Source organism: Kitasatospora sp. NBC_00458 (assembly GCF_036013975.1).
In the GTDB taxonomy this organism is placed as follows: Bacteria; Actinomycetota; Actinomycetes; order Streptomycetales; family Streptomycetaceae; genus Kitasatospora.
The window spans coordinates 6,075,248-6,131,472 of record NZ_CP107904.1; the positions used below are offsets into that span (position 1 = coordinate 6,075,248).

Sequence of the window (56,225 nt, forward strand, 5' to 3'; positions counted from 1 at the left end):
TCGTGTGCTTTTCACGAGAATTCTCAAGCTGTGCCCCCCGATCGCCGACAAAGGACCTGTGAGTACCCTTGCGCACCCCACCATGACCCCTGCCCGTTCCGCCGACGGGGCCATCCCCGGCCCCGCCGACCTGGACCGCTTCTCGTACGCCGACCGGCCGACCCCGCCGGCGCCCCGTTGGGAGGGCGCCGAGTCGGACCTCGCCCGGGTCGGCCGCAAGACCACCAGCAGCCGCGGCCGCGGCCTGCACGGCCAGCTGGTCCAGCAGCTCGGCCAGATGATCGTCTCCGGTGACCTCGGCGCCGACCGGCCGCTCGTCCCCGAGGAGATCGGCCAGCGGTTCGAGGTCTCCCGCACCGTCGTCCGCGAGTCGCTGCGCGTGCTGGAGGCCAAGGGCCTGGTCAGTGCCAGGCCGAACGTCGGCACCCGGGTCCGCCCGGTCAGCGACTGGAACCTGCTCGACCCGGACATCATCGAGTGGCGCGCCTTCGGCCCGCAGCGGGACGAGCAGCGCCGGGAGCTGTTCGAGCTCCGCTGGGCGATCGAGCCGCTGGCCTCCCGGATCGCCTCCGGCCACGGCCGGGAGGACGTCCAGCAGCGACTCGCCGAGCTGGTCGAGATCATGGGCCACGCCGCCGCCCAGGCCGACCTCTCCACCTTCAGCCGGGCCGACGCCGAGCTGCACGGGCTGGTCCTGCAGCTGGCGGGCAACCGGATGCTGGAGCACCTCTCCGGGATCGTCGCCTGCGCGCTCCAGGTGTCCGGCGGTCCGGTCACCGCCTGCGAGCGGCCGGTCGAGGCCTCGGTCGGTCTGCACGCCCGGCTGGTGGAGGCGCTCGGGGCCGGCGACGGCACCGCCGCCGAGGCCGCGATGCGGGCGCTGCTCACCGTCCACCCCGAGGTCGAGCCGTCGGTTCCGGCGCCCCGGGAGCACTGAGCGGTCCGTCCGGGACCGCGTGTTCCCCCCGTTCCCCGCGACCACCGGCCCTCCGGCTGCCGCCACGGCGCAGCCGGAGGGCCTCTGCGTGCCCGGCCCGCCGGGGGCGCGTCCGGCGCCGGGCGTCGCCCCGGTGGCCGAACTGTCGTGTCCATGGTGATGAGCTTCGGCGCGAGTGGGGGATGATGGAGGGAGGCCCCGGGCCGTGGACACGAACGGTGTGACCCGCGACACGAAGGCCATGCGTAACACTTGACGAGTAGCAGCGATGTCTCCTGAGCGGGAGCAGCTCCGGAATAACCCAACATGTCAGAATGCTGTGTTGGTCCGCGGCGCTGCTGCCGTCCTGCAAACCCAGTCCTCAAGCCCGAGTCGGTCGGAATCGACACCGCGTGCCCGACGCGCGATCTCCTTCCCCGCCCGCTCGGGCGGCCGGTACGGGTTCGAGTCCACTCATCGTCCGAGAGGTTGTTCGTGTCGGCCAGCACATCCCGTTCGCTTCCCCCCGAGATCGCCGAGTCCGCGGCTCTGCTGGCTCTCATCGAGCGGGGCAAGGCCCAGGGGCAGATCGCCGGTGACGACGTGCGCCAGGCGTTCGAGGCGGACCAGATCCCGGTCACCAAGTGGAAGAACGTCATGCGCAGCCTCAACCAGGTTCTGATTGAGGAGGGGGTGGATCTCATGGTCAGCGCGGCCGAACCGGCCGGCGCCAAGCGCAAGAGCGTTGCCGCCAAGAGCCCCGCCAAGCGCACCGCCACCAAGGCGGTCACCACCCGGACCCCGTCGGCCCCGACCAAGCCGCCCGTGCGCATCGCGCCCGGTGCGCCCGTCTCCGCCCCGGCGGTCGCGGCCGCCGCCGCGTCGGTCGGCACGGTGTCCGCCGAGATCACCGTCGAGGAGACGACCACCGTCGTCACCGAGGTGCGGACGGTCGCCAAGAAGGCCGTCGCCAAGAAGGCGGTCGCCAAGAAGGCCGCCGCCCCGGCCAAGAAGACCGCCGCCAAGAAGACCACCACCGCCAAGACCGCCAAGGGCGGCGAGGAGGAGCTGCTCGGCGAGGAGGAGCTGCTGGAGGACGCAGCCCTGCCGGCCGACAAGGCCGCTCCCGAGGGCGACGCCCCGGAGGAGGAGTCGGAGGGCTTCGTCCTCTCCGACGACGACGAGGACGACGCGCCGGCCCAGCAGGTCGCCGTGGCGGGTGCCACCGCCGACCCGGTCAAGGACTACCTGAAGCAGATCGGCAAGGTCCCGCTGCTCAACGCCGAGCAGGAGGTCGAGCTCGCCAAGCGCATCGAGGCCGGCCTGTTCGCCGAGGACAAGCTCTCGGCCGCCGACAAGCTGGCCCCCAAGCTCAAGCGCGAGCTGGAGATCATCGCCGAGGACGGCCGCCGGGCCAAGAACCACCTACTGGAGGCCAACCTCCGCCTGGTGGTCTCGCTGGCCAAGCGCTACACCGGCCGCGGCATGCTCTTCCTGGACCTGATCCAGGAGGGCAACCTGGGCCTGATCCGTGCGGTCGAGAAGTTCGACTACACCAAGGGCTACAAGTTCTCGACCTACGCGACCTGGTGGATCCGTCAGGCGATCACCCGGGCGATGGCCGACCAGGCCCGCACCATCCGCATCCCGGTGCACATGGTCGAGGTCATCAACAAGCTGGCCCGCGTCCAGCGCCAGATGCTCCAGGACCTGGGCCGCGAGCCCACCCCGGAGGAGCTGGCCAAGGAACTCGACATGACCCCCGAGAAGGTCATCGAGGTCCAGAAGTACGGCCGCGAGCCCATTTCGCTGCACACCCCGCTGGGTGAGGACGGCGACAGCGAGTTCGGTGACCTGATCGAGGACTCCGAGGCGGTCGTCCCGGCCGACGCGGTCTCCTTCACCCTGCTCCAGGAGCAGCTGCACTCGGTGCTGGACACCCTGTCCGAGCGCGAGGCGGGCGTGGTCTCGATGCGCTTCGGCCTGACGGACGGTCAGCCGAAGACGCTCGACGAGATCGGCAAGGTGTACGGGGTCACCCGTGAGCGCATCCGCCAGATCGAGTCGAAGACCATGTCCAAGCTGCGCCACCCGTCGCGCTCCCAGGTGCTGCGCGACTACCTGGACTGATCGCCGGACGGTCGAAGGTCCCGTCGGAAGGCCCGGAGCGGACGCTCCGGGCCTTCCGGCCGTTCGGGGGCGGACGGCGTCACCGTCCGGGTGGCCGTTGTCGCTCGTCCGGGTGGCGGTGCGGCCGCAGCGGGTCGCGCACCGTAGTCGGTCACCTACGCTGTGCCGGTTGCCTGCTGCCGAGCCACCTGGAGACACGGTGTCGCCCAACCCGGACCGCCCGGACCGCGCCGACCTGCCGACCGCCGCCCCGACCCGCCGCCGCCGGGCCGCGGCACTGCTGGCCCTGCTGGCAGCCCTGCCGGCGCCACTGCTGGCCCTCGGGGCGGCGGCGCCGGCCGCCCGGGCGGAGGGGAGGATCGTCGGCGGGGTGGCGGCGAGCACCGCCGGACAGCCGTGGGTGGTGGCGCTGGCCAGCCGCCAGCAGTTCGGGGCCGGCCGCTCGGGGCAGTTCTGCGGCGGGGCGCTGGTCACCCCGACCAAGGTGGTGACGGCGGCGCACTGCTTCTACGACGAGTCCAGGGGCCAGCGGGTGGACCGCCCGGGCCTGAAGGTCGTCGTCGGCCGGGACGACCTGCGCGGCTCGCTCGGCCGCGAGGTGCCGGTGCAGGCGGTCTGGGTGCACCCCGACTACTCCTTCGCCACCAACATGAACGACGTGGCGGTGGTCACCCTCGCCGAGTCGCAGGGGGCCCGGCCGGTGATCGAACTGGTCGGCCAGAACGAGACCGAGCCGTACCTCGCGGGTACCAGGGCGCAGGTCTACGGCTGGGGGGACAGCACCGGCCACGGTGACTACTCGCCCACGCTCCGTGGCGTGGACGTCCCGATCATCCCGGACCAGACCTGCGCAGAGGCCTACCCGGGCGGCTCGGACGGCCGTTTCGACGCCCGCGGCATGGTCTGCGCGGGCGAGGAGCAGGGCGGCAAGGACGCCTGCCAGGGGGACAGCGGCGGCCCGCTGGTGGTCGCCGGGAGGCTCGCCGGACTGGTCTCCTGGGGGACGGGCTGCGCCGAGGCGGCCCACCCCGGCGTCTACACCCGGGTCGGCGCGGTCGCGGACGCGGTGCGCGGCGTCCTGTAACCGGTCGGCGGCGCGGGGGCGGAGAGCACCCGGACGGGAAAACGTCGGAGCCGGGCGGCCGGCCCCCGGAGGGGTCGGCCGCCCGGCTCACCGTTCGCGCGCCGTGCGCGAACGGTCACAGCTCGACGTCGGTTGCTGCTGCGTGGCGCCCGGGATCAGCGCTCGTCTTCGTCGGCCGTGGCGGCGGTGCCGCTCAACCGGCCGCTCTCGTCCTGTATCTCCACGGCGATCTTCTTGAGCTCGGGCTCGAACTTCCGGCCGTGATGGGCGCAGAAGAGCAGCTCTCCACCGCTTGCGAGTACGACGCGCAGGTAAGCCTGGGCGCCGCAGCGGTCGCAGCGGTCAGCCGCGGTGAGCGGGCTCGCAGGTGTCAGAACAGTAGTCACGTCGCCTCTTCTCTAGCTCGACGAGCTGTCGTACCAGGGTCAACATCCAACCAGGCCGAAAACGTTCCCGCTCGTGGCTTTTCTTCTCTGAGGATTCTGCTGTGTTGATGAGGACGTGCCCCGGGGGCCGGTGGTTCATGCGTACCGAATCCCAGGATCCGTCTCCCGCTCGAACGCCCGATCGGAACCGGGTGCCGGAGTCCGCGTAGCATAATCCTCTGCTGGGTTGGAGCATAAGCCCCGTCCCGGGCCCCGGTAGCCTGCATAACGGCAGTTCCGGAGCCTGCGCCCGGTCCCACGATCCGCCAGGACCGGTGGTACCGGGAGGAGATGGAGCCCCGGCGGCCCGAATCCGGCGCGGCCCTTGTTCGCGCAGCGCGTACAAGCTGCGCGGGACCGGTCCGCCGTGCTGTGCACCCAGCGGAGGGGCGTGCACACGTAGGGGAAACGGCTGTCGGTGCGGTGTGCTGCACTGGCGGACGGTCCGGACCCGTCCGGATGTGACCGATGAGACAGATACATCACCGAGGAGAGTGCCGCGTGAGTGCCGAAACGACCGTGCCGTCCGCTCTGCTGGCCGGCGACGACGGTTCCAACTACACCGCTCGGCACCTGCTCGTCCTGGAGGGCCTGGAGGCGGTCCGCAAGCGCCCGGGCATGTACATCGGCTCGACCGACAGCCGGGGCCTGATGCACTGCCTCTGGGAGATCATCGACAACTCCGTCGACGAGGCGCTCGGCGGCCACTGCGACCGGATCGAGGTCGTGCTGCACGACGACTCCTCGGTCGAGGTCCGTGACAACGGGCGAGGCATCCCGGTGGACGTCGAGCCCAAGACCGGGCTGTCCGGCGTCGAGGTCGTGATGACCAAGCTGCACGCCGGCGGCAAGTTCGGCGGCGGCTCCTACGCGGCCTCCGGCGGTCTGCACGGCGTCGGCGCCTCCGTGGTCAACGCGCTCTCGGCCCGCCTGGACGTCGAGGTCGACCGCAGCGGCCACACCCACGCGATCAGCTTCCGCCGCGGCACCCCCGGGATCTTCACCGAGACCAGCCCGGACGCCCCGTTCGAGCCGGCCAACGGGCTGACCCGGGTCCGCAAGGTGCCCAAGACCCGCACCGGCACCCGGATCCGCTACTGGGCGGACCGGCAGATCTTCCTCAAGGACGCCAAGCTCGCCCTGGAGAGCCTGCACAGCCGGGCCCGGCAGACCGCCTTCCTCGTCCCCGGACTGACCATCGTGGTCCGTGACGAGCGGTTGACCGAGAGCGACGCGGTCGAGGAGTCGACCTTCCACTACGACGGCGGCATCGCCGAGTTCTGCGAGTTCCTGGCGCCCGACAAGCCGATCAGCGACGTGCTGCGGCTGACCGGCGAGGGCACCTTCAAGGAGACCGTCCCCGTCCTCGACGACCTCGGGCACATGACGCCCACCGAGGTCACCCGCCACCTCGGGGTGGACATCGCGCTGCGCTGGGGCACCGGCTACGACACCACCCTGCGCTCCTTCGTCAACATCATCGCCACCCCCAAGGGCGGCACCCACGTCACCGGCTTCGAGCGCTCGATGGCCAAGACGGTCAACGAGGTGCTGCGCGCCAGCAAGCTGCTGCGCGTCGCCGAGGACGACGTCACCAAGGACGACGCGACCGAGGGCCTCACCGCCGTGGTCACCGTGCGGCTCGCCGAGCCGCAGTTCGAGGGCCAGACCAAGGAGGTGCTCGGCACCTCGGCGGCCAACCGGATCGTCGCTGCCGTCGTCGCGAAGGAGCTCAAGGCCTTCCTCACCTCGGCCAAGCGGGACGAGAAGGTCCAGGCCAGGGCCGTGCTGGAGAAGGTGGTCGCCGCCGCCCGGACCCGCGTCGCGGCCCGCCAGCACAAGGAGGCGCAGCGCCGGAAGACCGCGCTGGAGACCAGCTCGCTGCCGGCCAAGCTGGCCGACTGCCGCAGCGACGACGTCGACCGCAGTGAACTCTTCATCGTCGAGGGCGACTCCGCGCTCGGCACCGCCAAGCTGGCCCGCAACTCGGAGTTCCAGGCGCTGCTGCCGATCCGCGGCAAGATCCTCAACGTGCAGAAGGCGTCCGTGAGCGACATGCTCAAGAACACCGAGTGCGCGGCGATCATCCAGGTGATAGGGGCCGGCTCGGGCCGCACCTTCGACATCGACCAGGCGCGCTACGGCAGGGTCATCTTCATGGCCGACGCCGACGTCGACGGCTCGCACATCCGCTGCCTGCTGCTGACGCTCTTCCAGCGGTACATGCGGCCGATGGTCGAGCAGGGGCGGGTGTTCGCGGCGGTGCCGCCGCTGCACCGGATCGAGCTCACCAACCCCAAGCGCGGGCAGGAGAAGTACCACTACACCTACTCCGACGCCGAGCTGCGCTCCACCCTGCTGGAGTTCCAGCGCAAGAACCTGCGCTGGAAGGACCCGGTCCAGCGCTACAAGGGCCTCGGCGAGATGGACGCCGACCAGCTGGCCGAGACCACCATGGACCCGCGCCACCGCACGCTGCGCCGGATCAACCTCGGCGACCTGGAGCAGGCCGAGAAGATCTTCGACCTGCTGATGGGCAACGACGTGGCGCCGCGCAAGGAGTTCATCGTGGACTCGGCGGCCACCCTGGACCGCTCGCGCATCGACGCCTGAGCACCGGCTCCGCCGCGGACCGCAGGGCCCTCCACCCGTGGGTGGAGGGCCCTCGTGTCGCCGGGTCCACCCGCGTTCCACCCCGGCTCCGAGCAGCCGGTGCGGCCGGATCCGTAGCGTCGGAGGGGTCAGTCCGCCCCTCCCGCCGTTACGGAGAACCCGATGCCCGCCCTCGTCGACGTCGTTGTGATCATCGCGGTGGCGGTCCTGGTGGTCCGGCGCCAGATGCGCGCCCGGCGCCTGGACACCGAGCGCCGCTTCTGGGTGCTCCCGCTGGTCCTCGGCGGCCTCGCGCTGCGCGACCCCGCGCTGGTCGACCACGCGCACCCGGTGGCCTCCGTCGCGCTCCTGGCCGGCGGACTGCTGGCGGTGCTCGCGACGGGCTGCGTCTGGGGCTGGACCGTCCGGATCTGGCGTGCGGAGGACGGCGGCCTGTGGGCCCGGGGCACCCGGGCCACGGTGGCGGCCTGGTCGGGCACGGTCGTCGTCCGGCTCGGCCTGTTCGGGGTCGGCGCCGCGCTCCACGTGCACCAGTCCCGCAGCTCGCTGCTGCTCGGGCTCGCGGTCCTGCTGCTGGTCAGGTCGCTCGTGGTGAACTGGAGGGCGCGGGTGTCGGAGGGGGCCGGTCGCACCGTCGTCGCAGGCTGACACCGGGCTCGTCCGGCCGGTGGCTCCGGCCCGCGTCCCCGGGCCCGCGTCCCCGTCCGGCGGTCGGCTCACCTGTCACTCCGCTCGCCCGTCCGTCCGATCAGGACCCCGTCGACCTCCCGGAGGAGAACCGTGCCCGAGTGGAGCTGGAGCCGCTGGCCGGCCCGGGAGGGGCTGGAGCGGGAGGCCGAGAGCCAGGCCCGGCGGACCCTCACGGCGCTCGGCCGGGCCGTGCTGCTGGTCACCGTGGTCTGGGGCACCTTCTCCCGCGGGGTGTACACCGGCTGGGAGGTCGTGGCGGCCGCGGCCGGGCTGCTCGCGGCCGTCGGACTCTGCGCGGCCTACCTGCGGGCGGCCCGGGAACAGCGGCTGACGCGTTCGCTCGTCCTGGCCGCCGCACTGATCGGCTCCGCCTGGCTGGCCGACGGGCTCCAGGCGTACCTGATGGCCGACTTCGTCTGGGCCGGGCTCGCCGTCACCGCCGCGGTCCGGCTGCCGGCCGTTCCGGCGGCGGTGGTCGCGACGACCGCGCTGGCCTCCTACACGGCGGCGAGCTGGGAGAGCTGGCTGAGCATCACCGTCACGGTCGGCGGGCTCGGCGTCCTCGGCTACCTGCTGCGGCTGGACGCGGAGGCGCGCGGCACCGCGCGGCGGCTGCTCGCCCAGGAACGCGCGGCGCGGGCCGCCGAGGCGGAGAGCACGGCGCTCGCCGAACGGGCCAGGATCGCCCGGGAGATCCACGACGTGCTGGCCCACAGCCTCTCCGCCCAGCTGGTCCATCTGGAGGCGGCCCGGCTGATGCTGGACTCCGGCACCGACCGGGAGCGGATCCGGGAACGGGTGGTGGCCGCCCGGCGGATGGCGCAGGACGGCTTGGCCGAGACCCGGCAGGCGCTGTCCGCGCTGCGCGGCGAGCTGCCCCCGGTCGGCGAGTTCCTGGTGGAGCTGACCGGGCGCGAGCGCGCCGTGCTCACCGTCACCGGGACCCCGCGTCCGCTGCCCGCCGAGGCGGGGCTCGCGGTGCGGCGCACGGCCCAGGAGACGCTGACCAACGTGCGCAAGCACGCCCCCGGCGCACACTGCACCGTCGAACTGCGCTACCTGCCCGACGAGGTCGAACTGGAGGTGCGCAACGGGCGTCCGGTGCGTGCCGGGGCGTCCGCGGAGCTGGCGGGCAGCGGGGGCGGGTACGGTCTGCTCGGGATGCGCGAACGCGCGGAACTGCTCGGCGGCACCCTGCTGGCGGGCCGTCACGAGGGAGGATGGCGCGTGCTGCTGCGGGTGCCGGCATGACCGCGGGTACGGGGCGGGGCGAGCGGCCGGGTGCGGAGACGGGGCCGGGTTCCGGGCCGCCGGCGCGGGTGCTGGTGGCGGACGACCAGACGGTGGTGCGCGAGGGCATCGTGATGCTGCTGGGACTGCTGCCCGGCATCGAGGTGGTCGGCTCGGCGGCGGACGGCGAGGAGGCCGTCGCGATGGTCGGGCTGCACCACCCGGACGTGGTGCTGATGGACCTGCGGATGCCGCGCTGCGACGGGGTCGAGGCGACCCGGCGGATCCGGTCCGCCCACCCGGGGACCGAGGTGGTGGTGCTGACCACCTACGCCGACGACGACTCGCTGTTCCCGGCGCTGAGGGCCGGGGCACGCGGCTACCTGACCAAGGACGCCGGTGCGGAGGAGATCGCCCGGGCGATCGCGGACGTCCGGTCGGGTGCGGCCGGGCTCGCCCCGCAGGTGCAGCTGCGGCTGCTGGAGCGGCTGGCGGGGGAGGGCGCGGCGGCGCGTTCGGAGGCGTGGGGATCCCCGGCGCGCCCGGCGCACCCCGTGCGGTCGGTTCCCGCCGACCCGGCGTCCCCGGTGTCCCCGGCGGGGGCGGTGGGACTGCCGGACGGGCTGACCGCGCGGGAGGCCGAGGTGTTGGCGCTGATCGCGGAGGGGCTCTCCAACACCGAGATCGCCCGGCGGCTGTTCGTCAGCCCGGCCACCGTGAAGACGCACATCAACAACCTGTTCGCCAAGACCGGCGTGCGGGACCGGGCGCAAGCGGTCACGTACGCCTTCCGGAACGGAATCACCGGGTCGCCGTAGTAGTCAGATGAGCGTCTGTCGGATGATCGCTCACCTTATCGAGTGAACGTATCTGCGTTGGAGGTTGGGCGGGTTCGGGCGCCCCCATCATGGTTCGGGACACAACCCCCCGGGTCCAGGAGCAGCGGTGCCACAACAGCAGACGAGCAGTCCAGAGCGGGGACGGCAATCCGAGCAGGGGCAGCGGTTCGACTGGTGGGCCGAGCCCGCGGCGGTCCCCGGACAGCCGGACCGGCCGGCGGCCGGGGAGGTGGCGGACCGGCAGGCGATCGGCCGGACGGACGCGGGCCCGGCGCCCGTCCGGACGCAGACCCCGCCCCCGCGGACCGGCGCACCGCGGACCGGGAGACCGCCGGCCGGGAGACCGGAGGCCGACCGGGTGGAGACGGACGGCCGGGAGGCCGACGCTCCGGAGACGGACGGCAGCACCGAGGTCTACCGCTCGGTCCAGCACAGCGAGGCCTTCCAGCAGATCCGCCGCAGCTACCGCACCTTCGTCTTCCCGGTCAGCGGCGTCTTCCTCGCCTGGTACCTGACGTACGTGGCCGCCCAGGCGGTCGCCCCCGGTCTGATGCGCACCCCGGTCGCCGGCCCGGTCAACATCGCCTGGGTGCTAGGGCTGCTGCAGTTCGCCTCCACCTTCCTGCTGACCTGGCTCTACGCCCGCAACGCCCGCACCAAGCGCGACCGGGCCGCCCTGTCGCTCCGCTGGGACACCCAGGACCAGCTGCGATGAGGGCCGCGACCCCGCCCCCCGTCGCCCCCGCCGGCGACCACCACGACCTGGCCGTCGTGCTGTTCGCCGTCATCGTCCTGGTCACCCTGGCGATCACCGTCTGGGCCGGCCGCCGCCGGGGCAGCGCCGCCGAGGACTTCTACGCCGGCGGGCGCGACTTCACGCCGCTGCAGAACGGCTTCGCGCTCTCCGGGGACTACCTCTCCGCCGCCTCGTTCCTCGGCGTCGCGGGGCTGATCGCGCTCTACGGGTACGACGGCGTGCTCTACAGCATCGGCTTCCTGGTCGCCTGGCTGGTGGTGCTGATGCTGGTCGCCGAGCTGGTCCGGAACGCCGGGCGGTACACCCTCGCCGACGTCCTGGCGCTGCGGCTGCGCCGGCGCAAGGTCCGGGCGGCGGCCGGCGGCGCCAGCGTGGTCGTCACGCTCTTCTACCTGGTCGCCCAGATGGTCGGCGCGGGCAGCCTGGTCGCGCTGCTGCTGGGCACGAACAGCGCCCAGGCCCGGACCTGGACCATCGTGGCGGTCGGCGGTCTGATGATCGTCTACGTCACGGTGGGCGGGATGCGGGCCACCACCTGGATCCAGATCGTCAAGGCGTTCCTGCTGATCGCCGGGTCGGTGCTGCTGACCGTGCTGCTGATGGTCCGGTTCCACGGCGACGTCGCCGAGCTGATGCGGCAGGCCGCCCAGCACAGCGGCGCCGGGCAGCGGTACCTGGAACCGGGGCTCAAGTACGGGCACAGCTTCACCAGCCGGCTGGACTTCTTCAGCCTCGGCCTGGCCCTGGTGCTGGGCACCGCCGGCCTCCCGCACATCCTGTCCCGCTTCTACACCGTGCCGACGGCCCGGGCCGCCCGGCGCTCCACGATGTGGGCGATCGGGCTGGTCGGCGGGTTCTACCTGATGGCCATCGCACTCGGACTGGGCGCCACCGCGCTGATCGGCTCGGCCGAGGTGCGGCACGCCAACTCGGCGGGCAACACGGCCGTCCCGCTGCTGGCCCTGGTGCTCGGCGGCGGCAACGGCTCCACCGGCGGGGTGCTGCTGTTCGCGCTGATCTCGGCGATCGCCTTCGCCACCATCCTCGCCGTGGTCGCCGGGCTCACCCTGGCCTCCTCGGCGGCGTTCGCGCACGACATCTGGGCGGGCGCCTGGCGGGGGCGGCCGCGCCGCACGCGCCGCCCCCGCGGCCGCCGGGCCGCCGTGCCGGCCTCCCGGCGGGCCCGGGGCGCGCTGACGGGCAGGCTCCGGGCCGCGGAGTCCGAGGCGGAGTCCGCCGGCGCGGTCGCGGAGCGGAAGGAGGTCGGTGTCGCCCGGGTCGCCGCGGTCGGGATCGGTGCGGTCGCGATCGTGCTCAGCCTCTTCGCCCAGCAGCTGAACGTGGCCTTCCTGGTCGGCCTGGCCTTCGCCGTCGCGGCCTCGGCCAACCTGCCGGTGCTGCTCTACAGCCTGTTCTGGCGGCGGTTCACCGCCCGTGGCGCGGTCTGGTCGGTGTACGGCGGGCTGATCCCCGCGGTGGTGCTGGTGGCCTTCTCGCCGGTGGTCTCGGGGACCAAGGTGGCCCTCTTCCCCGGGGTCGACTTCCACTGGTTCCCGCTGGAGAACCCGGGCATCGTCTCCATCCCGCTGGGCTTCCTGGCCGGGTGGATCGGCACCCTCACCTCGCCGGAACCGGCCGACCCGGACCGGTACGCGGAGCTGGAGGTCCGGTCGCTGACCGGTGCGGGGGCGGCGTAGCGGCGGCTCCGACGGCAGGAGCGCAGGACCCCGGTGGGCCCCGACGGGCCGCCGGGGTCCTGCGCTCCTGCCGCCGGTACGGGCGTGCCGGGCCGGGGCGGCCGCCGCGCTACCGCTGCCGGACCGCGCCGACGTCCATCCGGGACGGCGTGCCCGCCGCCTTGCCGCAGCTCTCGGGCCGGGCCGGCTCGCTCAGGCCCTCGACCACCTCGACCTCCCAGGACCGGCCGTCCTCGTGCCGGACCCCCACCAGCCAGCGGCCCGGGCCGTCCGGCCGCTGCGCCACGGTCAGCGCGTCCACCCGGGTCTCACCGGTCGCCACCCGCACCGCGTGGTCGGCGGCCTGGCCCGGACGCTCCCAGCCCGAGCAGCCGCGCGACCACTCCGGCACCATGTGGCCGACGGCCGCCGCCGACAGCACCTCCTTGGCCGACTCCGGGGTCAGCCGTCCGTAGGCGTAGCCGTAGGGCAGCACCAGCATGGTCGGCGAGAAGCGGTGCCCGCCGAGGTGCGTCACCTCCCACACCTCGCTGTGCCCCGCCACCGCGAGCTCCGCCGCCAGCGGGCGGCCGAGCAGCGCGCAGCAGCGGTCCCGGCGGCCGTTGGTGCACACCAGGGCGATCGGCCCGCCGATGTGCGGAGCCCCGAAACCGCCGTGGTCGCCCGCGCCCAGCGCGGCGAAGTCCAGGGCCAGCAGCTCCGCGGGATCGGTCACGGCCGAACGGCGCACCCACCCGCGACCCGGCACGGTGTGCGCGACCAGCACCTCGTGCCGCGCCGTCGGCAGGCAGTCGGCGTGCCGCCCCGGCCGCCGGATCAGGGCCACCCGTACGCCGGTCCCGTCGGTCGCCGCCTCCAGGGCCCGCCCCACCGCCGCGTCCAGATGGCTCTCCGCGAGTGCCTTCGCGCCCCACGGGCCGGTCTGCTCCACCAGCAGCCAGGTGGTGGCGGTCGCCGCCGTGGCGGCCAACGGCTCCGACAGTTCACGCGACACGGTCGCACAGGTGCTCACTCCGGTAAGGCTACCCTCGCCTCCCTCCCGGGGCGGCTCGGATCCCCGTTCCGGCGCCGGGTGTCGGGGCAGGGCGGGTGAGGGGGCGCGAGCGGGGCGGGCCCGGTGGGCACGGCGGCCGTGCGGAGGCGGACCGGGAAGCGCGGAGGGGCGCCGGACCGAGGTCCGACGCCCCTCCGCGGGGTGGAACGGGGCGCGTCAGGCGGGGCCGGCGACCGTGTCGATCGGGGTCGTGACGGGGGTGCCGGAGCCGTCGCGCCGCGGGTCGCGCTCGGGCAGGTCGACCGGGGCGCCCTTGGCGGTGGCGGCGCGGGCGGGGGCGGGCCCGACCCAGGCGAAGGCGAGGGCGTCCTCGCCGCGCAGGAAGCGCTGGCAGCGGACGCCGCCGGTGGCCCGGCCCTTGCGCGGGTACTGCTCGAAGGGGGTGACCTTCCAGCTGGACTGGGCCTCGCCGGTGAGGGTGCCGGAGGCGCCGGCCACCGAGACCACCACCGCGTCGACGGCCGGGTCGACGGCGGTGAAGGAGAGCACCCGGGCGCCGTCGGAGAGCTTGATGCCGGCCATGCCGCCGGCCGGGCGGCCCTGCGGGCGGACCTGTCCGGCGGGGTAGCGGAGCAGCTGGGCGTCGGAGGCGACGAAGACCAGGTCCTCCTCGCCGGTGCGCAGTTCGACCGCGCCGACCACCTCGTCGCCGTCCTTGAGCGCGATCACCTCGAACTCGTCCTTGTTGGCGGGCCATTCGGGGACGACCCGCTTGACGACGCCCTGCGCGGTGCCGAGCGCCAGGCCGGGAGAGGACTCGTCCAGGGTGGTGAGGGCGATGGCGCGCTCGCCCGTCTCCAGCCGGAGGAACTCGGTGACGGCGGCGCCGCCCGCCAGGGTGGGCGAGGGGGTGGGCGGGAGCGCGGGCAGGTCGATGACCGGCAGGCGCAGGACCCGGCCGGCCGTGGTGACCACGCCGACGTCGGCGCGCGCGGTGCTGGGCACCGCGGAGACGATGACGTCGTGCTTGGCGCGCTTCTCGGAGAGTTCGAAGGGCTCTCCGTCGGCGGTGCGGGCGAGGAGGCCGGTGGAGGAGAGCAGCACCCGGCACGGGTCGTCGGCGACCTCCAGCGGCACGGCCAGCGAGGCGGCCGGCGCGGCGCCGGCCTCCAGCAGGACGGTCCGCCGCTCGGTGCCGAACTGCTTGGCGACGGCGCCGAGTTCGTTGGAGACGACGCTGCGCAGCCGGCTGTCGGACTCGAGGATCTCGGTCAGCTCGGCGATCTCGGAGTTGAGCTTGGCCTGCTCCTGCTCCAGCTCGACCCGGTCGAAGCGGGTGAGCCGGCGCAGCGGCGTGTCGAGGATGTAGGAGGTCTGCGTCTCGGAGAGCGAGAAGCGCTCGATCAGGCGGTCCTTGGCCTGGGCGGCGTTGTCGCTGGACCGGATGATGGCGATGACCTCGTCGATGTCGACCAGGGCGACGAGCAGGCCCTCGACCAGGTGCAGCCGCTCCTGGCGCTTGCGTCGGCGGAAGTCGCTGCGTCGGCGGACCACCTCGAAGCGGTGGTCGACGTAGACCTCCAGCAGCTCCTTGAGGCCGAGGGTGAGCGGCTGACCGTCCACCAGCGCCACGTTGTTGATGCCGAAGGTCTCCTCCATCGGCGTCAGCTTGTAGAGCTGCTCCAGGAGGGCCTCGGGCACGAAGCCGTTCTTCACCTCGATGACGAGGCGGAGCCCGTGCTCGCGGTCGGTGAGGTCCTTGACGTCCGCGATGCCCTGCAGCTTCTTGGCGTTGACCAGGTCCTTGATCTTCGAGATGACCTTCTCCGGGCCGACGTTGTACGGCAGCTCGGTGACCACGATGCCCTTGCGGCGGGCGGTGACGGCCTCGATCGTGCTGGTGGCGCGGATCTTGAAGGTGCCGCGGCCGGACTCGTAGGCGTCCCGGATGCCGGAGAGGCCGACGATCCGGCCGCCGGTGGGCAGGTCCGGGCCGGGGACGAACCGCATCAGGGTGTCGAGGTCGGCGCTGGGGTGCTTGATCAGGTGCCGGGCTGCGGCGACCACCTCGGAGAGGTTGTGCGGCGGCATGTTGGTGGCCATGCCGACGGCGATCCCGGTGGCGCCGTTGACCAGCAGGTTGGGGAAGGCGGCCGGCAGGGCCAGCGGCTCCTGCTCGCTGCCGTCGTAGTTGGGCCCGAAGTCGACGGTCTCCTCGTGGATCGACTCGACCATCGCCATGGAGGCGGCGGTGAGCCGCGACTCGGTGTACCGCATGGCGGCCGGCGGGTCGTCGTTGCCGAGCGAACCGAAGTTGCCGTGGCCGTCGATCAGCGGCAGCCGCATCGAGAACGGCTGCGCCATGCGGACGACGGAGTCGTAGATGGAGGCGTCACCGTGCGGGTGCAGCCGGCCCATCACCTCGCCCACCAGGCGGGCGCACTTGACGTGGCCGCGCTCCGGGCGGAGGCCCATCTCGTTGGCCTGGTAGAGGATTCGGCGGTGCACCGGCTTGAGGCCGTCCCGGGCGTCCGGGAGTGCTCGCGAGTAGATCACCGAGTAGGCGTACTCAAGGAACGAGCCCTGCATCTCGTCCACGACGTCGACATCGAGGATGCGCTCCTCGAAGTCTCCGGGCGGCGGGGTCTGCGAACTGCGGCGGGCCATCGCGGCGGGGCTCCCTTACGTCTCGCTTGCGTCTCGTCTGCGCTGTGGTGTCGCCGGCTGTCGTCGGGGGGTGTCAACAGGGCGCAGCGCCCCCATTGTGGACCCTCGGGCGGACAGTCCCGGCCAGCGCCCCTCTTCCGCCCCTGGCGAACGCCCCTTCCGCGCGGACACATCCACGTCATTCGCGCGTTGCACCACAATGGGGGACGCCACACGAACCCCGACATCGACGACGGGAAGGACCCGAGCGCATGGCCAACCCGGCCCCCGCCTCCCAGCGAGGCATCGCCATCACCGAGCACCGCCTGGCCAACGGCCTGCGCGTCGTCCTCTCCGAGGACCACCTGACCCCGGTGGCCGCGGTCTGCCTCTGGTACGACGTCGGCTCCCGGCACGAGGTGAAGGGCCGCACCGGACTGGCCCACCTGTTCGAGCACCTGATGTTCCAGGGGTCCGCCAACGTCTCCAACAACGGCCACTTCGAACTGGTCCAGGGCGCGGGCGGCTCGCTGAACGGCACCACCAGCTTCGAGCGCACCAACTACTTCGAGACCATGCCGGCCCACCAGCTGGAGCTCGCGCTCTGGCTGGAGGCGGACCGGATGGGCTCGCTGCTCGCCGCCCTCGACGAGACGTCGATGGAGAACCAGCGCGACGTGGTGAAGAACGAGCGCCGCCAGCGCTACGACAACGTGCCCTACGGCACCGCCTTCGAGAAGCTCACCGCGCTCTCCTTCCCGGACGGCCACCCGTACCACCACACCCCGATCGGGTCGATGGCGGACCTCGACGCGGCCACCCTGGAGGACGCCCGGACGTTCTTCCGCACGTACTACGCGCCGAACAACGCGGTGCTGTCGGTGGTCGGCGACATCGACCCGGAGCAGGCGATCGCCTGGGTCGAGAAGTACTTCGGGTCGATCCCCGCGCACGACGGCAAGCAGCCGCCGCGCGACGGCTCCCTGCCGGACACCGTCGGCCGGGAGGTGCGCGAGCTGATCCGCGAGGACGTGCCGTCCCGCGCGCTGATGGCCGCCTACCGGCTGCCGCACGACGGCACCCGCGAGGCGGACGCCGCCGACCTGGCGCTGACCGTCCTCGGCAGCGGCGAGTCCAGCCGGCTGTACAACCGGCTGGTCCGGCGGGACCGCACCGCCGTCGCGGCCGGGTTCGGCCTGCTCCGGCTGGCCGGCGCGCCCAGCCTGGGCTGGCTGGACGTCAAGACCTCGGGTGACGCGACCGTCGAGCAGATCGACGCGGCCGTCGACGAGGAGCTCGCCCGGTTCGCCGCCGAGGGGCCGACCCCGGCGGAGCTGGAGCGGGCCCAGGCGCAGATCGAGCGCGAGTGGCTGGACCGGCTCACCACGGTCGCCGGCCGGGCCGACGAACTCTGCCGCTTCGCCGTGCTGTTCGGCGACCCGAAGCTGCTGAACGACGCCCTGCCGAAGGTCCTCGACGTCACCGCCGAGGAGGTGCGGGCGGTCGCGCAGGCGCGGCTGCACCCGCAGAACCGGGCGGTCCTGGTGTACGAGCCGACCACCGCCGACGACACCGGGGCCGCCGCCGGGGCGGACACCGAGGACGCCGTCGCCGCCGACCAGACCGCCGCCACCGCCGAGACCGACGAGGAGGGTGCCGCCGTATGAGCACCGACTACGTCCCCGCCATGACCTTCCACCCCCAGCCCGAGCCCGGTACGCCGAGCCCGTGGGCGTTCCCCGCGCCCGAGCGCGCGGCGCTCGGCAACGGCATCACCGTGCTGCACTGCCACCGCCCCGGCCAGCAGCTGGTCGCCGTCGACGTGCTGCTCGACGCGCCGCTCGCGGCCGAGCCGGACGGGCTGGACGGCGTCTCGGCGATCCTGGCCCGCGCGCTGAGCGAGGGCACCGACACGCTCACCGCCGAGGAGTTCGCCGCCGAGCTGGAGCGGGCCGGCGCCACCCTGGACGCGCACGCCGACCACCCGTGCATCCGGGTCTCGCTGGAGGTCCCGGCCTCCCGGCTGGCCCGCGGCCTGGACCTGCTGGCCGCCGCCCTGGGCAGCCCGGCGCTGCCGGAGGGCGAGATCGAGCGGCTGGTCGCCAACCGGCTGGACGAGATCGTCCACGAGCAGGCCAACCCGGCCCGCCGGGCCGCGAAGGCGCTCTACGCCGAGCTGTTCGACGCGGCGGACCGGCTCTCCCGGCCGCGCAGCGGCACCGCGGAGACGGTCAAGCCGATCGACCGGGCCGCCGTCCGGGCGTTCTACGAGGCGCACGTCCGCCCGGCCACCACGACGGTCGTCGTGGTCGGCGACCTCACCGGCACCGACCTGCCGGCGCTGCTGGAGTCCACCCTGGGCGGCTGGAAGGGCACCCCGGCCGAGTCCGCCCCGCACGCGCCGGTGACCGCCGACGACACCGGCCGGGTGATCATCGTGGACCGTCCCGGCTCGGTCCAGACCCAGCTGCTGATCGGCCGGATCGGACCGGACCGGCACGACCCGCGCTGGGCCGCCCAGATCCTCGGCACCTACTGCCTGGGCGGCACCCTCACCTCCCGCCTGGACCGGGTGCTGCGCGAGGAGAAGGGCTACACCTACGGCGTCCGGGCGTTCGCCCAGCCGCTGCGTTCGGCGGCCGACGGCACCGGCCGCGCGATGCTGGCGATCAGCGGCTCGGTGGACACCGCCTCCACCGCCCCGGCGCTCGCCGACACCTGGACCATCCTGCGCACGCTGGCCGCCGAGGGGCTCACCGACGCGGAGCGCGAGGAGGCGGTGCAGTTCCTGGTCGGCGTGGCCCCGCTGAAGTACGAGACGGCGGGTTCGGTGGCCGGCACCCTGGCCGACCAGGTGGAGCAGCACCTGGCGGACGACTTCCAGGCCGAGGTCTACCGGCAGCTGGCCGAGCTGTCGACGGCCGAGGCCACCGCGGCCGTGGTCGAGGCCTTCCCGCCGGACCGGCTGGTGACCGTCCTGGTCGGGGACGCCGCCGCGTTCGCGGACCAGGTGCGGGAGCTCGGCATCGGCGAGGTCACCGTCGTCACCGCCTGAGCGGGACCGCGGGCCGGGGCCCGGTGGAGCGCACGTGCGCTCCACCGGGCCCTTCGCGTTATTCCCTTGCGGACGCCGTGCGGTGCGTGGGTAGATGGCTCCCGGCACCCGGTACACACACGGAGAGGAGGCGGTCACCATGCGGGTCGAGCACACCGGTCGGCGCTCCCCGAGACTGTCCTCCCGATGCCCCTCGGCCGCCTGAGCGCGGTCGCTCCCGACATCCCCGGGCCGCACCGGGACTCTTCGCGCGGCAACCCCCCCTAGGCTTGAACCAACCGACCTCAGGAGGTCGTCGAACCATGTCGTACACCGAAGTACCCGGCGTCCGGGTCCCGATCCGGATGTGGACCGACCCGGCCACCGTCGAGGGCCAGGCGATGCAGCAGCTGCGCAACATCAGCTCGCTGCCGTGGCTGCACGGGCTCGCCGTGATGCCCGACGTGCACCTGGGCAAGGGCGCGACGGTCGGTTCGGTGATCGCGATGCGCGGCGCCGTCTGCCCGGCGGCGGTCGGCGTGGACATCGGCTGCGGGATGAGCGCGGTGAAGACCTCGCTCACCGCGGCGGACCTGCCGGACGACCTGTCCCGGCTGCGTTCGCGGATCGAGCAGGCCATCCCGGTCGGCCGCGGTCTGCACACCGACCCGGTCGACCCGGGCCGGCTGCACGGCGTCCCGACCGCCGGCTGGGACGACTTCTGGCAGCGGTTCGAGGCGGTGGCGCCGGAGGTGAAGTGGCGTCGCGACCGGGCCGCCCAGCAACTGGCGACGCTCGGCGGGGGAAACCACTTCATCGAGGTCTGCGTCGACGACACCGGCGCGGTCTGGCTGATGCTGCACTCCGGTTCGCGCAACATCGGCAAGGAGCTGGCGGAGCACCACATGGGCGTCGCGCAGTCCCTGCCGCACAACCAGGGGCTGATCGACCGTGACCTCGCGGTCTTCATCGCGGACACCCCGCAGATGGCGGCCTACCGGCAGGACCTCTTCTGGGCGCAGGACTACGCCAAGCGCAACCGGGCGCTGATGATGGCCCTGTTCCAGGACGTGGTCCGGCGCGAGTTCGCGAAGGCCCGGGTCACCTACGACGAGGTGATCAGCTGCCACCACAACTACGTGTCGGAGGAGCGCTACGACGGCGTCGACCTGCTGGTGACCCGGAAGGGCGCGATCAGGGCGGGGTCCGGCGACTACGGCATCATCCCGGGCTCGATGGGCACCGGCTCGTACATCGTCCGCGGGCTGGGCAACGAGGCGGCGTTCAACTCGGCCTCGCACGGGGCCGGCCGGAAGATGAGCCGGAACGCCGCGAAGAAGCGGTTCACCACGCAGGACCTGGCCGAGCAGACCGAGGGCGTGGAGTGCCGCAAGGACTCCGGCGTGGTGGACGAGATCCCGGGCGCGTACAAGTCGATCGAGAAGGTGATCGAGCAGCAGCGGGACCTGGTCGAGGTCGTGGCGCACCTGAAGCAGGTGGTCTGCGTCAAGGGCTGACCCCGCGGTCACGCGGGCGCGGCCTCCCGGGCACGCGCGCAGGACCAGACGGGCACACGGGCCCCCGACTCCGGTCGGGGGCCCGTTCGCGTTTTGGCCTACGGGGCCGGGGCCGGGTGCCGAGTGCCGGTTCGTGCTGCGGGCCGCGTGCCGGTTCGTACTGCGGGGGCGTTCGTGCCGGGGCCCGTTCGCGCTGCGGGCCCCGGGCCGCCGGGCCGGCGCCGCTCAGACGTGGTCGCGCTTGGGGTTGAGCCGCCGGTACCCGGGGTGCACCCCGGCCGTGAGGTGCTGCGCCTCGGCGACCCGGCGCAGCAGGTCGGCGAGGACGACGCGCTCCTCGGGGGCGAGGCCGGTGCAGATGGCCTCCTCGTGCGCGAGGGCCGCCTCGGCCAGTCCGCGCATCACCTCCTCGCCCTTCGGCGCGAGGTAGAGGTCCTGGAAGCGGCGGTCCTTGGGGTTGCGCCGGCGCTCGACCAGCCCGCGTTCCTCGATGGCGTCAATGAAGGCGACGAACCGACTGGGTGACATCCCCAGCCGCCGCGCGAGTTCCTGCTGGTGCAGGCCGGGGGAGAGCGCGACGGACCTGAGCAGGCCGGCCTGGGCGGGGGTGAGGTCGAGCTCGGCCACCCGCTGGGCGAAGGCCTGAGCCGCGTGTTCACCCAACTGTGAGAGAAGAAAAGCTACTTGTGCTCCCTGCTGGCCGCGGTGGAGCGACGGGGCGCGGTCGGGAGTTTCGGTCATGGAAACACGATAGCAGTGGACAATGATGTCCCTAGGTGAACTATTCTAAAGTCGGAACTACCGGCGGCGATCCTGCCCGGCGCCGGCCATCGACCCGTTCTCGACTGGAGCGCCCATCATGACCACGACATCCGCGGCACCGGCCGCTGCCGCCCGGCGCCAGCAGTCAGGCCCCCCCTTGCTGCTGCCCGCCGTGGCGTTCGCGGCGCTGATGGTGGTGTCCATCGTGCTGTCCCGGCAGACCCCGCTGCCCACCGACTCGGCGGCCGACACCCTCGCCTACTACCGTGACCACGAGACCGCCGCCCGGGTAGCCGGGACGCTGCAGTTCGGCGCCTCGCTCCCGCTCGCCGTCTGGGCCGCGATCGCCTACCAGCGACTGCGCAAGCTCGGCGTGACCGCCCCGGGCCCCGGTATCGCCCTGGTCGCCGGTGTGCTCTCGGCGGTCTCGATGGCGACCTGCGGCCTCACCGTCTGGGCCGCCTCGCGGGCCGGCGGCCTCGGCGACGCGCCGCTGGTCCGATCGCTGACCGACATCCTCTTCGCCTTCGGCGGCCCCGGGCACGTCGTCCCGTTCGGCGTGATGCTGGCCGGGGTCGCCGTCCCGATGCTGCTGCTGGGCTTCGGCCCGAAGGGCTTCGCCTGGACCGGCCTGGTGCTCGCCGGGATCGGCGTGCTGGGCACCCTGGCGCTGCTCTCGACCAGCCTCGGGTTCTTCCTGCCGATCGGCCGCTTCGGTGGTCTGATCTGGCTGATCGCGGCCAGTGTGATCCTGCCCAGGCAGCGTCCGCGCCGCACCGCGGCCTACGAGGCCGACGGGGTCGAGGCTGTCTGAAAATCCACCGACAAACCGGCCGGTGGGGAACCGCCGGCCGGTCCGACTGCTCCGGTACGGCGGCGGCCCGGCACCTCGTAGGTGGTGCTCCGAGGCCCGGTCGCCCCGGCCGGGGGAGAGCGGCGGGTAGCGCGGCGCCGGGAGGCGCGGCGGACCGGTCGCGACCGAGCGGGCCGCGGGGCTCGTGAGGAAAAGGGAAGGCGGCGCGGCGGCGTCCTGGGGAGGAAGGCCGCCGCGCCGCCGGCCGCCGTTCGGCGACCGGAGGGGGGTCGCCGGGCGGCGGGCACCGGTGCGCGCGGGACGGGTGACGGGGCCCGGGGCGCCTGGGGCGCCGGCCCGCCGTCAGGCGGACGCGAGCCGGCGGTCGAGAACGGCGAGAATCAGCTCCTCGATCCGGCGGGCCACCGCCGGGGTGTCACCCTCGGGGCCGGCCAGCAGGTCGAAGGTCTCGAAGCTGGTGAGCATGAACAACAGCTCGACCAGTTCCTCCAGTTCGGCCTCGCCGACCTCGGCGTCCCGGTCGGCGAGCAGCCGGCCGAGGACCACCTGGAGGCCGCCGCGCCGCCGCTCGCCGCGGCTCTGCAGCGCGGTGTCCAGCTCCGGGTCGAGGATTCCCAGGCCGCGGAGCCGGCGCAGGGCGATCCGCCCGGAGCCGTAGAAGCCGCTGAGGACGTCGAGGATCGCGGAGAGCGCCTCCCGTCCGCTGGGCCGCATGAAGGCCGCGGGCATTCTGTCCATTCCGCCGCGCAGCGCCAGGTCGTCGAAGAGTGCCTCCAGGAGGCCGGTCTTCGAATCGAACTGGTAGTAGACGGTCATCCGCGCCACTCCGGCGGTCTTGGCGACGGCGTCCATGCTGAACGAGGCCGGGCCCTTCTCCCCGGTGAGCAGCTCGCAGGCCGCTTCCAGAATGCGGGTGCGGGTCTGCTCGGCGGCTGCCTGGCGTTGGCCGGCTCGGTACTGGCGTGGGCTCATGGGCTGTTGACGTCTCCTGAGGCGGGTGCTATCACATTCATTGTACACTCAGTCTATATAAAAATACGGGGGCAGGGAACGGCCCGGCAGCGGCCGGCTCCCGTGACCGGCCGCCCCTGCGGAGGACCAGCGCCACTCCAACATGACGTCTCTCCACTGCGGAGGCCACGATGAGGTACCGCCACGTGAGTGTGCCGAGGCTCGGCGGAGCCGAGGTCCTACGGCTGTCCAGCGACGAACTCCCGGCCCCGGCCGTGGGCCAGGTCAGGGTCCGGGTGCTCGCCGCCGGAGTCTCCTACGGTGACATTCTGCTACGCGCCGGGGTGATCCCCGGCGGGCCGAAGCGCCCCTTCACCCCCGGGTACGACCTGGTGGGCGAGGTCGACCAGGTGGGCCCCGGCACCCGGGCCCCCGCGGTCGGACAGCGGGTGGTCGCACTGGTGCGAAGCGGCGGTTACGCGGAGTACGCGATCGTGCCCGCCAACCGCCTGGTCCCGCTGCCCGAGGGGGTCGACCCGGTCGAGGCCTCCGCGCTCGCGCTCAACTACTTCATCGCGCAGCAGATGCTGCACCGCGTCGCCCGGGTCCGGCGGGGCGGGACGGTCCTGGTGCACGGCGCGTCCGGCGGCGTCGGCACCGCCTTCCTGGAACTCGCGGCGCTCGCCGAGGTCACCGTCCACGGCACCGTCTCGGGCGCCCGCGCCGACCAGGTGCGGCGGCTCGGCGGGAACCCGATCGACCGGGACACCGAGGACTTCCTCCGGGTGGTCCGCGGCCTGCCCGGCGGAGCGGTCGACGCGGTCTTCGACCCGGTCGGCGGACGGCACTTCCTCCGCTCCTACCAGGCGGTCCGGCGCGGCGGGGTGATGGTCGGCTACGGCCAGAACGCCGCGCTGCGCGGGGGCAAGCCGGACCTGCTGGTCGGCGCCCAGGGCTTCCTGGGCGGCATCGTGCTGCCCAAGCTGCTCCCGGACGGCAGGCGGACCATGTTCTACAACGCCTGGAGCCTGGAGAAGTCCCAGCCGGCGGCGTACCAGCAGGACCTCGCGACTGTCCTGGAACTGCTGCAGAAGGGGCTGGTCAGCCCGCGGGTGGGGCGCACCATGCCGCTCGACGAGGCGGCCGACGCGCACCGCGCGATGGAGAGCGCGGCGGTCGGCGGGAAGATCGTCCTGGTCCCGGCCCGGGCGTAGCGGGCCGGGACGGGGCCAGGAAACTTTCCCAGCGCGATGGGGATTCCCGCCCCATGACGGTGGGACGGCAGGTCACCAGGATTGCGGTAGCACCGCTTCCCCCGCTGCCGTCCTGCCGGAGGCCTTCCGATGCGATCCGCTCTGCGCCGTGCCCACCGCCGTCTCCTGCTGCGCCGGTGGGCGCGGCGGGCCGGCCGCTACCTGGCCGACGGGATGATCTGGCTCGGGCTGGCGATGGCCCCGCTGACCTCGCCCTCCGCACTGCCGGGTGCGCGCCGGCCCGAGCCGGCACTGCCCCCGCCCGGCGTGCCGGAGTGGCACCCGGAGCGGACCGTCGCGGCGGCCGCCCCGCTGAGCCGGGACGAGGCCGAACTCTGGGCGCAGCTGCTGGAGAGGTGACGGCGGCCCGGTCCGCCCGGGACCGCGCCGTCCGGTCCCCCGCCCGTCCCGCCCGGTCCGCCCCGCCCCGGGGTGCGTCCGGGCCGGGCCGCGGGAGGGGTCCGGGGAGGCCCTAGCTGCCGAGTCCGGCCCGCCGGGCCCGGACCGCCGCCTCGGCGCGGTCGGTGACCTGCAGCTTGCTGAAGATCCGCGAGAGGTAGTTGCGCACCGTCTTCATCGACAGCCCGAACTCGTTCGCGATGTAGGAGTTGTTGCGGCCGTCCGCCAGCATGGTCAGGACGGCCATCTCCCGGGGGGTGAGGTCGGGGAACGGCTCGCGCTCCGGGGCGGGCCGCCGGACCTGGGCCAGCAGGTGGGCGGCGGCCTCCGGGCCGAACAGCGCCCCGCCCTGGCTGACGGCGGTGATGGCCCGGCGGACGTCGTCCAGGCCGGCGCCCTTGACCAGGTAGCCGCGGGCGCCCGCCCGGACCGCCGCGACGATGGAGTCGTCGTTGTCGTCGGCGGTCAGCATCACCACCGCGACCCGGGGGTGGCGGGCGAGCAGGGTGCGGGTCGCCTCGATGCCGTCGGTGCCCGGCATGCTGATGTCCATCAGGACGACGTCAGGGGCGAGCCGCTCGACCGCGGAGAGCACGTCGGCGCCGCTGGACGCCTCGCCGACGACGGTCAGGGAGTCGATCCGGTCCAGGAGTTGGCGTAAACCAGCCCGGAACAGCTCATGGTCGTCCACGACGAGGATGCGGAGGTTTCGGGGCGCGACCGGGTCCATGGGGGCTCCTAGGAGGAGAGGGCGGGATGCGGGGAACGCAGGGGGAGATCCGGGGGTGGTACGGGTCGGTCGGGCACGGACTCCGCCGCACGGGCGGGCCGGGAGGGAAGGGCGGGGACGCGCGGGTCAGCCGTTCCGGTTCGCATCCGCGGTGAGCACCGAGTGCGGCAGCCGCACGCGGATCACCGTGCCGTGCGGGGCCCTGGTCTCGACCGAGAAATCCCCGCCGAGTTCCCTGGTGCGGACGCACATGGACGGAAGTCCGATTCCGCCGACGGCGCCACTGGAAATACCCACTCCATCGTCCTCGATCGAGAGATCGAGACCGTTCCGGCCGATGGACGCCGAGATCCGGCAGACGGTCGCCTGGGCATGCCGTGCGACATTGGCGACGGCCTCGCCGGAGATGTTCTTCAATTCGTTCTGGACGCGGGCCGGGAAATCGTCGACGACGGCCGGCAGCTCGGTGACGAAACGGAGCCGTCCGGCCCCGGCCTCCTCGAAGGCGCGGACCTGCCGGTGCAGGAACTGGCGCAGTGTGCCGGGGCTCGGCGTGGTCCGGGACTCGGAGGTGTCGAGGTCGCGGATCACCTGCCGGACGTCGGCGATGGCGGTGCTGACGTCCTCCCTGGCCTGGGCCAGGAGGGCCGGGGCCTGGTCGGCGTCGCCGGTCAGCGAGAGGCCGGCGAGCTCCATCCGCATGTGCAGGGCGGCGAGCCGGGGGGCGAGCGAGTCGTGCAGCTCACGGCGGACCCGTCGGCGTTCGTCGAGTCGGGCGGCCTCGGCCGGACAGGCGGGCTCCGGCTCGTCGGCCCCGGCCCCGGCCGGCCGGCGGCGCGGGTGGGACAGGGCCTGGTTCAGCCAGGGCAGGGTGAAGGGGCCGGGCGGGGGCGGGGGTGCGGAGTCCGCGGGCCGGCCGTCGCGCCGTTCCGGGGCCGGTGGCAGGCCGGCCGCGCCCTGGCCGGTGACCAGTCCGAGGAGGGCGCCCACCAGTCGTCCGATCCGGTCGGACGTGTTCCGTTCACCGCGCGTAGCGAGTGTCGCCACGCCGTCCATGGCCAGGCTGGTTGGTCTTCGGTCTTCCCCGCCGGAGGTTTTGGCTATCTGATCCAGCATGGTTCCTGAAATCCCCCCGTCGCTCGCGTCGAACCCACAGTGCACGGGCGTTTCCTGGCGCGGGGAAAAGGAATTCCTCGGGCATGTGCGCAAACCGGCACGGCGAACCCGCACAAACGGTCCGTCGCGCGTTCTATGCCGTGATCCCAATCCACCCGGGACAAGACCTTAGGCGGGCTGTTGCACGGGGCGCAAGGGTAGGCGGGGGGCACGGTGTATGGCGCCGTGGCGGATTCGGACACTTGGTTGCACCCATGTGAGTGAGCACTTACCCTCATGGGAGTCGGGCCAAGAGCGCGGCCGGCGACCGGGTCGCACGGCGCCTCGCCGGCCGTCCCCGGAGAGCCGAGGAGGCGACCCCATGGGCACATCCCGCACCACGAGTCTGACGGTCGATCAGATCATCGAGATCTACCGGACCATGAGCACGATCCGAGCCTTCGAGGACCGCCTGCACGGACTGGCGAAGAACCTCCCCGGCGCGGTCCACCTCTACAGCGGGCAGGAGGCCGTCGCGGCGGGCGTCTGCGCGGCCCTCGCCCCCGACGACTACCTGGCCAGCACCCACCGCGGTCACGGCCACGCGATCGCCAAGGGCTGCGACGTCGAGGCGATGATGAAGGAACTGCACGGGCGGTCCGACGGCCTCTGCGCCGGCAAGGGCGGCTCGATGCACATCGCCGACTTCGACCGCGGCATGCTCGGCGCCAACGGGCTGGCCGGCGGCGGCGTCCCGCTCGCCTGCGGCGCTGCCCTGACGGCCCGTCAGCAGGGCACCGGGCAGGTCGCGGTGGCCTTCACCGGCGACGGCGGGGCCAACCAGGGCGCGGTGCTGGAGAGCCTGGTGCTCGCCCGCATGCTCGACCTGCCCGTGGTGTTCGCCGTCGAGAACAACGGCTACGCCCAGGCCACCCCCGCCGACCGGCACTTCTCCGGCACCGACATGGCCCAGCGCGCGGCCGGCTTCGGCATCCCCGGTGCGGTGGTCGACGGCTACGACGTGATCGCCGTGCACGCCGCCACCGCGGAGGCGGTCGAGCGCGCCCGGGCCGGCGAGGGACCGACCGTCCTGGAGTTCCGGGCCGAGCGGTTCCACGGCCACATGGAGCTCTGGGACGACCAGTCCTACCGCCCGAGCGCCGACCCGGACCGGCTCCGCGCCGACTCCGACCCGCTGCTGCTGCTCCGCTCCCGGATCGCCGAGGGCACCGTGCCCGGGCCCGCCGCCTTCGAGCTCGACCGGATCGACCGGGACGCCACCGCCCTCGTGGAGGCCGCCGTCGCGGCCGCCGCGGAGCCGCTCGCGGTGGACCTGGCCGGCCTGCTCACCGACGTCTACACCCGCTGACGCGCGCGGCCTTCGACGCGCCCCTCCCCGGGCGCGCACGGCCTTGGACGAGTCCGCCCGCCGACCGGCGCCGGCCGGTCGGGACCACCTCCGGAGGAGAGAGTCACGTGCGTACCATCACCTACCAGCAGGCCATCGGGGAGGCGCTCGCGCAGCAGATGCGCTTCGACCGCTCCGTGGTCCTGATGGGCGAGGACAGCACCAACGCCTGGGGCCCGACCAAGGGCCTGCACGTCGAGTTCCCGGACCGCGTGCTCGACATGCCGATCACCGAGGCGGCCTTCGTCGGCGCCGCGGTCGGCGCCGCGGCGACCGGTCTGCGCCCGGTGGTCGACCTGCTCTTCGTCGACTTCGCGACCGTCTGTTTCGACCAGATCGCCAACCAGGCGGCCAAGTTGCGCTACATGTCCGGCGGCAAGGTCTCCGTGCCGCTGGTGCTGCGGGCGATGTGGGGTACCGGCATGCGCCGGGGCGCCCAGCACTCGCAGGCGCTGCACCCGCTCTTCGTCCACCTGCCCGGCATCAAGGTGGTCGCGCCGTCCAACGCGTACGACGCCAAGGGCCTGATGGCACAGGCCCTGGTGGACGACGACCCGGTGCTCTTCCTGGAGCACAAGATGCTCTACTTCACGCCCGGCCCCGTCCCCGAGGAGCCGTACGCGATCCCGTTCGGCTCGGCCAAGGTGGTCCGCGAGGGCGCGGACTGCACCGTGGTCGCGGTCGGCCGGATGGTCTCGGTGGCGCTCACCGCCGCCGAGCGGCTGGCCGCGGAGGGCGTCGAGGTCGAGGTGATCGACCCCCGGACGCTCTCGCCGCTGGACACCTCGACCATCTACGCCAGCGTCGAGAAGACCGGCCACCTGGTCGTGGTCGACGAGGCGCACCCGCGCTGCAGTCTGGCCACCGACATCGCCGCGCAGGTCGCGCAGGACCGTTTCGCGGCGCTGCGCGGACCGGTCAGGATGGTCACCGGACCGCACGCGCCGGTGCCCTTCAGCCCCGAGCTGGAGGACGCCTTCGCGCCCGGTCCGGACCAGGTGGTGGCCGCCGTGCTGGCCACCAGTGCCGCCAGGGCCGCCGCCTGACGCTCCGTCCGATCCGACGCTCCATCAGTTTCCGCACCGTTTCCGTGCGTTCCCGCCAGCGGGACCGCCGACCGAGGAGGAACCGAGTGACGTCCCAACCGTTCGTCAAGCAGCCCGACGAGGGCCGCGCCATCTGGCACGTGGGTGCCCTGCTGAAGTTCAAGGCGACCGGGGCCGAGACCAACGGCCAGTTCTGGCTCGCCGAGCAGCTCTCCCCGGCGGGTTACGCCTCGCCCGTCCACCTGCACACCCGCGAGGACGAGTTCTTCATCGTCCAGGAGGGCGAGATGGTGCTGCGGATCGGCGACGACGAGCACAAGGTCGGCCCGGGGGCCACCGTGTTCGCGCCGCGCGGCATCGCCCACCAGTACCGGGTGGAGACCGAGGGCACCCGGTTCCTGGTGCTCGGCACGCCGGCCGGCTTCGAGGAGTGGTTCTTCCAGACCGGCGAGCCGGCCACCAGCCTCGAACTCCCCCCGCCGCTGCAGGGCCCGCCGGACTTCGCCCGCCTGCTGGGCGCGCTGGAGCCGCTCGGCGTGCAGCTGGTCGGGCCGCCGCCCGGGCTGGGCGGCCCCGCCGGGCCGCCCCGCTGAGCGGTGCCGAGCCTCGACAGTGCCGTGCCGGCCCTGCCGTCCACCCGGGCGGCAGGGCCGGCGCCGTGCACGCAGGAGCCGGTCGCGTACCGGCCCGAAACGGTGAGCGGGCGCTCACCTACACGCTATCCTTCGGGAACCACTCCGCAGTCGCGGACCGGGGCGCACCCGGCCGCACCCGTCCCTTCGGAGCCTTCATGAGTATGCGCGAGCAGATCGTCGACGCCGCCGAGCGGGTGATCCGGGACCTCGGCCTGGCCCGGTGCACCACCAAGGAGATCGCCGAGGTGGCGGGCTGCTCGGAGGGCACCATCTACCGGCACTTCCGCAGCAAGGAGGACGTCTTCCTGGCCGTGCTGGCCGAGCGGCTCCCCGGTCTGCTGCCCGTGCTGCGGGCCCTGCCCGAGGAGATCGGCACCGAGGGGGAGGTCCGCGCGACCCTCCAGCAGGTGGCCGAGGAGGCGCTCGCCTTCTACCGGGAGTCGATGCCGATGCTGCTCTCGGTCTTCGCCGAGCCCAAGCTGCTCGACCGGCACCGGGAGTGGATGCGGGCCAACAACGCCGGTCCGCACCGGGCCTCCGAACTGCTGGCCGACTACCTGCGCCGGGCCCAGCGCGTGGACGTGGTCAGCCGGGACGCCGACCCGGTGGCCGCGGCACAGCTCCTGCTCGGCGCCTGCTACCTGGCCGCGTACGGGGGCGTGTTCGCCGCGCCCTCGGCCGACCACGAGGCGCTGCGCGAGGCGGAGGCCTTCGTCCGGCAGCTCTGGCGGACGCTGGCTCCGGCGCCCGCGTAGCACCCGGCGGGGCCTTGGCGGCCTCCCCGGAACGGTCCGTCGCCCGGCGAGCAGCGCCGGGCGGCGGACCTCGCCGCGTCCGGTGCGGTGTGTCCTGCGCCGCCTCCGGCGCCGTGGTCCGGGCCCTGTCCCGCGTCTCGCTCCCGGCCGTGGCCCGCGCCCTGCCCCGGCCCTGCCCCGGCCCTGCCCCGGCCCAGCCCCGGCGCTGCCCCGGGCCGTGCCCCGGGGCCTCTCCGGTGCCGGCCGTGCCGTGGAGCCCGCGCCGCCCCGGCGGGTGTCGGCGGGCAACGGGGGAGGGGCGGGCGGCCCGTGGCCGCCCGCCCCTCCCCGCCGTACCGTGGTCAGCCCAGGAGCCCCAGCACCGCGGCCGCGGCCGTGACCTGGTCCAGGTCCCGGGAGCACGGCATCAGCAGCAGCTCGTCACAGCCCGCCTCGGTGTACTTGCCGACGATCCCGCGCAGCTTGCCCACCGAGTCGGCGGCGCCCCGCAGGATGTGCTCGACGAACGGGCCGGCGTCCCGGTAGTAGGACCGCAGGTAGCCCTCGGTGTGCTTGGTGGCGTCCTCGCCCAGCGCGAAGTACGCCAGCGCCACCAGCCGGGGCGAGCCCTCCCGGCCCTCCTCGGCCCACAGTTCGCGCAGCGACTGCGCGCCCTGGGCGAACATCACCGGGCCGGTGCCGCCGCCGATCCAGCCGTCGCCGAGCCGGGCCGCCCGGCGCAGCGCCGCCGGCGAGTGGCCGCCGAGGATCAGCTCCGGTCCGTTCCGCCGGACCGGCGCCGGTCCGACGGACGGCTCCCGGCCGGCCTGGGCGTCGGCCCAGTGCCGGCGCAGCTCGGTCACCTGGGTGCCGGTGCGGGCGCCCCGGCCGGTCTTCTCGACCTGGCCGGCCTCGAAGTCGTCCGGGCGCGAGCCGACCGCCAGTCCGAGGGTGAGGCGCCCGCCGGAGAGCCGGTCCACGGTGGCCGCCTGCTTGGCCAGCAGCGCGGTGTTGGAACGCAGCGGCGAGATCAGGATGCTGGTCGCCAGACCGATCCGCCCGGTGACCGCGGCGGCCGCGGCCAGCGTGGTGAGCGGTTCCCAACTGGTGTGCAGCAGACGGTCGATGGTGCCGAGCGTGGAGAACCCGGCCTCCTCGGCGCGCACCGCCCAGCCGACCACGTCCTCGCCCGCGGTGCCGGCCAGTGAGGTCGGAAGTCCGATTCCGATCTTCATCTCATTCCCCTTCGAGGGGCTGGTCGTGGCGGCGGGAGAGCACGTTCTCCATCGAGGCCAGCCGGAAGAAGGCCTGCGCGCCCTCCCGGCTGGTCATGTCGCGGGGGACGGCCAGGTGGTTCTCCAGCTCCCGCTCGAACTCGCGGACGGCCGGCTGCTGGCTCATGTGCGCGGCCACCAGCGGGAGCGGGCCCTCGATCTCGATGACCCGGACCGCCAGCTCCTTGCCGACGAAGGCCTGGGTGCCGAGCAGCTTGCCGACGATGGTGCCGTCCGGGGTGCGGACGTCGAACTCGGGGCGGCCGCTCTTGCGGAACAGCTCCTTGACGGTCTCCTCGCTGCCCGCGAGCAGCGGGTAGTACAGCGCGTGCCACGTGCTCATGTCGTCTCCTGACGGTTCGGGGCCGGGCTCGGCCCGTCGGGGTGGGGAGGTGGTGCCGTCACTGGCTGGCGGTGACGCCGCCGTCCACGTACAGCACCTGGCCGGTGATGAATCCGGCCCTCGGTGAGGCGAGGAAGGTCACGGCGTCCGCGACCTCGTGCAGTTCGGCGGTGCGGCCCAGCGGGATCCGGCCGATCACCATCCGCATGAACTCCGGGTTCTGCGCGTTCTCCTGGACGAACTCGGTGCGCACGAAGCCGGGGGCGACCGCGTTCACCGAGATCCGGTGCCGGCCCCACTCCGCGGCCAGCTGCTTGACCAGGAGGTCCAGGCCCGCCTTGCTGGCGCCGTACGCGCTGAAGCCGCGCCGGGCGCCGAACTTGCCGCGCACGGACGAGAGGTGGACGATCCGGCCGCCGCCGGAGGCGATCATCGCCCGGCCGACCGCCTGGGAGAGCCAGAAGGCGCCCAGCAGGTTGGTGTCGACGATGGTGCGCCAGTCCTCCTCGGAGATGGTCTCGGCGGAGACCGTGACCAGCGCGCTGGCGCAGTTGACCAGGACGTCGATGCCGCCCCAGTCGGCGACCACGGCGTCCACCAGCCGGTCCACGTCGGCGCGGTCGGCGACGTCCACGGCGTGTGCGACGACCGTGCCGCCGCGGGTGGCCCACGGGGCCAGCCGTTCGGCGGTCTCCTCGGCCTTCTTCAGCGAGCGGCCGGCGACGGCCACCCGGGCGCCCTGGGCGGCCAGGTCCTCGGCGACGGCGGCACCGATGCTGCCGTAGCCGCCGACCACCAGGACCCGGCTGCCGGTGAACTGCCGGTCGGCGGGGACCCGTTCGGGGGCGGGCTGGGGCGGTGCGCCGCCGGGCGGGCCGAAGGCCCCCGGTGGCGGTCCGCCGGGGCGTCCGCCGGGTGGGCCCGCGAAGCCCGGGGGCGGTCCGCCGCCCGGTCGTCCGGCGGGCGGGCCCGGCGGTTCGGTCGGTGCGGCTGCCGTCATGACAGCACCTCCCTGTCGCTCGTTGGTGTGGTTCCTGCTGCGTGGTGCCGGCGTGGGTCCGACCGCGCGGCGGGCCGGTCCTCCGTGCGGGACCGGGGCCGCCGCGGGGACTCCCGGCGTGGAGCCGGGGGTGTTGCGGCGCCGGCGGGTTCGGGTGGGTCCGGGCTCGGTGCTACCCGAGTCCGCCCGGGGGTGCCGGGTTCAGCCGCGGTCCGGTGCGGCGGGCGCCAGGCCGAACAGCCCGGCGGCGTTGCCGTGCCGGATCCGGGCGACCGCGGCGGCGTCCAGGCCGAGTCCGTCGAGCCGGGCGAGCGAGGCGTCCAGCGGTGCGCTCATCGGCGGCGAGTCGGTGCCGAACATGACGTTGCCGACCCCGAAGGCGTCGACCGCGGCGGCGATGGCGCGCAGGCTCGGGGTCGCCGTGTCGACGTACACCCGGCTGAGCACCCCGGCGAGCGGCGGGACGGGGGGACCGGCCGGGGCCGCCGCACCCGGCCCGCCCGGCCCGCCCGTCCCCGCTCCGCCGGGACCGCCCGGCCCGCCGGGGCGGCCCGCGGCACCGGGACCGCCCGCCGGGGGCCCGGCGACACCGGCGGGCGGCCCGCCGGCGCCGGGCGGGGGACCGCCCGGACCCGGCCGCCCGAAGGTGACCGGCATCCGCCGGGCCAGCTCCAGCCGCTCCAGCAGCAGGGGCAGTCCGCCGCCGCAGACCGGGGCGACGATCCGCAGGTCGGGGTACTTCTCCAGCCAGCCGGCGAAGAGCACCGCCGCCGTCCCCAGCGTGACGTCGCAGGGCCGGGCGATCTGCTCGATCAGCCGCAGGTCGTCCAGCTCCCCGGCGCCGGCCGGTTCGGCCGGCGGGTGCAGCATGACCGGCGTCCGGTACTGCGCGGCCATCGCGAAGAAGGCGTCGGCCTGCGGGACGTCGAGGAACCGCCCGGCGATGCTGGAGTTGACCATCAGCCCGACGAACTCGGGCTGTTCGAGCCGCTTGGCGGTGGCCGCCAGCTCGGCGTCGGAGCCCAGCGGGTTGGTGTAGACGTACCCGCGCAGCGCGCCGGGCCGGGCCCGGACCTGTTCGCCGAGCCAGTCGTGGAACCGCTCCAGGGTGTCGAGCGGCTGGCGGTAGTTGTCCAGTCCCGGTGTGCGCACCATGGTGCCCGCACCGACGGGACTGCCGACCAGGGACGTGGTGATCCCGGCCGCCGCCTTGAGCTCCACCATGCCGTCGACATCGGCGAGGCTCGGCGGCATGGGGAACCGGCGGAAGAGTTCGGGCGACGTGATGTGGCCGTGCACATCGATCGTCATCGGCTCGGCACCTCCTGGGATGTCCGCCGGCCGATCGGCTCGACGGGGTGGTTCGCGGGCCCGGGCAATCGAGTGAGTGAGTGCCCGCTCGCACCGTAGGGTGCGTCCGGCGTGCGCGTCAACACGGCCTCCAGTGCGGCCGGTTGGTGCAACGAAGCGGCTGGGCAACCGGCCCGGAACGGCCGGGACGCGGTCCGTGGGCGCCCGGGCGACGTCCCAGCCCGGTGGAGACGGATGCCTCCTGACACTGGGACCACCCGGCGGCAAGGATGAGCCGGCGGGGCCGCCCCGGGGGCCGAGATGCCCCGGCCCCCGGGGTCCCGTGCCACCGCATCGAGCGACCCCGCCCCGGTTCGCCGAACTCTCGGCGGACGTCCCGTGATCTCAGGATCGATTCGAGGAATCGACATGCAGGACAATGCGAACGTCTGGCTGGTGACGTCCTCCAGCGTTCAGCTCGGCACTTTGTGGATCATGAAGACCTCCATCCTGCCGATGCTGAACTCCCTGCCCTACGACCGGTACGTCAACACGTGCCAGCTCATCGACATGCACGTGTTCCACCCCATCGCCTTCTGGAACGGCATCGCCACCGCCGCCGTCGGCGCCACCAAGGCCGTCCGCTCCGAGAGCAAGGTGGCCAAGGCGCTGTACGCGGCCGGCACCGTCGGCATGGCGACCGTCGCGGTCGCCTCCGAGGGCGTCAACCGCCCGATTTGGCGCCAGATCGAGCGCTGGAGCCCGGTCCAGGACAGCGACGCCGCCTGGCGCGGCAAGCGCCGCCGCTGGCACCTGGCGCACGAGACCCGGACCATGGGCGCGATCGGCGCGGCGGTCTGCTTCACCCTCGCCGCCCTGCTCTGACCCGCCCGGTCCGCCGCCGGCGCCCCTGCGGCCCGGCCCGCGACGACCGCTTCCGATGACCGCCGTGCGGTGACCGGCTCCGATGACCGGCTTTCCGCCCACCCGGACGCGTCCCACGGCCTCGGGCCGCCGGGCCGTCCTTCGAGCAAAGGAGTGTCATGACCTCGTCCACCGAGACCACGGTCGAGGCCAACAAGGCCCTCATCCGTGACCTGACCGAGCGGGCCTTCAACGACGGCGACCTGTCCACGATCGGCGACCGCTTCGCCGAGGACTACGTGGTGCACGCGCCGGGCCTGCCCCCGATGCCCCCCGGCCCGGACTCGTTCCGCCAGGCCGTGCTGCTCTGGCGCAACGCCTTCCCCGACGTCCACGTGACGGTCGAGGACGTGGCCGGCGACGGCGACCGGGTCTACGCCCGGTTCACCACCCGCGGCACCCACCAGGGGCAGCTGTTCGACATCCCGGCGACCGGCAAGCCGGTCACCGTGCACGAGATGTCCTGCCACCGGATCGTCGGCGGCCGGGTCGTCGAGTCGTGGATCGGCGACAACGTGCCCCGCATCCTGCTCGACATCGGTGCCATCCAGCCGGTCGGCCGCCCGCAGCACTGAGTCCACCAGCCCGCGCCCACCGCACCCCGAGGGGAGCCCGCATGCACCGCTCACTGATCATCGCCCGGATGGTGCCCGGATCGGAGGGCGACGTCGCCCGCATCTTCGGCGAGTCGGACGAGACCGAACTCCCGCAGATCGCCGGCGTCACCCACCGCTCGCTGTACCTGCTCGGCGACACCTACGTCCACCTGCTGGAGACCGACGACCCGGGCCAGGCGGCGGTCGAGGCCGCCCGCCGGCACCCGGAGTTCTCCCGCGTCAGCGAACGGCTCACCCCGTTCATCTCCCCGTACCTGGCCACCTGGCGCTCCCCGCAGGACGCGGTCGCCCGGTGCTTCTACAGCTGGGAGCCGGGCGCCGGCGGTCGGTGACACGACCACCGCGGGCGTCCCGAACGGGGTCCGTTCACCCCGGAGCAGCGCCGTGCCCCGGAGCGGCAGCCCCGCCCCGGAGCAGTCCCCACACCGGAGAAACGAGAGGCAGCACCATGACCGACCACCAGGCCGGCGGTACGACCACGGTCGTCACCGCGGCGGAGATCGAGAACGTCCTCATCACCAGTGCCGGCGCGGCGCCGGACGTCTTCGAGGGCTCCCGGCACGTCCCCCTGGAGGAGCTCGGCCTCGACTCGCTGGCCGTCCTGGAGCTGGAGGCGGTGATCGCCGACCGGTACGGCCTCAAGGTCCCGGACGGCGCCGTGGCCCTCAGCGTCGACGAGATCGTCGCCCAGCTCCAGGGCGCCGGGGCGGTGGGCTGACCGATGGCCGGACACACCGAGAACAGCATCGTCATCCAGGCCCCGCTCAAGCTCGTCTGGGACGTCACCAACGACGTCGCCGGCTGGCCCGAGCTGTTCACCGAGTACGCGGCCGCCGAGATCATCGAGCAGCGCGGCGAGACCGTCCGGTTCCGGCTCACCATGCACCCGGACGAGGAGGGCCGGATCTGGAGCTGGGTCAGCGACCGGACCGTCAACGCCGCCGACCGCACCGTCCACGCCCACCGCGTCGAGACCGGTCCGTTCGCCTACATGCAGATCCACTGGCGCTACGAGGAGCTGCCCGAGGGCGGCACCCGGATGACCTGGATCCAGGACTTCTCGATGAAGCCCGCCGCCCCGGTCGACGACCAGGGCATGACCGACCGCCTCAACACCAACTCGCCCGTGCAGCTGGAGATCATCCGCGGCAAGGTCGAGGCCCTCGCCGCCGACCGGGGCACCGCCCAGGCCGGCCCCGCCGAAGAAGAGGAGTGAGCGCCATGGCCGTCAGGAACTACCGAATCGTCGGCATCGACGACGTCCCCGCCAACCGGAAGCGCGGCGGCGAGACCCGCGCGGTGCTCTCCCCGGCCACCGTCGGCTCGACCTCCGGCTTCATGGGGATCGCCCGCCTCCAGCCGGGGGAGCGGATCAGCGAGCACTACCACCCGTACAGCGAGGAGTTCGTGCTCCTCGTCCGCGGCGAGCTGACCCTCGACCTGGACGACAAGCCGTTCGAACTGTTCGCCGGCCAGGGCCTGGTCATCCCGAAGGACGTCCGGCACCGGCTGCGCAACACCGGCACCGAGGAGGCCTTCGCGGTCTTCCACCTCGGCCCGCTGGCGCCGTCCCCCGAGCTGGGGCACGTCGACACCGAGGACGGCCCGGGCACCAAGGCCCACGACGGACACATAGTGCTGGGGGAGCGATGACCGCATCCCCCTCCGCAGGCGCCCGCCGCGTGGTGGTCACCGGGATCGGCGTGGTCGCGCCCGGCGGCACCAGCCGCGAGACCTTCTGGAACCTCATCACCTCCGGACGCACGGCGACCCGCCGGATCAGCGCCTTCGACCCGTCGGCGTTCCGCTCGCAGATCGCCGCCGAGGCCGACTTCGACGGCGTCGCGGCCGGCCTCACCCCGCTGGAGCTGCGCCGCGCCGACCGCTACGTGCAGTTCGCGCTGGCCGCCTCCCAGGAGGCGGTGACCGACGCCGGGCTGGAGCTCGACGAGCGGACCCGCGAGGAGACCGGCGTGGTGCTCGGCTCCGCCGTGGGCGGCACCATCGTCCTGGAGGACGAGTTCGTGGTGGCCAGCGACTCCGGCCGGAACTGGCTGGTCGACCCGGACGTCACCAGCCCGTTCCTCTACCAGGGCCTGATCCCCAGCAGCCTGGCCGCCGACGTGGCCGCCCGGCACTCGGTGCACGGCCCGGCCGTGGTGGTCTCCACCGGCTGCACCTCCGGGATCGACGCGATCGGCCACGCCTACCAGCTGCTGGTGGACGGCGAGGCCGAGGTGATGATCACCGGGGCCTCCGACTCGCCGATCTCCCCGGTCACCGTCGCCTCCTTCGACGCGATCAAGGCCACCACCCCCGACAACGACGACCCGGAGCACGCCTCCCGGCCGTTCGACCGGGACCGGCACGGCTTCGTGCTCGGCGAGGGCTGCGCGGTGCTCGTCCTGGAGGAGCTGGAGCACGCCCGCCGGCGCGGCGCCCGGATCTACTGCGAGGTGGTCGGCTACGCCAACCGCGGCAACGCCTTCCACATGACCGGCCTGCGCCCGGACGGACTGGAGATGTCCGAGGCGATCAGCGACACGCTGCGCCAGGCCCGGCTCAACCCCGAGGACGTGCACTACATCAGTGCGCACGGCTCCGGGACCAGGCAGAACGACCGGCACGAGACCGGCGCCTTCAAGCGCTCGCTCGGCCACGCCGCGTACGGGGTGCCGATCAGCTCCATCAAGTCGATGGTCGGCCACTCGCTGGGCGCGATCGGCGCGATCGAGATGGCCGCCTGCGCGCTGGCCGTCGAGCGCGGGGTCGTCCCGCCGACCGCCAACTGGCAGAACCGCGACCCGGAGTGCGACCTCGACTACACGCCCAACACCGCCCGCGAGGTGCGGGTCGGTGCGGCGCTCTCGGTCGGCAGCGGCTTCGGCGGCTTCCAGTCCGCGATGCTCTTCGCCAAGCTCGGGAGGACCCGATGAGCGAGCGGCGCGCGGTCATCACCGGTGTCGGCGTGGTCGCGCCGAGCGGCACCGGCAGCGAGGCCCACTGGAAGACGGTCTGCGGCGGCGAGAGCCGGATCGGCCCGATCACGCTGTTCGACGCCACCCCGTACGAGACCACGCTGGCCGGCGAGGTCGGCGACTTCGACGCCAACCGGTACGTCGAGCGCCGGCTCCAGGTGCAGACCGACCGCTGGACCCATCTGGCCTACGCGGCGGCCGAGTTGGCCTTCGGCGAGGCCGAGCTGGACCCGTCGGTGGTCGAGCCGTACAAGTTCTCGGTCGCGCTGGCGAGCTCGTCCGGCGGCAACCAGTTCGGCCAGCGCGAGCTCCAGCGGCTCTGGCAGCCGGACACCTCGCGGACCGTCGGCGCGTACCAGTCGATCGCCTGGTTCTACGCCGCGACCGTCGGCCAGCTGGCGATCCGGCACCAGGCCAAGGGCCCGTCCAGCGTCCTCGTCTCGGAGGGCGCCGGCGGCCTCGACTCCCTGGCGCACGCCGCCCGCCTGGTCCGCCGCGGCGCCGACGTGGTGCTCGCGGGCGGCACCGAGGCACCGCTCGGCCCGTACGCGCTCGCCTGCCAGCAGCGCGGCGGCCGGCTCTACACCGGCACCGACCCGGCGGCGGCGTACCTGCCGTTCGACGAGCGCGCGGCCGGCCACGTGCCCGGCGAGGGCGGCGCGGTCTTCGTGGTCGAGGACCTCGAACACGCACTGGCCCGCGGCGCCCGGATCCGGGCCGAGATCTCCGGCTGGGCCGCCACCCAGGACGGCGCCCCCACCACCCGGACCGGCGCCGGATCGGTCCGCCAGTACGCCCGCGCGCTGGGCACCGCGATCGAGCGGGCCGGGCTCACCCCCGGCGACGTCGACGTGGTCTTCCCGGACGCGGTCGGGGTCCCCGCGTACGACCGCTCCGAGGCGCAGGCGCTGCGCGAGGTGTTCGGCGGGGCCGGACCGGCCGCCGTCACCACCCAGAAGCCGCTGACCGGCCGGCTCTACCAGGGCGGCAGCGCCCTGGACGCCGCGACCGCGGTGCTGGCCATGGACTACGGCCTGATCCCGCCCTCGGCGGGTCCGGCCCGCCCGGCCGACGGCTGCGACCTGGCCTTCGTCCGCGAGGAGCAGGCCGTCGAGGTCGGCGCCGCGCTGATCGGCGCCCGCGGCTTCGACGGCTTCAACAGCGCCGTCCTGCTGCGCGCGTACTCCTGACCCACCCCAACGACCTCGGAAGGGAGACCGCCATGCCGGTCGACGAGGGCGCGGCGCGAGGCCGCGTGCTCTTCCTCATCACCGTCAAGGAGGAGCGCCGCGAGGACTTCCTCAAGGCGTACGAGCAGATCCGCCACCTGGTGGCGGAGGGTGTCCCCGGGCACGTGCGCGACCAGGTCTGCCAGTCGTCCACCGACCCGGAGCAGTGGCTGATCACCAGCGAGTGGCGCGCACTGGACGACTTCGTGGCCTGGGAGCAGACCGAGGAGCACCGGGACCTGGTGCGCCCGATGCGCGAGTGCTTCACCAACGCGAAGTCCATCCGGTTCCACATCCAGGCCGAGACCTCGCGGGACACCCCGCGGGCGAGCCTTTCCACTCCCACCACCACCCTGGGGTGAGGTCATGACACGGACACTGATCATCGGTGGCAGCGTCGCGGGCCTGGTGGCCGCGCTGGCGTTCGCCGACCTCGGGCACGACGTCACGGTGCTGGAGCGGGACGCCAACGAGGCCCCCGACACCGTCGCCCTGGCGCACAGCGACTGGCAGCGGCCCACCGTGCCGCAGATGCACCAGTCGCACGCCTTCGGCTCGCTCGGCACCAACCTGCTGCGCGACCGGCTGCCCGCCGTCCACCAGGCCCTGGTGGCGGCCGGCGCCCGGGAGATCGAGCTGGGCCGGGCGATGCCGCCCACCCTGGCCGACAAGACCCCGCACCCGTCCGACGCCGAGCTGCGGATGATCGGCAGCCGGCGCTCCACCTTCGAGCTGATCCTCCGTCAGGAGGCGCTGCGCAGGCCGGGGATCTCCTTCCGGCGGGGCGAGACGGTGCGGGGCCTGACCGTGGCCGACCGCGGCCCCGCCCGGGTGACCGGCGTCGTCACCAAGGACGGCCGCAGCGTCGCGGCCGACCTGGTGATCGACGCGAGCGGCCGCCGCTCGCAGGGCACCGAGTGGCTCCGGGAGCACGGCCTGGCCGAGCCGGAGCAGGTCGCGCAGAGCGCCGACATCACCTACTACACCCGCTACTACCGCGCGCTGAGCCCGCGCCCGGCCGGACCGCTCAACCGCGGCTTCGGCGCCGGCGGGCTCTGGGACCACTACACCGGCGTGATGTTCCTCGGCGACAACGACACCTTCACCATCTCCTTCGGCGTCCTGCCGGACGACACCGAGCTGAAGGCGCTGCGCATCGAGGACGCGTTCACCGCGGCCGTCCGGGCCACCCCGCTGCTCGCCCCCTGGGTGTCGCCGGAGGTCGCCGAGCCGATCTCGCCGGTGCACGCGATGGGCGGCCTGGACAACTCGCTGCGGCTGTACGGCCAGGACGCGCAGCCGGTGCCCGGCTTCCTGCCGGTCGCCGACGCGGTCTGCACCACCAACCCGGCGTACGGGCGCGGCGTCTCGCTGGCCCTCGCCCACGTGCTCGGCCTGGCCGACCTGGTGCGCGAGCACCCGGAGCCGGACGCCGAGCAGGCCGCCCTGGCGGCCGGTCTGGCCGGGCGGACCTTCCGCCCGTGGTTCGAGGACGCGGTCCGCAACGACGCGGGCCGGGCCCGGCTCTGGCGGGCCACCGTCGCCGGCCAGCAGCTCCCGCCGCTGCCGCCGGACGTCATCACCTTCGGCACCGTCGCCGAGGCGGCCGCCACCGACGAGGTGGTCTGGCGCCGGCTGGCCCGCACCATGATGTCGCTCGACAACCCGGCCGGCCTCTACGAGGACGAGGAGATCCGGCTGCGGGTCAAGCAGGCCGGCGCGAGCGGTCCGCCGCCGTTCCCCGCCCCGGACCGGGCCTCCCTGGTCGACGTCGTCCGCCGCGCCGCGGGCTGACGTCCCGTCACATCCCCCTTCCCGCCCCGCAAGGCACCCACCACAGGAGGAGAGTCATGAAGGTCGTCGACCACCCCAACGCCAAGCTCATGGAGGCGGTCTACGCCGCGTTCACCGTGGGCGACGTCCAGAAGGCCGCCGGCTACTGGACCAAGGACTGCGTGCACTACTACCCGGGCACCAGCGAACTGTCCGGCGCGCACGAGGGCATCGAGTCCGCGCTGGCCTTCGCCGGCCGGATGTTCGAGATCTGCCAGGGCCGCATCCAGATGGAGATCCACGAGATCGGCGCCAGCGACACGTTCGCCTTCGCCACGGTCTTCACCCGCTACGAGCGCGAGGGCAAGAGCCTGGAGATGCCGTTCGTCAACGTGGCGCGCATCCAGGACGGCCTGATCGCCGAGTTCTGGACCTACCCCGAGGACCAGTACGCCGTCGACCAGTTCTGGGCCTGACCGCCCCCCGACGATTGAGAGGTCGCATCACCATGGCAGGCATCATCAGCAGTTGGGGTGACAACACCAACGGCCAGCTCGGCGACGGCGGGACCGTCCACCGGGCCGCCGCGCAGGACATCAAGGGCCTGGAGGGCGTGGTCCGGGTGGTGGCCGGCAGCGGCCACGCGCTGGCGCTGACCGCCGACGGCGAGCTCTGGGGCTTCGGGCGCAACGCCTTCGGCCAGCTCGGCGACGGTTCGACGGAGAACCAGGCGAGCCCGGTGCGGACCATCGGCCTGCCCGGCCGGGTCCGCTCGGCCGGGGCCGGCGGCGGCCACAGCGCCGCCCTGCTGGAGGACGGCACGGTCTGGGCCTGGGGCGCGGGCTTCTTCTGCGCCCTCGGCGAGGCCAACTTCGGCGTGCAGCCCGTCCCGGTCCGGGTCGAGGGCCTGGAGGACGTGGTCGAGCTGTCCGTGGGCGGCGCGCACAACCTGGCGCTCAAGGCCGACGGCACCGTCTGGTCCTGGGGCCGCGACGACCGCGGCCAGCTGGGCGACGGCCCGGACTCGACCCACCCGGGCCGGATCGTCCGCACCTACATGACCGCCTCCTTCGACTGCCGGCCGCGCCCGGCCGTGATCGAGGGCCTGGAGCCGGCCGTCCGGCTGAGCGCCGGCGGCGGCCACAGCCTGGCCGTGCACGCCGACGGCTCCGCCTCGGTCTGGGGCTTCAACGACCGCGGCCAGCTCGGCGACGGCACCACGATCGACCGGGCCGCCCCGCAGAAGGTGCAGGGCCTCGGCCCGATCACCCAGCTGGTCGGCGCCTACCACCACACGGTGGCGCTGCTGGCCGACGGCACCGTCGCGGCCTGGGGCCTCAACGACGGCGGCCAGCTCGGCGACGGCACCACCGTCGACCGGGCGGTGCCCGCGCCCGTGCCGGGGCTGACCGGCGTCAAGGCGGTGGCGGCCAGCGGCGGCGGCACCGACGCCAACCCGGGCACCGGCGGCCACGCGCTGGCGCTGCTCGCCGACGGCTCGGTGCTCGGCTGGGGCTGGAACAACTGGGGCCAGCTGGCCGCCGGGGACGCCGAGACCGTCCCCACCCCGGCCCGGATCGCTCTGTCCGGTCCGGCGGTGGGCATCGCCGCCGGCGGTGAGATCCCGCCGACCAACAAGTTCATGGCCAACCCGGGCGGCGGCTTCGCCTTCGCCCTGCTGGGCTGAGCCCCTTCCGGGCAACCGCCGTGCGGCCCCGGCCCGTCCGGGGCCGCGCGGTGCCGGTCCGCCCGGTCCGCCCCGAGTGCGCCGCCGGGTCCGCCCGGCCGCACCCGCCGCAGGGCCGTCCGGTCCGTCGATCCGTCCACCCATGACCGCTCGGGCCGCGGGCGCCGTCCGCCCGCGGCCCGGTCCCCGCAGGGAGGCCTCACCCTTATGACCGCCGTTCCCCAGACCGCCCCTGCCTCGGCCGGCGCGGTGTTCCTCTCCGAACTCATGTTCCCGTCCACGCCGCGCTGCCTGGCGCTCGCCGCCGAGTACCGGATCGCCGAGCTGCTGGCCGACGGCCCGCTGCCCGCCGCCGAGCTCGCCGAGCGCGCCGGGGTGGCCGCCGGCCCGCTGGCCAAGGTGCTGGGGCTGCTCGCCGAGGACGGTGTCTTCGAGGAGACCGAACCCGGCGTCTTCGCCAACACCGGGCTCTCCGAGCTGCTCCGCCCCGGGGTGCCGGGCTCGATGGACGCGATGGCCCGGATGGTCGGCGCCGAGTGGCTCTGGGCCTCCTGGGGCGCGCTCGACCACAGCCTGGTCACCGGAAAGCCCGGCTTCGAGAAGGTGCACGGCACCGCGCTCTGGCCGTGGCTGCAGCGCAACCCGGGTGCGGCCGCCACCTTCAACCAGGCGATGACCGACTTCACCGACGCGCTCGCCGACGCGCTGGTCTCCGCCTACCCCGAGTTCGCCGAGGCCGGCGCGGTCTGCGACCTGGGCGGCGGGCAGGGCACCTACCTGGCGGCCATCCTGCAGAAGTACGACGCCCTCGGCCGCGGCGTGCTGGCCGACCTGCCGAGCGTGATCGAGCAGGCCCGGACCCAGCCGGACGTCGCCAAGCTCGCCGAGCAGGGCCGCCTGGAGTTCGAGCCGGTCGACTTCTTCGCCGGCGTCCCGGCCGGGATCGGCGCGTACGTCACCAAGCAGGTCTGGCACTCCTGGCCGGACGACGCGCTGGTGCGGCTGCTGCGCAAGTGCCGGGAGGCCTCGCCGGGCGCCCGCTTCGTCGCGGCCGAGCTGGTGCACCGCGAGGGCGTGCCGCGGTTCGTGAAGAACTTCGACCTGGTCATGCTGGTCACCATGAGCGGCGAGGTCCGGACCGAGGAGCAGTTCGCCGAGGTGTTCCGGCGCGGCGGCTACCGCCTGAACCGGGTGGTGGCCACCGGGACGGCCTTCTCGCTGCTGGAGGCCGTGCCCGATCCCGACCCGCTGGACTGACCGTCCCGCGGGACCGACCGACCCGCGGGACCGGCCGACCCGCTGGACCGACCGGTCCGCCGGATCCGCTGGACCCGGCCGTCTGCCGGACCGGGTGCCCCCGGTCCGGCAGACGCGGATCGGGCCGTCGCCGGTCGGGCCGTCGAGGGCCGTCGCCGCCCGGCCGTCGCCCCGGCCGTCGTCGGCCGGACCCGTGGCGGCCCGTCCGGCGGTACTGCGCCGACCGGGCGGAACGCTCCGGACCAGGCGCCCCGGAATACCCGTCCGCGCATTCTCCGGTGAATTCCAGGGGTGCCACGGAAAAGGGCCCGGATCCTTTGCGGATCCGGGCCTCCGGCGTTCCCCCCGGGGGAATTCCCGGGGGGATTCCCTGCTCAGTCGAATCGGAATTCCGCCAGGCCGCCGGCCGGCCGGAACCCGAACGACTCGAAGAGCGACCGGATGGCACTGTTGCCCTCCGCGGTGACCGCCAGGCAGATCACCGACTCGCGCACGGTCAGCTCGGCCAGCATCTCGCCGAGCAGCGCCCGGCCGTACCCGCCGCGGCGGTGCTCGGGTCGCACGAACATCGGGTTGAAGCGCACCACGCCCGCGACGGAGGCGGTGCGGCCGAGGATGGCGACCGCCTGCCCCGACAGCTCCCAGACGCGCAGCAGGCCGGACGAGATCTGCTGCTGGACCGACCGCTGGGCGATCTCCCGGCTGAGCCCGGCGCCGTGTGCGGCCTCCAGGCACCAGTCGGTGAAAAGCTCCAGCTCATCGGCCCGGGCGGCGCGGGACTGCCCGGCCGGGGCCGGCCGGTCGGAGGTCACGGCGGGGCCGGACAGGCTCAGCACCTGCTCGCGCCGCCCGGCCCGGGCCGGGCGGCCGGAGGCCTCGGACCATGCGGCGGCGAACGCGGCGACGGCCTCGTCCGGGCCGATCGCGCCGGGCAGCCGGTCGGGGCCGGCGCCCAGCTCGGCGCCGAGCGCGGCCGCGGCCGCCGCCGGCATCCCGCTCAGCACGACCAGGTGCGGGGGTGTGAAGGCCGCCGCGCCGACCACCGGCGTCCTGCCGGAGTCCGGGTCCTCGACCCGGCTCCAGCTGATCGGCGGGGCGGTCGGCGGGCGGAACTTCGCACCTGCCAGCATGGTCAGCAGGATGGAATTCTCGACGGGGTTGCCAGCAATCCACCCACCGGTTTCGGAGATGAACTCTTCGGTGTTTCTCGTGGTTTTTACGAGCATGTCGAAAAAATAGCCCGAGGATGGTTCGCTGGCAATGGGGCGATGGGCTTTTCCCGGTATCTGACCGGTTCCGGGCCGGGGTCAGCCCGCGTTCGGCCGGCCGCCGCCGGGGCCGCCCTGGCCCTGAGCACCCGGAGCACCCTGACCCGGAGCGCCCTGACCCGGAGTGCCCTGACCCGGGGCACCCGGACCGCCCGCACCCGGACCGCCGGGACGGCCGCCGGGGCCGCCATGCCCGCCGCCGGGCCGCTGCATCATCCCGGCCGAGACGCCGGCCGTCATGCCGCCCTCCAGGCCGAACAACGAACCGGTGATGAAGCTCGCCGCGTCGCTGCCCAGGAAGACGACCGCGTTGGCGACCTCCTCCTCGGTGGCGATCCGGCCCAGTGCGGTGCCCGACCCGGCCCGCTCCAGCGCACCCGGCTGGCCGCCGACCCGCTGGCGGAACTCCTCGGTGTCGACCGGCCCGGTGATCAGCGCGTTGACCCGGATGCCGGCCGGACCGGCCTCCAGGGCGGTGGCCCGGGTCAGGCCGACCACGCCGTGCTTGGCCGCGGTGTACGCGCCGAGGCCGAACGCGGTGCCCTGGACGCCGGCGGTGGAGGCGTTGTTGATGATGCTGCCGCCGCCGTTCGCCCGCATGGCGGCGATCTCGTGCTTGAGCGCGTGGTAGGTGCCCGTGAGGTTGACGGCGATCACGGCCGCGAAGGCCTCGGCCGGGACCCGGTCCAGCGGGCCGAACGCCCCGCCGCCGCCCGCGTTGTTGAAGGCGATGTCGAGTCGGCCGTGTCGCTCGACCGTGGTACCCACGAGGCGGGCGATGTCATCCTCCACGGTGACATCGGCGGCGATGAACTCCGCCTGCCCGCCCTTCTCGCGGATCCTGTCGACGACGGCCGCGCCGAGCTCGGCCCGGCGGCCGGAGACCACCACGTGCGCTCCGGCGGCGGCCAGCGCGATCGCGGTGGCGGCCCCCATCCCGGAGGTAGAACCGGTCACGAGCGCGATTTTCCCCTGGAGTTGGCTCATCGTTCGCTGCCCTTCCGGGCGACCGTGGCCGCCCTTGACGTTGGCTCTTGACGGCTAATTTTGATTGTATAGTCTATACGAATTCAAGCTCGGAGCAAGGACTCCGAGCCGGCGGACGCCTCCTCAAGGAGTACCCAATGAGCGCCCCGTACGCTGCACCCGCCCCGGAAGTCCCACGGAAGACCTTCCTGACGATCTTTGCCGCCCTGGTGCTTGCCATGTTCCTGGCAGCCCTGGACCAGACGATCGTGGCGACGGCCCTGCCGACCATCGCCGGCGACCTCGGCGGCGTCACCCACCTCGCGTGGGTCGTCACCGCCTACATGCTCGCGGCCACGGCCGCGACGCCGCTCTGGGGCAAGCTGGGCGACCTCTACGGCCGCAAGCTGATGTTCCAGTCGGCCATCACCATCTTCCTCCTCGGCTCCGCGTTGTCCGGACTTTCCGCCAACATCGGCCAGTTGATCGGTTTCCGGACCCTCCAGGGTCTCGGTGCCGGTGGTCTGATGGCGCTGGCGATGGCGCTGATCGCGGAGCTCGTCTCGCCCCGCGAGCGCGGCAAGTGGATGGGTTACGCGCAGTCCTGCTTCGTGGTGGCCGGCGTGGTCGGCCCGCTGATCGGCGGCGCCTTCGTCGACCACCTCACCTGGCCGTGGATCTTCTACATCAACCTGCCGATCGGCGTCGTCGCGCTGGTCGTGGTCAGCTCGGTCCTGAAGATCCCGGTCAACCGGCAGAAGCAGCAGCTGGACTACCTCGGCTCGGCGCTGCTCAGTGCCGCGATCGTCGCGATCCTGCTGGTCTCGGTCTGGGCCGGCGACCAGTACGCGTGGGGCTCGGTGCAGGTCATCGGCCTGCTGGTGCTCGCCGTGGTGCTGCTGGTCGGCTTCGTGCTCCAGGAGAAGCGGGCCGCCGAGCCGGTCGTCCCGCTGGCTCTCTTCAAGGACCCGGTGGTCCTGGTGGCCACCCTGGGTCTCTTCCTGACCTCGATCTCGCTCTTCGTGGCGACCGTCTACACCCCGCTCTTCCTTCAGGTCGCCAACGGTGACACGGCCACCGAGTCCGGCCTGCTGCTGGTCCCGATGATGCTCGCCACCGTGGTCAGCCTGACCATCTCCGGCAAGGTGGTCGCGGCCACCGGCAAGTACAAGCTGTTCCCGATCCTGGGTCTGCTGGTGATGTCGCTGGGCCTGTACCTGATGTCGACGCTCAAGGCCGACTCCTCGGAGGTCGCGGCCGGAGGCTTCCTGGCCGTGTTCGGCATCGGCTTCGGCATGGTGAGCCAGGTGCTCATCGTGGCGGTCCAGAACTCGGTCGAGATGCGGCAGTTGGGCGTGGCCACGGCCGCGGCGAACTTCTTCCGCTCGCTCGGTGGCGCGATGGGCGTCACCGTCTTCGGTGCCATCCTCAACTCGCAGCTGCGCGACTGGCTGCCGAAGAAGGTGCCGGCCGAGGCGCTGGAGCGGCTCGGCACGGACGGTGTGCTGACCGCTCCCGCCAAGGTCCGGGCGCTGCCCGAGCCGGTGCGCGACGGCGTGTCCGACGCGCTGGCCCAATCGCTGCACGTGGTCTACCTGGTCGGCATGGTGGTGGCGCTGCTCGGTGCGCTGGTGGTGGTCTTCCTCCAGGAGCGTCCGATGCGCGCGCCGATGGGTGCCCCCGGCGGCAAGGGCGGCCCCGGTGGTCCCGGTGGCCAGGGCGGCCCCGGCGGCCCGGGTGGTCAGCACCAGGGCCAGGGCGGCCCCGGCGGCGGTCAGTGGCAGGGCGCGCAGGGCGGTCAGGGTGCCCCCGGCGCCCCGGGTGCCCAGGGCGTCGGCGCGCAGGGCGCCCCCGGTGGGCCGGGTGGCCAGGGCGCGCAGGCCGGCCAGGGCGGTGGGCGTCCGGAGGCCTCCGGCCCCGGTGCGCGCCCGGAGGCCGCGGCCGGCTGACGGTCGCTGGACCGGTGTCCCGCCGCTGCGCACTCCTCCCCCTCCGTCCGGTCCGGGCGGTGGGGGAGGAGTCGTGTCCGGGCGGTGATTTGACGCCACGTCAGCGTTCGGTACGGCTCGAAACGGACGCCGAAAGGCGATGCGGAGTGAGTGTTCACCCGCTAGTCTGGACGGGTAGTCGGCACCCCGGCCGCGGTGGGGCGGGGTGCCTGGCACGGCCTTCCCCGCCGCACTCCGAGCGCCGGGAGTCCCGGCGCGACCAGCCCACCAGGAAGCGGGTCGACTCCATGGCCGACATACCCAGCCAGCAGCGGCGTGCACTCTCCCGGGACCTCCCGCCCGCCGACGCCCCCAGCATCCCGCCGGTGACCAGGATCGGCGTCATCGGCCTCGGTGTGATGGGCGGCGGCATGGCCTCCCGACTGCTCGACCAGGGCCACCGGATCGTGGTCCACAACCGCACCCCCGAGCGCACCGCGCCGTTCGCCGCCCGCGGCGCGGAGGTCGCCGACACCCCGGCCGCGCTGGCCGAGCGGGTCGACGTGGTCCTGCTCAGCCTCGCCTCCGAGGCCGCCGTCGACGAGCAGCTCTTCGGCCCCGGCGGCGTCCTGGAGACGCTGCCCGCGCACGGCATCGTGATGGACACCAGCACCGTCTCCCCGGACTTCGCCCGGTCGGTGGCCGAACGGGTGGCCGGCCGCGGCCGCAGCGCCGTCGACGCCTGCATCATCGGCAACGGCCAGCACGCCAAGGACGGCGAACTCCGCTTCATGGTCGGCGGATCGGCGGAGACCTTCGACCGGCTGAGCACCGTGATCGAGCCGCTCGCGAAGGAGATCCGCCACCTCGGCCCGAGCGGCCTCGGCGCCACCGCCAAGGTGATGCTCAACGTGCTCATGGGCGTGGAGATGCAGGTGCTCGCCGAGTCCGTGACGCTGGCCCAGGCGGCCGGCATCGACCGCGACCTGGCCCTCCAGATGATCAGTGAGAGCGGCTTCAGCTCGCCGGTGATGCGCTTCAAGGCCGGCGTGATGCGCCGCCGGTTCTACGGCGACCCGCAGTTCCGGCTCGACCTGATGCGCAAGGACCTCCGGCTGGCCACCGCGGAGGGCGACCGCCTCGGCGTCGCCACGCCCGTCTGCGACGCCACCCACGAGACGCTGATCGCCGCCGCCGAAGCGGGCCTCGGCGAACTGGACTGCGCCGCCGTGCTCTCCCACGCGGAAGCCGCCGCGGGCCTGTCCGCCACTCCGGACCGTACGTGAACCACACGCCCTCACCGAGGAGTTGACCCACGTGTCCCAGTACAGACGGCCCCGGGCGGCCAGGTACGGCACCGCCCTGGTGGCGCTGCTGACCGCCCTCGTGATGCTCACCGTCACCAACGGCGCCGGAGCCGACGACGGCGGGGGTGACCGCCACCGCTCCGGCAACTGGAGCAGCTGGCAGTACGACGCCACCGGCACCCGGTTCAACGACCAGGAGCGCCGGCTCACCCCGGCCAGCGTCGACGGCCTCGGCCTCAAGTGGGCCTTCGGCCACGCCAAGGTGCCCGGCGTCTACCTCGGCAGCCAGCCCGCCGTGGCGGACGGCACCCTCTACGTCGGCGGCGCCGAGGGCACCTTCCACGCGATGGACGCGAAGACCGGTGCCGCCCGCTGGACCTTCGACGTCGCCCCGGTGGCCGGCGCCCACTCCACCACCAACCCGGACCCGGTCCGCAGCAGCCCCGCGGTCGAGGGCAACACCGTCTACTTCGGCGACAACCGCGGCTACCTGTACGCGCTGGACCGCCGCAACGGCACGCTGCGCTGGTCGCTGAAGCTCGACAACCACCCGCTGGCCCAGATCACCAGCTCCCCGCTGGTCCACGACGGCAGGGTCTACGTCGGCGTCTCCAGCAAGGAGTCCGGCGCCACCTTCGACCTCACCTACCCGTGCTGCACCTTCCGCGGCTCCGTGGTCGCGGTGAACGCCTGGACCGGGCAGCTGGAGTGGCGCCACTGGACCAGCCCCGAGCCGCAGCAGGTCGGCACCTGGCCCAACGGCGCCAACCGCTACGAGCCCTCCGGCGTCGCCGTCTGGAGCTCCCCGGTGCTCGACCGGGCCAGCAACACCATCTACGTCGGGACCGGCCAGAACTACACCGGCGCGGCCGGCGACACCGACTCGGTGCTCGCCCTGAACGCCCGTACCGGCGCGGTCCGCTGGCGCACCCAGGAGACCTTCCCGGACACCTTCACCGTCGCCTGCGGCACCCCCGGCGCCGACGCCTACTGCCCGAGCAAGGCCGACGGCACCGACCACGACTGGGACTTCGGCGCCAGCGCCAACGTCTTCAGCATCGGCAACCGCCGGGTCGTCGGCATCGGCCAGAAGAACGGCGTCTACCACGTCTACGACGCGCTGACCGGCGCCAAGGTCTGGGACCGCGCGGTGGTCGCCAACCCGAACACCAAGGGCGGCAGTTCGGGTATCCAGTGGGGCACCAGCTACGACGGCAACCGGCTCTACGTCGCCACCTGGTTCGCCAATCCGGGCACCCTGTACGCGCTCGACCCGGCGACCGGCGCGATCATCTGGCAGAAGGAGAGCCCCGCCGACGGCTGCCAGTGGGGCGGCGCCGCCGCCTACCCGCAGCTCTGCCAGCGCGCCTTCACCCCCGCCGTGACCGCGACCCGCGGACTGGTCTACGAGGGCGGCGCCGACGGCAAGATGAGGGTCTTCTCGGCGGCCACCGGTGCGGTGCTCTGGCAGTACGACGTGGTCCGCGACTTCACCACGGTCAACGGCGTGCCGGCGCACGGCACGGCGCTCTCCGGTGGTGGCGGCGCGGTGGTGGCCGACGGCATGCTCTACGTCCAGGCCGCCTACTACCCGCAGTATCCGAGCGACTCGGGCGGCGTACTGCTCGCCTTTTCCCTACCGTAGGACACGTTGTCGTAGCGAAGGTCAACTCATGGCCGGCGGCGAACAGTTGCCGCCGGCCCCTGGCAAGGAGGCAAGTCATGGAGATCGTCGTGGTGGGAGCGGCCGGCCGTACCGGGCGGCTGCTGGTGGAGAAGGCACTGGAGAACAAGCACAGCGTCACCGCACTGGTGCGCGACCCGGCCAAGCTGCCGGTCGAGCACGAGCGGCTGACCAAGGTGCGCGCCGACGTCTTCGACGTGGCGTCGCTGAACGGCCCGCTCGCGGGCAAGGAGGCCGTCCTGGTCGCGCTGGGGGTCACCAGCCGCACCACGACGACGGTCTTCTCCGAGGGCGTGCGCAACGTCATCGCCGCCGCCCGGGCGGGCGGGGTGCGCCGACTGGTCACGATGTCCTCGGCCGGTCTGGAGACCAAGCACCTGCCCGCGATGCAGCGGTTCGTCGCCGAGTTCGTGGTGGACCGGGTCTACCGGAACATCCACCTCGACCTCGCCCGGATGGAGGACGAGGTCGAGGCCAGCCCGCTGGACTGGACGATCGTCCGGGTGCCGATGCTCACCGACGGCCCGGCCACGCCCAACTACCAGGCGGTGGTGGGCGGTCACATCGCCAAGGCCTCGCGCATCGCACGGGCGAACGTCGCCGACTACATCGTCACCCATCTGGATGACCCGGCCACCTACGGCCGGCGCGTCGAGGTGGCCAACTGATGACCCCCGGCGGCGGCCGGCCCGCCCGCGGCTCGTCCGCGGCGCGGGCCGGCCGCGCGCCCCGGACCCGAGGACCCGAGCCAGGAGGGGAAGCTCCGTGAACATCGTCGTCTTCGGCGCGACCGGGGGCACCGGCCGCCACGTACTGGACCTGGCCGCCGAGGCCGGGCACTCCACCGTCGCCTTCGCCCGCGACCCGCTGGCCCTCGTCGACGCCCGGCCGCACAGCATCCGGCAGGGCGACGTCCTGGACCCGGACGCGGTGGCCCGTGCCGTCGAGGGAGCGGACGCGGTCGTCTCCGCGCTCGGCATCGGTTACAGCCGGGCCGCCACCACCGTCTACTCGGCCGGCACCGACCACATCCTGAAGGCCATGCGCGCGGCCGGCGTCGGACGGGTGCTCTGCGTCTCCACGACCAGCATGAGCCCGGCACCGTGGCGCGCCGCCCCCGTCCAACGGGCGCTCACCTCCTGGGTGCTGCACCCGATGCTCCGCCGGCCGTACGCCGACATGGCACGGATGGAGCGGCTGCTCCTCGACGACACCGGGCTGGACTGGACGCTGATCCGGGCCGCCCGGCTCACCGGCGGCCGGGCCCGCGGCCGGTACCGCACCGGTGTGGGGAGCCGGCTCTCCGGGGCCTGGTCGATATCGCGGGCGGACCTCGCGCACTACCTGGTCGGCGCGCTCGCCGATCCGGCCACCCACCGTGCGGTGGTCGAGATCGCCTACTGAGACCGCCCGCCGGAACCCGCCCGGCCCCGTCCCACCGCGCCCCGTCCCACAGCCCCGTCCCACAGCCCTGTGCCACCGCCCCGTGCCAAGGCCCCGTCCCACCGCCCTCCGGGCCGTCCGTCCGGCCGGTCCGTCCGCGGACCGTCTCCCCCGAGAAGGTCCGTACTCAACGGGGGGTAGGGCCGGCTACTCCCGTGGTGCGATGCCCGGCCCACCCGGACCGGGCAGAGTAGGTGGTGATCCCGCGGGATCACTCCAGCCGTGGGCCGGCGGCCTCATCACCATCCACCCCCGGTGGCCGCCGGCCCGTGGCCCGCGTCGCCCCTCGCCCTCCGGAGCACAGCCGATGCCCACACCTCCCGGCCCGCCCGCCGCCGACACCCCCGCGCCCCCGGCACGGGCGACCGCGGCGTCCACCGAGACACCGGGGCCCCCGGCCGATCGCGCCGGGCGCTTCCGGCTGCCCCGGCACGCCCGCCGGATCTGGCTCATCGCGCACGTCGCCCTCTCGGTCGGCTGGCTGGGCCTCACCGCCGGCGTGCTCGCCCTCGGCATCGCCGGCCGCTTCTCCGACGACCCGGAGACCGTCAAGGCCGCCTACCTGGCCCAGCAGATCTTCGCCGACTGGCTGCTGATCCCGGTCAGCCTGCTCTCGCTGCTCACCGGCGTGGTGCTGTCCCTCGGCACCTCCTGGGGCTTCCACCGGTACCGCTGGGTGGTCACCAAGTTCTGGCTGACCCTGGCCGCCACGCTGGCCTCGATCTTCGCGCTGCGCGCCTTCATCCACGACGCCGCCGGCCAGGTCGCCGCCGGGACCGTCCCGCCGGACGGCCGGGCCCCGCACGTCCTGGTCATCGCCCCCTCGGTGGCGCTGACCATCTACCTGACCGCCACCATCCTCTCCGTCGTGAAGCCCTGGGGCATGACCCGGCGCGGCACCCGGCTGGCCGCCGCCGCCCGGGCCGGCCGCACCCGTCCGTCCGGCGGCGGCAGCCCCACCGGTACCGCCGCCAAGCCCGCCACCACCCCTTCCGCCAAGTCCACCGGCACCGGAACCGCCACCGGCGCCACCGTCGAGACCGCCGCTGACACCACCCCCGACACCGACACCGCCGCCGCTCAGCGGCCGGGGCGGTGACCGGGCATCCCGGCATGAGCACCGACCACGACCCGCTCGGCGGCCCGCCGTGGACCAGATCCTCCTGGACGGTGGTCTCCGCCGTGCTGGTGGCCCTGTTCCAAGTGGTCGGCTCCACGGCCGCCGCCCGCCAGCAGCAGGACTACCGCGTCCCGCTGGACGCCGCCGGGTACGCGCTGCTGCTGCTCGGCCCGGTCCTCCTGCTGTTCCGCAACCGCTTCCCCGGCCCGGTCGTGGTCGGGGTCACCGCCGTCACCACCGGCTACCTGCTGGCCGGGTACCCGTACGGGCCGGTCTTCTTCAGCCTCGCCGTCGCGGTGTACGGCGCGCTGTCCCGGGGCTGCCGCCGGGTCGCCTGGATCTCGGTCGGAGCCGGCTACCTGGTCCACCTCATGAGCTCCCACCTGCTGCCGCAGAGCTGGCTGCGCGCGCCCTCGCAGAGCCCCGGCTGGTGGCAGGAGGCCGGAGTGGCGGCCTGGCTGCTGCTGGTCCTGGCCGTCGCCGAGATCATGCGCTCGCGCGGTGAACAACTGGCCGCCCGCCGGCTGGCCCGGCGGCAGGCCGAGGAGAACCGGGCCGCCGAGGAGCGGCTGCGGATGGCCCGTGAACTGCACGACATCCTGGCCCACTCCATCTCGGTGATCCACCTGCAGGCCGGGGTGGCACTGGAACTGATCGACGAGCACCCCGACCAGGTCCGGGCCGCGCTGACCGTCATCAAGGCCACCAGCAAGGAGGCGCTCGGCGAGGTCCGGCAGGTGCTCGGCACCCTGCGCGGCCCGGACGGCCAGGCCCCCCGCACCCCCGCGCCCGGGCTGGCCCGGCTGCCGGAACTGGTCACCCAGGCGGGCCACGCCGGGCTCACGGTCTCCGTGGAGACGGCGGGGGAGGGGCGGCCGCTGCCCTCGCAGCTGGAACTCGCCGCGTTCCGGATCGTCCAGGAGGCGCTGACCAACATCATCCGCCATTCGGCCGCGCGCAGTGCCACCGTTCTGATGGACTGGACCTCGCCGGCGGGGCTGCTGCTCCAGGTGGACGATCCGGGCCCGGCCGCGGGCGGTGACGGCGGCGGCTCCGGCAACGGCCTGGTCGGCATGCGCGAGCGGGCCGCCGCGTTCGCCGGTGAACTGACGGCCGGTCCGTACGGCGGCGGCTTCCGGGTCCGGGCCTGGCTCCCCGACCCCGCGGGCAAGGACCGTGCGGGGGACGACCGCGCAGGTGGCGGTACGGCGGGGAACGGTGCGGCGGGTGGCGGTGCGGCGGGGAACGGTACGGCCGGGGGCCGGCAGAGCGAGGGACGACGAACGACATGATCCGAGTACTGCTGGCGGACGACCAGGTCCTCGTCCGGGCGGGCTTCCGGGCGCTGCTCGACGCCCAGCCCGACATCGAGGTGGTCGGCGAGGCGGACGACGGCGGTGCCGCGGTCCGGCTGGCCGGGGAACTCCGGCCGGACGTCGTACTGATGGACATCCGGATGCCCGGCACCGACGGCCTGGAGGCCACCCGGCAGATCTGCGCCGACCCCGACCTTCCCGGCGTCCGGGTGGTCGTGCTGACCACCTTCGAGCTGGACGAGTACATCTTCGAGGCGCTCCGGCTGGGCGCGGCCGGGTTCCTGGCGAAGGACACCGAGCCGGCCGACCTGCTGCGCGCCGTCCGGGTCGCCGCGGTCGGCGACTCGCTGCTCTCCCCGGGCGCGACCAGGCGGTTGATCGACGAGTTCGCCAGCCGCTCCCGGGAACCCTCCGACACAGGC

At 73.7% G+C, this 56,225-nt stretch carries 53 protein-coding genes (1 of these 53 cut by a window edge); 40 read left to right on the forward strand and 13 right to left on the reverse strand.

The genetic code is table 11. From position 1 onward, the window contains the following. The first annotated feature begins 4 nt into the window (after positions 1-4). From OG550_RS25325 to OG550_RS25335, 3 genes are all read left to right on the forward strand, one after another. Positions 5-937 carry a FadR/GntR family transcriptional regulator gene (locus tag OG550_RS25325; protein ID WP_327681220.1) on the forward strand — a complete coding sequence of 311 codons (933 nt, stop codon included), beginning with the start codon at positions 5-7 and terminating at the stop codon, positions 935-937. Between the two features lie 468 nt (positions 938-1,405). Continuing rightward, a complete protein-coding gene (locus OG550_RS25330) occupies positions 1,406-3,046 on the forward strand; it encodes an RNA polymerase sigma factor (protein WP_327681222.1) in 1,641 nt (546 codons plus the stop codon). 199 nt (positions 3,047-3,245) lie between these two features. Further along, complete coding sequence (locus OG550_RS25335; RefSeq protein WP_327681224.1) at positions 3,246-4,130, forward strand: S1 family peptidase; 885 nt, start codon at positions 3,246-3,248, stop codon at positions 4,128-4,130. Between the two features lie 155 nt (positions 4,131-4,285). On the opposite strand, the gene OG550_RS25340 is transcribed toward OG550_RS25335, so the two are convergent. After that, a complete protein-coding gene (locus OG550_RS25340; RefSeq protein WP_327681226.1) occupies positions 4,286-4,516 on the reverse strand; it encodes a DUF7455 domain-containing protein in 231 nt (76 codons plus the stop codon). 540 nt (positions 4,517-5,056) lie between these two features. Here OG550_RS25340 and OG550_RS25345 point away from each other — a divergent pair. From OG550_RS25345 to OG550_RS25370, 6 genes are all read left to right on the forward strand, one after another. Then, on the forward strand, positions 5,057-7,168 hold the full coding sequence (locus OG550_RS25345; protein WP_327681229.1) for a DNA gyrase/topoisomerase IV subunit B: 2,112 nt from the start codon (positions 5,057-5,059) through the stop codon (positions 7,166-7,168). A gap of 162 nt (positions 7,169-7,330) precedes the next feature. Further along, positions 7,331-7,816 carry a DUF1453 domain-containing protein gene (locus tag OG550_RS25350; protein ID WP_327681231.1) on the forward strand — a complete coding sequence of 162 codons (486 nt, stop codon included), beginning with the start codon at positions 7,331-7,333 and terminating at the stop codon, positions 7,814-7,816. Positions 7,817-7,948: 132 nt separating this feature from the next. Then, complete coding sequence (locus OG550_RS25355; protein WP_327681233.1) at positions 7,949-9,109, forward strand: sensor histidine kinase; 1,161 nt, start codon at positions 7,949-7,951, stop codon at positions 9,107-9,109. Positions 9,110-9,222: 113 nt separating this feature from the next. Continuing rightward, positions 9,223-9,906, forward strand: a complete 684-nt coding sequence (locus OG550_RS25360; protein ID WP_442906175.1) for a response regulator — start codon at positions 9,223-9,225, stop codon at positions 9,904-9,906. Between the two features lie 127 nt (positions 9,907-10,033). Beyond that, positions 10,034-10,642, forward strand: a complete 609-nt coding sequence (locus OG550_RS25365; protein ID WP_327681237.1) for a DUF485 domain-containing protein — start codon at positions 10,034-10,036, stop codon at positions 10,640-10,642. Further along, positions 10,639-12,381, forward strand: coding sequence for a solute symporter family protein (locus tag OG550_RS25370; protein WP_327681239.1), 1,743 nt, complete (start codon positions 10,639-10,641; stop codon positions 12,379-12,381). Before OG550_RS25365 ends, OG550_RS25370 begins: the two co-directional genes overlap by 4 nt. 109 nt (positions 12,382-12,490) lie before the next feature. Here OG550_RS25370 and OG550_RS25375 read toward each other — a convergent pair whose 3' ends face one another. Further along, positions 12,491-13,393, reverse strand: a complete 903-nt coding sequence (locus tag OG550_RS25375; RefSeq protein ID WP_327681241.1) for a sucrase ferredoxin — start codon at positions 13,391-13,393, stop codon at positions 12,491-12,493. Between the two features lie 198 nt (positions 13,394-13,591). Further along, the gene (locus OG550_RS25380; RefSeq protein ID WP_327681243.1) at positions 13,592-16,042 is read right to left on the reverse strand and encodes a DNA gyrase/topoisomerase IV subunit A; all 2,451 of its coding nucleotides are present in this window, start codon (positions 16,040-16,042) and stop codon (positions 13,592-13,594) included. Between the two features lie 251 nt (positions 16,043-16,293). Between OG550_RS25380 and OG550_RS25385 the strand changes: the two genes are divergently transcribed. The 3 genes from OG550_RS25385 (at position 16,294) to OG550_RS25395 (ending at position 20,572) form a co-directional block, all read left to right on the forward strand. Beyond that, positions 16,294-17,688, forward strand: coding sequence for a M16 family metallopeptidase (locus tag OG550_RS25385; RefSeq protein ID WP_327681244.1), 1,395 nt, complete (start codon positions 16,294-16,296; stop codon positions 17,686-17,688). A gap of 20 nt (positions 17,689-17,708) precedes the next feature. Beyond that, the gene (locus tag OG550_RS25390) at positions 17,709-19,076 is read left to right on the forward strand and encodes a M16 family metallopeptidase (RefSeq protein ID WP_327684133.1); all 1,368 of its coding nucleotides are present in this window, start codon (positions 17,709-17,711) and stop codon (positions 19,074-19,076) included. Positions 19,077-19,378: 302 nt separating this feature from the next. Further along, positions 19,379-20,572, forward strand: a complete 1,194-nt coding sequence (locus tag OG550_RS25395; RefSeq protein ID WP_327681246.1) for an RtcB family protein — start codon at positions 19,379-19,381, stop codon at positions 20,570-20,572. A 225-nt stretch (positions 20,573-20,797) separates the two neighbouring features. Here the strand turns inward: OG550_RS25395 and OG550_RS25400 are convergent, their stop codons facing one another. Beyond that, on the reverse strand, positions 20,798-21,313 hold the full coding sequence (locus OG550_RS25400; RefSeq protein ID WP_327681248.1) for a MarR family winged helix-turn-helix transcriptional regulator: 516 nt from the start codon (positions 21,311-21,313) through the stop codon (positions 20,798-20,800). Positions 21,314-21,431: 118 nt separating this feature from the next. Between OG550_RS25400 and OG550_RS25405 the strand changes: the two genes are divergently transcribed. Next, entirely contained in the window at positions 21,432-22,148 is a 717-nt protein-coding gene (locus tag OG550_RS25405; RefSeq protein WP_327681250.1) for a DUF4386 domain-containing protein, read from the forward strand. A 342-nt stretch (positions 22,149-22,490) separates the two neighbouring features. Here OG550_RS25405 and OG550_RS25410 read toward each other — a convergent pair whose 3' ends face one another. Next, positions 22,491-23,120 (reverse strand): TetR/AcrR family transcriptional regulator, encoded by a 630-nt coding sequence (locus OG550_RS25410; RefSeq protein WP_327681252.1) that lies wholly within the window; start codon positions 23,118-23,120, stop codon positions 22,491-22,493. Between the two features lie 170 nt (positions 23,121-23,290). Here OG550_RS25410 and OG550_RS25415 point away from each other — a divergent pair, with 170 nt between their 5' ends. After that, entirely contained in the window at positions 23,291-24,313 is a 1,023-nt protein-coding gene (locus OG550_RS25415) for a medium chain dehydrogenase/reductase family protein (RefSeq protein ID WP_327681254.1), read from the forward strand. A 129-nt stretch (positions 24,314-24,442) separates the two neighbouring features. Next, positions 24,443-24,712 (forward strand): hypothetical protein, encoded by a 270-nt coding sequence (locus OG550_RS25420; RefSeq protein WP_327681256.1) that lies wholly within the window; start codon positions 24,443-24,445, stop codon positions 24,710-24,712. A 112-nt stretch (positions 24,713-24,824) separates the two neighbouring features. Here the strand turns inward: OG550_RS25420 and OG550_RS25425 are convergent, their stop codons facing one another. Next, a complete protein-coding gene (locus OG550_RS25425) occupies positions 24,825-25,481 on the reverse strand; it encodes a response regulator transcription factor (protein WP_327681258.1) in 657 nt (218 codons plus the stop codon). Between the two features lie 126 nt (positions 25,482-25,607). Continuing rightward, entirely contained in the window at positions 25,608-26,528 is a 921-nt protein-coding gene (locus tag OG550_RS25430) for a sensor histidine kinase (protein WP_327681260.1), read from the reverse strand. Positions 26,529-26,958: 430 nt separating this feature from the next. Between OG550_RS25430 and OG550_RS25435 the strand changes: the two genes are divergently transcribed. The 4 genes from OG550_RS25435 (at position 26,959) to OG550_RS25450 (ending at position 30,420) form a co-directional block, all read left to right on the forward strand. After that, positions 26,959-27,945, forward strand: a complete 987-nt coding sequence (locus OG550_RS25435; RefSeq protein WP_327681261.1) for a thiamine pyrophosphate-dependent dehydrogenase E1 component subunit alpha — start codon at positions 26,959-26,961, stop codon at positions 27,943-27,945. Between the two features lie 107 nt (positions 27,946-28,052). Then, positions 28,053-29,030: an alpha-ketoacid dehydrogenase subunit beta gene (locus OG550_RS25440; protein WP_327681263.1), complete on the forward strand. Its 978-nt coding sequence runs from the start codon at positions 28,053-28,055 to the stop codon at positions 29,028-29,030. 86 nt (positions 29,031-29,116) lie between these two features. After that, positions 29,117-29,623 carry a quercetin 2,3-dioxygenase gene (locus OG550_RS25445; RefSeq protein ID WP_327681265.1) on the forward strand — a complete coding sequence of 169 codons (507 nt, stop codon included), beginning with the start codon at positions 29,117-29,119 and terminating at the stop codon, positions 29,621-29,623. Positions 29,624-29,820: 197 nt separating this feature from the next. Beyond that, positions 29,821-30,420 carry a TetR/AcrR family transcriptional regulator gene (locus tag OG550_RS25450; RefSeq protein ID WP_327681267.1) on the forward strand — a complete coding sequence of 200 codons (600 nt, stop codon included), beginning with the start codon at positions 29,821-29,823 and terminating at the stop codon, positions 30,418-30,420. 341 nt (positions 30,421-30,761) lie between these two features. On the opposite strand, the gene OG550_RS25455 is transcribed toward OG550_RS25450, so the two are convergent. From OG550_RS25455 to OG550_RS25470, 4 genes are all read right to left on the reverse strand, one after another. Next, positions 30,762-31,634 (reverse strand): LLM class flavin-dependent oxidoreductase, encoded by an 873-nt coding sequence (locus OG550_RS25455; RefSeq protein ID WP_327681269.1) that lies wholly within the window; start codon positions 31,632-31,634, stop codon positions 30,762-30,764. A 1-nt stretch (position 31,635) separates the two neighbouring features. Continuing rightward, entirely contained in the window at positions 31,636-32,016 is a 381-nt protein-coding gene (locus tag OG550_RS25460; protein WP_327681270.1) for a SchA/CurD-like domain-containing protein, read from the reverse strand. 58 nt (positions 32,017-32,074) lie between these two features. After that, positions 32,075-33,016 carry an SDR family NAD(P)-dependent oxidoreductase gene (locus OG550_RS25465; RefSeq protein ID WP_327681272.1) on the reverse strand — a complete coding sequence of 314 codons (942 nt, stop codon included), beginning with the start codon at positions 33,014-33,016 and terminating at the stop codon, positions 32,075-32,077. Between the two features lie 201 nt (positions 33,017-33,217). Then, positions 33,218-34,327: an amidohydrolase family protein gene (locus OG550_RS25470; protein ID WP_327681274.1), complete on the reverse strand. Its 1,110-nt coding sequence runs from the start codon at positions 34,325-34,327 to the stop codon at positions 33,218-33,220. Positions 34,328-34,735: 408 nt separating this feature from the next. On the opposite strand from OG550_RS25470, the gene OG550_RS25475 reads away from it, so the two are divergent. The 13 genes from OG550_RS25475 to OG550_RS25535 all read left to right on the forward strand — a co-directional run bounded on the left by OG550_RS25475 (position 34,736) and on the right by OG550_RS25535 (position 44,771). Beyond that, positions 34,736-35,191 (forward strand): hypothetical protein, encoded by a 456-nt coding sequence (locus OG550_RS25475; RefSeq protein ID WP_327681276.1) that lies wholly within the window; start codon positions 34,736-34,738, stop codon positions 35,189-35,191. Between the two features lie 158 nt (positions 35,192-35,349). After that, positions 35,350-35,805 carry an ester cyclase gene (locus OG550_RS25480; RefSeq protein WP_327681278.1) on the forward strand — a complete coding sequence of 152 codons (456 nt, stop codon included), beginning with the start codon at positions 35,350-35,352 and terminating at the stop codon, positions 35,803-35,805. 41 nt (positions 35,806-35,846) lie between these two features. Beyond that, a complete protein-coding gene (locus OG550_RS25485; RefSeq protein WP_327681279.1) occupies positions 35,847-36,179 on the forward strand; it encodes a TcmI family type II polyketide cyclase in 333 nt (110 codons plus the stop codon). Between the two features lie 116 nt (positions 36,180-36,295). Continuing rightward, positions 36,296-36,565: an acyl carrier protein gene (locus OG550_RS25490; protein ID WP_327681280.1), complete on the forward strand. Its 270-nt coding sequence runs from the start codon at positions 36,296-36,298 to the stop codon at positions 36,563-36,565. Between the two features lie 3 nt (positions 36,566-36,568). Continuing rightward, positions 36,569-37,063, forward strand: coding sequence for an SRPBCC family protein (locus OG550_RS25495; protein ID WP_327681281.1), 495 nt, complete (start codon positions 36,569-36,571; stop codon positions 37,061-37,063). Positions 37,064-37,068: 5 nt separating this feature from the next. Further along, the gene (locus OG550_RS25500) at positions 37,069-37,500 is read left to right on the forward strand and encodes a cupin domain-containing protein (RefSeq protein ID WP_327681283.1); all 432 of its coding nucleotides are present in this window, start codon (positions 37,069-37,071) and stop codon (positions 37,498-37,500) included. Then, positions 37,497-38,783, forward strand: a complete 1,287-nt coding sequence (locus tag OG550_RS25505) for a beta-ketoacyl-[acyl-carrier-protein] synthase family protein (protein WP_327681285.1) — start codon at positions 37,497-37,499, stop codon at positions 38,781-38,783. The genes OG550_RS25500 and OG550_RS25505 overlap by 4 nt, the downstream gene beginning before the upstream one ends. Then, on the forward strand, positions 38,780-40,015 hold the full coding sequence (locus tag OG550_RS25510; RefSeq protein ID WP_327681286.1) for a beta-ketoacyl synthase N-terminal-like domain-containing protein: 1,236 nt from the start codon (positions 38,780-38,782) through the stop codon (positions 40,013-40,015). The genes OG550_RS25505 and OG550_RS25510 overlap by 4 nt, the downstream gene beginning before the upstream one ends. Positions 40,016-40,047: 32 nt before the next feature. Then, a complete protein-coding gene (locus tag OG550_RS25515) occupies positions 40,048-40,416 on the forward strand; it encodes an antibiotic biosynthesis monooxygenase family protein (protein ID WP_327681287.1) in 369 nt (122 codons plus the stop codon). A 4-nt stretch (positions 40,417-40,420) separates the two neighbouring features. Continuing rightward, positions 40,421-41,848 (forward strand): tryptophan 7-halogenase, encoded by a 1,428-nt coding sequence (locus tag OG550_RS25520; protein ID WP_327681288.1) that lies wholly within the window; start codon positions 40,421-40,423, stop codon positions 41,846-41,848. 56 nt (positions 41,849-41,904) lie between these two features. Continuing rightward, positions 41,905-42,303, forward strand: coding sequence for a nuclear transport factor 2 family protein (locus OG550_RS25525; protein WP_327681289.1), 399 nt, complete (start codon positions 41,905-41,907; stop codon positions 42,301-42,303). A gap of 32 nt (positions 42,304-42,335) precedes the next feature. Then, positions 42,336-43,514: an RCC1 domain-containing protein gene (locus OG550_RS25530; RefSeq protein ID WP_327681290.1), complete on the forward strand. Its 1,179-nt coding sequence runs from the start codon at positions 42,336-42,338 to the stop codon at positions 43,512-43,514. A gap of 207 nt (positions 43,515-43,721) precedes the next feature. Next, positions 43,722-44,771 carry an ArsR family transcriptional regulator gene (locus OG550_RS25535; protein WP_327681291.1) on the forward strand — a complete coding sequence of 350 codons (1,050 nt, stop codon included), beginning with the start codon at positions 43,722-43,724 and terminating at the stop codon, positions 44,769-44,771. A gap of 374 nt (positions 44,772-45,145) precedes the next feature. On the opposite strand, the gene OG550_RS25540 is transcribed toward OG550_RS25535, so the two are convergent. Further along, the gene (locus OG550_RS25540; RefSeq protein WP_327681292.1) at positions 45,146-45,901 is read right to left on the reverse strand and encodes a GNAT family N-acetyltransferase; all 756 of its coding nucleotides are present in this window, start codon (positions 45,899-45,901) and stop codon (positions 45,146-45,148) included. A gap of 177 nt (positions 45,902-46,078) precedes the next feature. Beyond that, positions 46,079-46,996 (reverse strand): SDR family NAD(P)-dependent oxidoreductase, encoded by a 918-nt coding sequence (locus tag OG550_RS25545; protein WP_327681294.1) that lies wholly within the window; start codon positions 46,994-46,996, stop codon positions 46,079-46,081. A 167-nt stretch (positions 46,997-47,163) separates the two neighbouring features. Here OG550_RS25545 and OG550_RS25550 point away from each other — a divergent pair, with 167 nt between their 5' ends. The 8 genes from OG550_RS25550 to OG550_RS25585 form a co-directional block, all read left to right on the forward strand. Continuing rightward, positions 47,164-48,954, forward strand: coding sequence for an MDR family MFS transporter (locus OG550_RS25550; protein WP_327681295.1), 1,791 nt, complete (start codon positions 47,164-47,166; stop codon positions 48,952-48,954). Positions 48,955-49,241: 287 nt separating this feature from the next. Continuing rightward, the gene (locus OG550_RS25555) at positions 49,242-50,219 is read left to right on the forward strand and encodes an NAD(P)-dependent oxidoreductase (protein WP_327681297.1); all 978 of its coding nucleotides are present in this window, start codon (positions 49,242-49,244) and stop codon (positions 50,217-50,219) included. 31 nt (positions 50,220-50,250) lie between these two features. Further along, entirely contained in the window at positions 50,251-51,885 is a 1,635-nt protein-coding gene (locus OG550_RS25560; RefSeq protein WP_327681299.1) for an outer membrane protein assembly factor BamB family protein, read from the forward strand. 77 nt (positions 51,886-51,962) lie between these two features. Beyond that, positions 51,963-52,592 (forward strand): NAD(P)-dependent oxidoreductase, encoded by a 630-nt coding sequence (locus OG550_RS25565; protein ID WP_327681300.1) that lies wholly within the window; start codon positions 51,963-51,965, stop codon positions 52,590-52,592. A 97-nt stretch (positions 52,593-52,689) separates the two neighbouring features. Continuing rightward, positions 52,690-53,328, forward strand: a complete 639-nt coding sequence (locus OG550_RS25570) for an NAD(P)-dependent oxidoreductase (RefSeq protein ID WP_327681301.1) — start codon at positions 52,690-52,692, stop codon at positions 53,326-53,328. 346 nt (positions 53,329-53,674) lie between these two features. Continuing rightward, on the forward strand, positions 53,675-54,466 hold the full coding sequence (locus OG550_RS25575) for a DUF2269 domain-containing protein (RefSeq protein WP_327681302.1): 792 nt from the start codon (positions 53,675-53,677) through the stop codon (positions 54,464-54,466). A gap of 14 nt (positions 54,467-54,480) precedes the next feature. Continuing rightward, on the forward strand, positions 54,481-55,779 hold the full coding sequence (locus OG550_RS25580) for a sensor histidine kinase (RefSeq protein ID WP_327681303.1): 1,299 nt from the start codon (positions 54,481-54,483) through the stop codon (positions 55,777-55,779). Further along, a protein-coding gene (locus OG550_RS25585) for a response regulator transcription factor (protein WP_327681305.1) crosses the window boundary here: on the forward strand, positions 55,776-56,225 show its 5' portion. 219 nt of this gene lie beyond the right edge of the window; 450 of the gene's 669 nt are visible here — the first part of the coding sequence; the start codon lies at positions 55,776-55,778; the stop codon falls past the right edge of the window. The genes OG550_RS25580 and OG550_RS25585 overlap by 4 nt, the downstream gene beginning before the upstream one ends.

What these genes read in the sequence shown, in the direction of transcription:
- OG550_RS25350 (WP_327681231.1), top strand. Translation starts at nt 7,331, where the DNA reads ATGCCCGCCCTCGTCGACGTCGTTGTGATCATCGCGGTGGCGGTCCTG.
- OG550_RS25360 (WP_442906175.1), top strand. Translation starts at nt 9,223, where the DNA reads ATGCTGCTGGGACTGCTGCCCGGCATCGAGGTGGTCGGCTCGGCGGCG.
- OG550_RS25370 (WP_327681239.1), top strand. Translation starts at nt 10,639, where the DNA reads ATGAGGGCCGCGACCCCGCCCCCCGTCGCCCCCGCCGGCGACCACCAC.
- OG550_RS25380 (WP_327681243.1), bottom strand. Translation starts at nt 16,042, where the DNA reads ATGGCCCGCCGCAGTTCGCAGACCCCGCCGCCCGGAGACTTCGAGGAG.
- OG550_RS25385 (WP_327681244.1), top strand. Translation starts at nt 16,294, where the DNA reads ATGGCCAACCCGGCCCCCGCCTCCCAGCGAGGCATCGCCATCACCGAG.
- OG550_RS25390 (WP_327684133.1), top strand. Translation starts at nt 17,709, where the DNA reads ATGACCTTCCACCCCCAGCCCGAGCCCGGTACGCCGAGCCCGTGGGCG.
- OG550_RS25395 (WP_327681246.1), top strand. Translation starts at nt 19,379, where the DNA reads ATGTCGTACACCGAAGTACCCGGCGTCCGGGTCCCGATCCGGATGTGG.
- OG550_RS25400 (WP_327681248.1), bottom strand. Translation starts at nt 21,313, where the DNA reads ATGACCGAAACTCCCGACCGCGCCCCGTCGCTCCACCGCGGCCAGCAG.
- OG550_RS25405 (WP_327681250.1), top strand. Translation starts at nt 21,432, where the DNA reads ATGACCACGACATCCGCGGCACCGGCCGCTGCCGCCCGGCGCCAGCAG.
- OG550_RS25410 (WP_327681252.1), bottom strand. Translation starts at nt 23,120, where the DNA reads ATGAGCCCACGCCAGTACCGAGCCGGCCAACGCCAGGCAGCCGCCGAG.
- OG550_RS25415 (WP_327681254.1), top strand. Translation starts at nt 23,291, where the DNA reads ATGAGGTACCGCCACGTGAGTGTGCCGAGGCTCGGCGGAGCCGAGGTC.
- OG550_RS25420 (WP_327681256.1), top strand. Translation starts at nt 24,443, where the DNA reads ATGCGATCCGCTCTGCGCCGTGCCCACCGCCGTCTCCTGCTGCGCCGG.
- OG550_RS25425 (WP_327681258.1), bottom strand. Translation starts at nt 25,481, where the DNA reads ATGGACCCGGTCGCGCCCCGAAACCTCCGCATCCTCGTCGTGGACGAC.
- OG550_RS25435 (WP_327681261.1), top strand. Translation starts at nt 26,959, where the DNA reads ATGGGCACATCCCGCACCACGAGTCTGACGGTCGATCAGATCATCGAG.
- OG550_RS25450 (WP_327681267.1), top strand. Translation starts at nt 29,821, where the DNA reads ATGAGTATGCGCGAGCAGATCGTCGACGCCGCCGAGCGGGTGATCCGG.
- OG550_RS25455 (WP_327681269.1), bottom strand. Translation starts at nt 31,634, where the DNA reads ATGAAGATCGGAATCGGACTTCCGACCTCACTGGCCGGCACCGCGGGC.
- OG550_RS25460 (WP_327681270.1), bottom strand. Translation starts at nt 32,016, where the DNA reads ATGAGCACGTGGCACGCGCTGTACTACCCGCTGCTCGCGGGCAGCGAG.
- OG550_RS25465 (WP_327681272.1), bottom strand. Translation starts at nt 33,016, where the DNA reads ATGACGGCAGCCGCACCGACCGAACCGCCGGGCCCGCCCGCCGGACGA.
- OG550_RS25470 (WP_327681274.1), bottom strand. Translation starts at nt 34,327, where the DNA reads ATGACGATCGATGTGCACGGCCACATCACGTCGCCCGAACTCTTCCGC.
- OG550_RS25475 (WP_327681276.1), top strand. Translation starts at nt 34,736, where the DNA reads ATGCAGGACAATGCGAACGTCTGGCTGGTGACGTCCTCCAGCGTTCAG.
- OG550_RS25480 (WP_327681278.1), top strand. Translation starts at nt 35,350, where the DNA reads ATGACCTCGTCCACCGAGACCACGGTCGAGGCCAACAAGGCCCTCATC.
- OG550_RS25485 (WP_327681279.1), top strand. Translation starts at nt 35,847, where the DNA reads ATGCACCGCTCACTGATCATCGCCCGGATGGTGCCCGGATCGGAGGGC.
- OG550_RS25490 (WP_327681280.1), top strand. Translation starts at nt 36,296, where the DNA reads ATGACCGACCACCAGGCCGGCGGTACGACCACGGTCGTCACCGCGGCG.
- OG550_RS25495 (WP_327681281.1), top strand. Translation starts at nt 36,569, where the DNA reads ATGGCCGGACACACCGAGAACAGCATCGTCATCCAGGCCCCGCTCAAG.
- OG550_RS25500 (WP_327681283.1), top strand. Translation starts at nt 37,069, where the DNA reads ATGGCCGTCAGGAACTACCGAATCGTCGGCATCGACGACGTCCCCGCC.
- OG550_RS25505 (WP_327681285.1), top strand. Translation starts at nt 37,497, where the DNA reads ATGACCGCATCCCCCTCCGCAGGCGCCCGCCGCGTGGTGGTCACCGGG.
- OG550_RS25510 (WP_327681286.1), top strand. Translation starts at nt 38,780, where the DNA reads ATGAGCGAGCGGCGCGCGGTCATCACCGGTGTCGGCGTGGTCGCGCCG.
- OG550_RS25515 (WP_327681287.1), top strand. Translation starts at nt 40,048, where the DNA reads ATGCCGGTCGACGAGGGCGCGGCGCGAGGCCGCGTGCTCTTCCTCATC.
- OG550_RS25520 (WP_327681288.1), top strand. Translation starts at nt 40,421, where the DNA reads ATGACACGGACACTGATCATCGGTGGCAGCGTCGCGGGCCTGGTGGCC.
- OG550_RS25525 (WP_327681289.1), top strand. Translation starts at nt 41,905, where the DNA reads ATGAAGGTCGTCGACCACCCCAACGCCAAGCTCATGGAGGCGGTCTAC.
- OG550_RS25530 (WP_327681290.1), top strand. Translation starts at nt 42,336, where the DNA reads ATGGCAGGCATCATCAGCAGTTGGGGTGACAACACCAACGGCCAGCTC.
- OG550_RS25535 (WP_327681291.1), top strand. Translation starts at nt 43,722, where the DNA reads ATGACCGCCGTTCCCCAGACCGCCCCTGCCTCGGCCGGCGCGGTGTTC.
- OG550_RS25540 (WP_327681292.1), bottom strand. Translation starts at nt 45,901, where the DNA reads ATGCTGGCAGGTGCGAAGTTCCGCCCGCCGACCGCCCCGCCGATCAGC.
- OG550_RS25550 (WP_327681295.1), top strand. Translation starts at nt 47,164, where the DNA reads ATGAGCGCCCCGTACGCTGCACCCGCCCCGGAAGTCCCACGGAAGACC.
- OG550_RS25555 (WP_327681297.1), top strand. Translation starts at nt 49,242, where the DNA reads ATGGCCGACATACCCAGCCAGCAGCGGCGTGCACTCTCCCGGGACCTC.
- OG550_RS25565 (WP_327681300.1), top strand. Translation starts at nt 51,963, where the DNA reads ATGGAGATCGTCGTGGTGGGAGCGGCCGGCCGTACCGGGCGGCTGCTG.
- OG550_RS25575 (WP_327681302.1), top strand. Translation starts at nt 53,675, where the DNA reads ATGCCCACACCTCCCGGCCCGCCCGCCGCCGACACCCCCGCGCCCCCG.
- OG550_RS25580 (WP_327681303.1), top strand. Translation starts at nt 54,481, where the DNA reads ATGAGCACCGACCACGACCCGCTCGGCGGCCCGCCGTGGACCAGATCC.